This is a genomic window from Streptomyces sp. CT34 (assembly GCF_000805335.1).
GTDB lineage: Bacteria > Actinomycetota > Actinomycetes > Streptomycetales > Streptomycetaceae > Streptomyces.
Map to the genome: position 1 here is coordinate 5,508,603 of NZ_KN708638.1, position 42,498 is coordinate 5,551,100.

44 protein-coding genes are annotated in these 42,498 nt (G+C 72.0%); 19 read left to right on the forward strand and 25 right to left on the reverse strand.

Going from position 1 to position 42,498, the window contains the following annotated elements:
* Window positions 1–389: GntR family transcriptional regulator (locus RZ84_RS41680; protein WP_241778090.1), on the reverse strand; the 389-nt coding region annotated here is incomplete at its 3' end.
* 242 nt (window positions 390–631) lie between these two features.
* Between RZ84_RS41680 and RZ84_RS24125 the strand changes: the two genes are divergently transcribed.
* The 4 genes from RZ84_RS24125 (at window position 632) to RZ84_RS24140 (ending at window position 5,471) form a co-directional block, all read left to right on the forward strand.
* The gene (locus tag RZ84_RS24125) at window positions 632–1,894 is read left to right on the forward strand and encodes an extracellular solute-binding protein (RefSeq protein WP_043266037.1); all 1,263 of its coding nucleotides are present in this window, start codon (window positions 632–634) and stop codon (window positions 1,892–1,894) included.
* A 210-nt stretch (window positions 1,895–2,104) separates the two neighbouring features.
* Window positions 2,105–3,076 (forward strand): carbohydrate ABC transporter permease, encoded by a 972-nt coding sequence (locus tag RZ84_RS24130; RefSeq protein WP_043266038.1) that lies wholly within the window; start codon window positions 2,105–2,107, stop codon window positions 3,074–3,076.
* Complete coding sequence (locus RZ84_RS24135) at window positions 3,073–3,903, forward strand: carbohydrate ABC transporter permease (protein WP_043266039.1); 831 nt, start codon at window positions 3,073–3,075, stop codon at window positions 3,901–3,903. The genes RZ84_RS24130 and RZ84_RS24135 overlap by 4 nt, the downstream gene beginning before the upstream one ends.
* A 2-nt stretch (window positions 3,904–3,905) precedes the next feature.
* The gene (locus RZ84_RS24140) at window positions 3,906–5,471 is read left to right on the forward strand and encodes a glycoside hydrolase family 3 protein (RefSeq protein WP_052230138.1); all 1,566 of its coding nucleotides are present in this window, start codon (window positions 3,906–3,908) and stop codon (window positions 5,469–5,471) included.
* Between the two features lie 409 nt (window positions 5,472–5,880).
* Here RZ84_RS24140 and nagB read toward each other — a convergent pair whose 3' ends face one another.
* Together nagB and RZ84_RS24150 are read right to left on the reverse strand one after the other, a co-directional pair.
* Entirely contained in the window at window positions 5,881–6,663 is a 783-nt protein-coding gene (nagB, locus tag RZ84_RS24145) for a glucosamine-6-phosphate deaminase (protein WP_043266040.1), read from the reverse strand.
* Window positions 6,664–6,876: 213 nt separating this feature from the next.
* Window positions 6,877–7,650: an SDR family oxidoreductase gene (locus RZ84_RS24150; RefSeq protein ID WP_043266041.1), complete on the reverse strand. Its 774-nt coding sequence runs from the start codon at window positions 7,648–7,650 to the stop codon at window positions 6,877–6,879.
* Window positions 7,651–7,791: 141 nt separating this feature from the next.
* Here RZ84_RS24150 and RZ84_RS24155 point away from each other — a divergent pair, with 141 nt between their 5' ends.
* On the forward strand, window positions 7,792–8,409 hold the full coding sequence (locus tag RZ84_RS24155; protein WP_052230139.1) for a TetR/AcrR family transcriptional regulator: 618 nt from the start codon (window positions 7,792–7,794) through the stop codon (window positions 8,407–8,409).
* Between the two features lie 473 nt (window positions 8,410–8,882).
* Complete coding sequence (locus RZ84_RS24160; RefSeq protein WP_043266043.1) at window positions 8,883–10,355, forward strand: sensor histidine kinase; 1,473 nt, start codon at window positions 8,883–8,885, stop codon at window positions 10,353–10,355.
* A 191-nt stretch (window positions 10,356–10,546) separates the two neighbouring features.
* On the opposite strand, the gene RZ84_RS24165 is transcribed toward RZ84_RS24160, so the two are convergent.
* A complete protein-coding gene (locus RZ84_RS24165) occupies window positions 10,547–10,804 on the reverse strand; it encodes a WhiB family transcriptional regulator (RefSeq protein ID WP_003983230.1) in 258 nt (85 codons plus the stop codon).
* Window positions 10,805–11,124: 320 nt separating this feature from the next.
* Window positions 11,125–12,108 carry a diacylglycerol/lipid kinase family protein gene (locus RZ84_RS24170; RefSeq protein ID WP_043266044.1) on the reverse strand — a complete coding sequence of 328 codons (984 nt, stop codon included), beginning with the start codon at window positions 12,106–12,108 and terminating at the stop codon, window positions 11,125–11,127.
* A gap of 96 nt (window positions 12,109–12,204) precedes the next feature.
* Between RZ84_RS24170 and RZ84_RS24175 the strand changes: the two genes are divergently transcribed.
* Window positions 12,205–12,660 carry a hypothetical protein gene (locus tag RZ84_RS24175; protein WP_043270713.1) on the forward strand — a complete coding sequence of 152 codons (456 nt, stop codon included), beginning with the start codon at window positions 12,205–12,207 and terminating at the stop codon, window positions 12,658–12,660.
* Window positions 12,661–12,738: 78 nt separating this feature from the next.
* On the opposite strand, the gene RZ84_RS24180 is transcribed toward RZ84_RS24175, so the two are convergent.
* The 4 genes from RZ84_RS24180 to RZ84_RS24195 form a co-directional block, all read right to left on the reverse strand.
* Window positions 12,739–13,704, reverse strand: coding sequence for an RNA polymerase sigma factor SigF (locus RZ84_RS24180; protein WP_043266045.1), 966 nt, complete (start codon window positions 13,702–13,704; stop codon window positions 12,739–12,741).
* Between the two features lie 43 nt (window positions 13,705–13,747).
* Complete coding sequence (locus tag RZ84_RS24185; protein ID WP_043266046.1) at window positions 13,748–14,161, reverse strand: ATP-binding protein; 414 nt, start codon at window positions 14,159–14,161, stop codon at window positions 13,748–13,750.
* A gap of 303 nt (window positions 14,162–14,464) precedes the next feature.
* Entirely contained in the window at window positions 14,465–14,953 is a 489-nt protein-coding gene (locus tag RZ84_RS24190; protein WP_043266047.1) for a GNAT family N-acetyltransferase, read from the reverse strand.
* Window positions 14,954–15,029: 76 nt separating this feature from the next.
* A complete protein-coding gene (locus RZ84_RS24195) occupies window positions 15,030–15,290 on the reverse strand; it encodes a UBP-type zinc finger domain-containing protein (RefSeq protein WP_043266048.1) in 261 nt (86 codons plus the stop codon).
* A 58-nt stretch (window positions 15,291–15,348) separates the two neighbouring features.
* Here RZ84_RS24195 and RZ84_RS24200 point away from each other — a divergent pair, with 58 nt between their 5' ends.
* Window positions 15,349–16,950, forward strand: coding sequence for a Na+/H+ antiporter (locus RZ84_RS24200; RefSeq protein ID WP_043266049.1), 1,602 nt, complete (start codon window positions 15,349–15,351; stop codon window positions 16,948–16,950).
* A gap of 28 nt (window positions 16,951–16,978) precedes the next feature.
* Here the strand turns inward: RZ84_RS24200 and RZ84_RS24205 are convergent, their stop codons facing one another.
* Window positions 16,979–17,884, reverse strand: a complete 906-nt coding sequence (locus RZ84_RS24205; RefSeq protein WP_043266050.1) for a 1-aminocyclopropane-1-carboxylate deaminase/D-cysteine desulfhydrase — start codon at window positions 17,882–17,884, stop codon at window positions 16,979–16,981.
* A gap of 59 nt (window positions 17,885–17,943) precedes the next feature.
* Window positions 17,944–18,177, reverse strand: a complete 234-nt coding sequence (locus RZ84_RS24210; protein ID WP_043266051.1) for a hypothetical protein — start codon at window positions 18,175–18,177, stop codon at window positions 17,944–17,946.
* 274 nt (window positions 18,178–18,451) lie between these two features.
* Between RZ84_RS24210 and RZ84_RS24215 the strand changes: the two genes are divergently transcribed.
* Together RZ84_RS24215 and RZ84_RS24220 are read left to right on the forward strand one after the other, a co-directional pair.
* Entirely contained in the window at window positions 18,452–19,369 is a 918-nt protein-coding gene (locus RZ84_RS24215) for a glutaminase (protein WP_043266052.1), read from the forward strand.
* 193 nt (window positions 19,370–19,562) lie between these two features.
* On the forward strand, window positions 19,563–19,796 hold the full coding sequence (locus RZ84_RS24220) for a hypothetical protein (protein ID WP_043266053.1): 234 nt from the start codon (window positions 19,563–19,565) through the stop codon (window positions 19,794–19,796).
* Between the two features lie 21 nt (window positions 19,797–19,817).
* Here the strand turns inward: RZ84_RS24220 and RZ84_RS24225 are convergent, their stop codons facing one another.
* The 4 genes from RZ84_RS24225 to RZ84_RS24240 form a co-directional block, all read right to left on the reverse strand.
* Window positions 19,818–20,756 (reverse strand): beta-ketoacyl-ACP synthase III, encoded by a 939-nt coding sequence (locus tag RZ84_RS24225; RefSeq protein ID WP_043266054.1) that lies wholly within the window; start codon window positions 20,754–20,756, stop codon window positions 19,818–19,820.
* A 216-nt stretch (window positions 20,757–20,972) separates the two neighbouring features.
* Window positions 20,973–23,237 (reverse strand): heavy metal translocating P-type ATPase, encoded by a 2,265-nt coding sequence (locus RZ84_RS24230; protein ID WP_043266055.1) that lies wholly within the window; start codon window positions 23,235–23,237, stop codon window positions 20,973–20,975.
* Window positions 23,234–23,419, reverse strand: coding sequence for a hypothetical protein (locus RZ84_RS24235; protein WP_043266056.1), 186 nt, complete (start codon window positions 23,417–23,419; stop codon window positions 23,234–23,236). The genes RZ84_RS24230 and RZ84_RS24235 overlap by 4 nt, the downstream gene beginning before the upstream one ends.
* 89 nt (window positions 23,420–23,508) lie before the next feature.
* Complete coding sequence (locus RZ84_RS24240; protein ID WP_043266057.1) at window positions 23,509–24,507, reverse strand: helix-turn-helix transcriptional regulator; 999 nt, start codon at window positions 24,505–24,507, stop codon at window positions 23,509–23,511.
* Between the two features lie 139 nt (window positions 24,508–24,646).
* Here RZ84_RS24240 and RZ84_RS24245 point away from each other — a divergent pair, with 139 nt between their 5' ends.
* Window positions 24,647–26,170 (forward strand): MFS transporter, encoded by a 1,524-nt coding sequence (locus RZ84_RS24245; protein ID WP_043266058.1) that lies wholly within the window; start codon window positions 24,647–24,649, stop codon window positions 26,168–26,170.
* A gap of 160 nt (window positions 26,171–26,330) precedes the next feature.
* Window positions 26,331–27,416: a magnesium and cobalt transport protein CorA gene (locus RZ84_RS24250; RefSeq protein WP_043270715.1), complete on the forward strand. Its 1,086-nt coding sequence runs from the start codon at window positions 26,331–26,333 to the stop codon at window positions 27,414–27,416.
* Between the two features lie 85 nt (window positions 27,417–27,501).
* Here RZ84_RS24250 and RZ84_RS24255 read toward each other — a convergent pair whose 3' ends face one another.
* Window positions 27,502–28,773, reverse strand: a complete 1,272-nt coding sequence (locus tag RZ84_RS24255) for a CynX/NimT family MFS transporter (RefSeq protein ID WP_052230140.1) — start codon at window positions 28,771–28,773, stop codon at window positions 27,502–27,504.
* 103 nt (window positions 28,774–28,876) lie between these two features.
* Entirely contained in the window at window positions 28,877–29,584 is a 708-nt protein-coding gene (locus RZ84_RS24260; RefSeq protein WP_043266059.1) for a FadR/GntR family transcriptional regulator, read from the reverse strand.
* A 185-nt stretch (window positions 29,585–29,769) separates the two neighbouring features.
* Here RZ84_RS24260 and RZ84_RS24265 point away from each other — a divergent pair, with 185 nt between their 5' ends.
* From RZ84_RS24265 to crcB, 3 genes are read left to right on the forward strand one after another with little or no spacing between them, the layout of a single operon-like run.
* Complete coding sequence (locus RZ84_RS24265) at window positions 29,770–30,207, forward strand: fluoride efflux transporter FluC (RefSeq protein ID WP_043266060.1); 438 nt, start codon at window positions 29,770–29,772, stop codon at window positions 30,205–30,207.
* Window positions 30,204–30,614: a DUF190 domain-containing protein gene (locus tag RZ84_RS24270; RefSeq protein ID WP_052230141.1), complete on the forward strand. Its 411-nt coding sequence runs from the start codon at window positions 30,204–30,206 to the stop codon at window positions 30,612–30,614. The genes RZ84_RS24265 and RZ84_RS24270 overlap by 4 nt, the downstream gene beginning before the upstream one ends.
* Window positions 30,611–30,985 carry a fluoride efflux transporter CrcB gene (crcB, locus tag RZ84_RS24275; RefSeq protein WP_043266061.1) on the forward strand — a complete coding sequence of 125 codons (375 nt, stop codon included), beginning with the start codon at window positions 30,611–30,613 and terminating at the stop codon, window positions 30,983–30,985. Before RZ84_RS24270 ends, crcB begins: the two co-directional genes overlap by 4 nt.
* Window positions 30,986–31,240: 255 nt before the next feature.
* Here the strand turns inward: crcB and snpA are convergent, their stop codons facing one another.
* A complete protein-coding gene (gene snpA, locus RZ84_RS24280) occupies window positions 31,241–31,921 on the reverse strand; it encodes a snapalysin (protein WP_043266062.1) in 681 nt (226 codons plus the stop codon).
* 220 nt (window positions 31,922–32,141) lie between these two features.
* Between snpA and RZ84_RS24285 the strand changes: the two genes are divergently transcribed.
* Window positions 32,142–33,101, forward strand: a complete 960-nt coding sequence (locus RZ84_RS24285; RefSeq protein WP_043266063.1) for a LysR family transcriptional regulator — start codon at window positions 32,142–32,144, stop codon at window positions 33,099–33,101.
* 246 nt (window positions 33,102–33,347) lie between these two features.
* Here the strand turns inward: RZ84_RS24285 and RZ84_RS24290 are convergent, their stop codons facing one another.
* The 3 genes from RZ84_RS24290 to sodN all read right to left on the reverse strand — a co-directional run bounded on the left by RZ84_RS24290 (window position 33,348) and on the right by sodN (window position 35,790).
* The gene (locus RZ84_RS24290) at window positions 33,348–34,694 is read right to left on the reverse strand and encodes an RNA polymerase sigma factor (protein WP_241777839.1); all 1,347 of its coding nucleotides are present in this window, start codon (window positions 34,692–34,694) and stop codon (window positions 33,348–33,350) included.
* A gap of 66 nt (window positions 34,695–34,760) precedes the next feature.
* Window positions 34,761–35,129, reverse strand: a complete 369-nt coding sequence (locus tag RZ84_RS24295) for a YciI family protein (RefSeq protein WP_043266064.1) — start codon at window positions 35,127–35,129, stop codon at window positions 34,761–34,763.
* 265 nt (window positions 35,130–35,394) lie between these two features.
* Window positions 35,395–35,790, reverse strand: coding sequence for a superoxide dismutase, Ni (gene sodN / locus RZ84_RS24300; RefSeq protein WP_043266065.1), 396 nt, complete (start codon window positions 35,788–35,790; stop codon window positions 35,395–35,397).
* A gap of 168 nt (window positions 35,791–35,958) precedes the next feature.
* Between sodN and sodX the strand changes: the two genes are divergently transcribed.
* A complete protein-coding gene (gene sodX / locus RZ84_RS24305; protein WP_043266066.1) occupies window positions 35,959–36,411 on the forward strand; it encodes a nickel-type superoxide dismutase maturation protease in 453 nt (150 codons plus the stop codon).
* On the opposite strand, the gene RZ84_RS24310 is transcribed toward sodX, so the two are convergent.
* On the reverse strand, window positions 36,324–36,944 hold the full coding sequence (locus RZ84_RS24310; protein WP_043266067.1) for a CGNR zinc finger domain-containing protein: 621 nt from the start codon (window positions 36,942–36,944) through the stop codon (window positions 36,324–36,326). The genes sodX and RZ84_RS24310 overlap by 88 nt on opposite strands.
* 93 nt (window positions 36,945–37,037) lie before the next feature.
* Between RZ84_RS24310 and RZ84_RS24315 the strand changes: the two genes are divergently transcribed.
* Window positions 37,038–37,799: a class I SAM-dependent methyltransferase gene (locus RZ84_RS24315; protein WP_043266068.1), complete on the forward strand. Its 762-nt coding sequence runs from the start codon at window positions 37,038–37,040 to the stop codon at window positions 37,797–37,799.
* 93 nt (window positions 37,800–37,892) lie between these two features.
* Here the strand turns inward: RZ84_RS24315 and RZ84_RS24320 are convergent, their stop codons facing one another.
* The 3 genes from RZ84_RS24320 to RZ84_RS24330 form a co-directional block, all read right to left on the reverse strand.
* On the reverse strand, window positions 37,893–38,645 hold the full coding sequence (locus RZ84_RS24320; RefSeq protein WP_043270723.1) for an amino acid ABC transporter ATP-binding protein: 753 nt from the start codon (window positions 38,643–38,645) through the stop codon (window positions 37,893–37,895).
* 26 nt (window positions 38,646–38,671) lie between these two features.
* The gene (locus RZ84_RS24325) at window positions 38,672–39,610 is read right to left on the reverse strand and encodes an amino acid ABC transporter permease (protein ID WP_043266069.1); all 939 of its coding nucleotides are present in this window, start codon (window positions 39,608–39,610) and stop codon (window positions 38,672–38,674) included.
* 76 nt (window positions 39,611–39,686) lie between these two features.
* The gene (locus RZ84_RS24330; protein ID WP_043266070.1) at window positions 39,687–40,679 is read right to left on the reverse strand and encodes an ABC transporter substrate-binding protein; all 993 of its coding nucleotides are present in this window, start codon (window positions 40,677–40,679) and stop codon (window positions 39,687–39,689) included.
* Window positions 40,680–41,240: 561 nt separating this feature from the next.
* Between RZ84_RS24330 and RZ84_RS24335 the strand changes: the two genes are divergently transcribed.
* Entirely contained in the window at window positions 41,241–42,467 is a 1,227-nt protein-coding gene (locus tag RZ84_RS24335) for an NAD(P)-dependent malic enzyme (RefSeq protein ID WP_043266071.1), read from the forward strand.
* Window positions 42,468–42,498 lie beyond the last annotated feature (31 nt).

Genomic DNA, 42,498 nt, shown 5'->3' on the forward strand with positions numbered 1-42,498 from the left:
ATGTCGAGCAGCCCGGCCAGCCGGTCATCGGCGGTGACATAGCCGATGTCCAGCAGCTGGGAGGCCGGCTCCAGGCCCTGGGCCCGCATGTCCTCCGTGTAGGACGTCAGTTGCAGCGCCTGGGAGACCTTGGGCTTGGCGACGAAGGTGCCCTTGCCCTGGATTCGCTCCAGGCGGCCCTCGACGACCAGTTCCTGGAGGGCCTGGCGGACCGTGGTGCGGGAGGTGTCGAACTCGGCGGCGAGGGTGCGCTCGGGCGGGACCGGGGTGCCGGGCGGCAGGGTCTCGGTGATCTCCAGCAAGTGCCGCTTGAGGCGGTAGTACTTGGGCACCCGGGCGGTGCGCGTCGCACCGCCGCCGTTCTCGGCGCTGCCCGCGTCGGTCTCCATGACCCGCCTCTCCGACTCCTGTCGTGCTGCCGTCACCGGCTCCTCCGTACGTAGCGGCTCACATCGTGGCACGGGTGGGATGCGGCTGCTCCCGCGCGGGTCCCGGCCCGGCAGATGTCGGTCCGGTAACGGACCTGACAGCGACTCTTATACACCCTTGACACCCCAAAAGGTCTAGGCCAAGCTGCGGGCACTGGTCTAAACCATTAAAGACCACACCCGTCCTTGAGGGGGAGAACGCAATGAAGCGTGGACTCATAGCGGCGACGGCGGTCGCGGGAATGCTCATGAGCGTCGCTGCCTGTGGGTCGGGCGGCGGCAACAGCGCGGACGGCTTCAAGGGCCGGAAGCTGACCGTTTGGGTGATGGACGGCTCCAATCCGGCGCAGTGGACCAAGCAGGTCTCCGAGCAGTTCGAGAAGAAGACCGGCGCCACCGTCGAATTCAAGGTCCAGCAGTGGAACGGCATTCAGCAGAAGCTGAGCACCGCCCTTTCCGAGGACACCCCGCCGGACGTCGTGGAGATCGGCAACACCCAGACCGCCGCCTACGCCAAGGCCGGCGCGCTGGCCGACCTCGGCGATCTGAAGAAGGACATCGGCGCGGACTGGAGCGACGCCTTCAACAAGGCCGCGATGGTCGACGGCAAGCAGTACGCGCTGCCGTGGTACGCCGGCAACCGCGTGGTGATGTACAACAAGAAGATCTGGGCCCGGGCCGGGATCACGTCGCTGCCCACCACACGCGCCGAACTCTTCAAGGCGTTCGACACCATCAAGCGGAAGACCGATGCCGAACCGCTCTATCTCCCGGGCCAGAACTGGTACTTCTTCGACGGCCTGACGATCGGCACCGGCGCCGACCTGGTGAAGCAGGTGGGCGGTAAATGGGTGTCCAACCTCGGCGACCCCAAGGTCGCCAAGGCCATGGACATCTACAAGCAGTACCAGGCGTTCAGCACCGCCCCGAAGAACAAGGACGAGGCCACCCCGCAGCAGGCCGAGATCTTCGCCAAGGGGAAGACCGGCGCCATCATCGCCATGGGGTACGAGGCCGCCACCGCCATCAAGGCCAACCCGAAGATCAAGGACGACATCGGGTACTTCACCATCCCGGGGGAGACCGCCGCCAAGCCCGAGGGGGTTTTCCTCGGCGGTTCCAACTTCGCGGTCGCCGGAATGGGCAAGAACCAGGAACTCGCCAAGGAATTCCTCAAGGTCGCGCTCTCCAAGGACAATGACGCGCAGATGGTCAGGGAGGCCGGCTGGACGCCCAAGTCCCCGGCGCTGGCCGGCGCCGCCAAGGAGAACCCGGCCGCCGCGGCTGCCGCACCCGCCGCCGCGAAGTCCGGCGGCACCACCCCGCTGATCCCCCAGTGGGCCGCGGTGGAGAACGTGCCGAACCCGATCAAGAGCTATATGACCGCCGTCCTCGGCGGCAAGGCCCCGGCGGACGCCGCCAAGGACATCGAGTCCGAGATCAACGCGCGGCTCGCGAAGCAGTAGTAGCCGCCCACCGGCCACGGACGGGCCGGGCGGGCGGGCGGCCGGCACCGCGCCGGTATGCGCGCCACACCGCCGTACCCGGGGAACTACGGCCGCAGCCACGGGAACGACCGCCGTAACCATGGGAACGACCGCCGCGGTTACCGGCACGACCGCCGCCAACCACGGGAACGACCGCCGCATCCACGGCAACGAGGGGACCAGACGCTCATGGCAGTGCAGCTCGACGGCGCGGCGGGCAGGACCGCGCCGCGGACCGGCAAGGGAGGCCCGCCGCCCGCCCGTCGCGGCCGGGCGGCCCGCGGCGCGCCGTACCTCCTGCTGCTCCCGGCCCTGCTGGCGACCGCGGTCTTCCTCGGCTGGCCGATGGTGCGCAACCTGGTGCTCTCCTTCCAGAACCTCAACATGAAGGAGCTGATCCAGCACCTCACCGAGTGGCGCGGCACCGCCAACTACCAGGAAATCCTGGGCAGTTCGCAGTTCTGGCGGGTCACCCTGCGCACCGTCGTCTTCACCGGCGCCAATGTCGTACTGATCATGGTGTTCGGGACGCTGATCGGGCTGCTGCTCGCCCGGCTCGGCAAGAAGATGCGGCTGGTGCTGTCCGTCGCGCTGGTGCTGGCCTGGGCGATGCCGGTGATCGCCGCCACCACCGTCTTCCAGTGGCTCTTCGACTCCCGCTACGGCGTCGTCAACTGGGTCCTGGACCGGCTCGGCCGGCACTCCATGGCCGGCTACGACTGGGTCGGCACCCAGCTGTCCACCTTCTTCGTCATCACCGTCCTGATCGTCTGGCAGTCGCTGCCCTTCGTGGCCCTCAACCTCTACGCCGCCACCACGACCATCCCCAAGGAGCTCTACGAGGCGGCCCGGATGGACGGCGCCGGCACCTGGAAGGTCTTCACCTCCGTCACCTTCCCCTTCCTGCGTCCCTTCTTCCTCGCCACGACATTCCTCGAAGTCATCTGGGTCTTCAAGGCGTTTCCGCAGATCTTCGCCATCAACCAGGGCGGCCCGGACCGGCTCACCGAGACGCTGCCGATCTACGCCTTCACCGAGGGCGTCGGCAATCTCCACTTCGGGATGGGCGCCGCGATCTCGCTGCTGACGATCGCCGTGCTGCTGGTCCTGACCGCCTACTACCTGCGCCTGACGCTCAAGCAAGAGGAGGACGCGCTGTGAGGCGCTCGCTCGCCGGCCGGATCTGGCCCGACGCGACGGCGGTGGTCCTCGCGCTCGGCTTCGTCTTCCCCGTCTACTGGATGGTCAGCACGGCCTTCAAGCCGACCCAGGACATCATCGGCAAGGACCCCGTGTGGTTCCCGCTCCACGGCACCGTCGAGCACTTCGCGACGGCGGTGAACGCCCCGAACTTCTGGCAGCTGGCCGGGAATTCCGCCATCGTGACCGTGCTCGCCGTCGGGCTCTCGCTGCTGATCGCGCTCTGCGGCGCGTTCGCCGTCGCGCGGATGCGCTTCAAGGGCCGCAAGGGAATCCTGCTGACCTTCATGGTCGCCCAGATGGCACCCTGGGAGGTCATGGTGATCTCGATCTACCTGATCGTCCGGGACGCGGACCTGCTCAACAGCCTGCTGCCGCTCACCTTCTTCTACATGCTGATGGTGCTGCCCTTCACCCTCCTCACGCTGCGCGGCTATGTCGCCGCGGTGCCCAAGGAGCTGGAGGAGTCCGCGATGGTCGACGGCTGCTCGCGCCGGCAGGCGTTCGCCAGGGTCGTCCTCCCGCTGCTGGCGCCCGGCCTGATGGCCACCTCCCTCTTCGGCTTCATCACCGCCTGGAACGAGTTCCCTCTCGTGCTCGTACTCAACAAGGAGCCCGGCGCCGGCACCCTGCCGCTGTGGCTCTCGCAGTTCCAGACCCAGTTCGGCAACGACTGGGGCGCCACCATGGCCGCCGCCACGCTCTTCGCCATCCCGATCCTGATCCTCTTCCTGATCCTGCAACGCAAGGCGGTCGGCGGTCTCACCTCCGGCGCAGTGAAGGGATAACCATGGCCACCGTCATCCGCTCCGCCGACACCCTCACCCGGGACGCCCTCGCCGTCCTCCAGCCCGGCTTCACCGGCACCACCGCCCCCGACTGGGTGCTGCGCCGCCTCGACGAGGGCCTGGTGTCCGTCGGCCTCTTCGGACGGAACGTGCACAGCCCGGGGCAACTCACCGCACTCACCGGCCGGTTGCGGAGCAGCCGCGAGGACCTGCTGGTCGCCATCGACGAGGAGGGCGGCGATGTCACCCGCCTCGAAGTGCGCGGCGGCTCCTCCTTCCCCGGCAACCTCGCGCTCGGCGCCGTCGACGACACCGCGCTGACCCGCGACGTCGCCCACGAACTCGGCCGCCGGCTGGCCGACTGCGGCATCAACCTCAACTGGGCCCCCTCCGCCGACGTCAACTCCAACCCCGCCAACCCCGTCATCGGCGTCCGCTCCTTCGGCGCCGACCCGCTGCGCGTCGCCCGGCACACCGCCGCCTACATCGAGGGCCTCCAGTCCGCCGGCGTCGCCGCCTGCACCAAGCACTTCCCCGGCCACGGCGACACCGCCGTCGACTCGCACCACGACCTGCCGCGCATCACCGCCGACCTGGACACCCTTCAGGAACGCGAACTGGTGCCGTTCCGCGCCGCGATCGCCGCCGGCACCCGGGCCGTGATGAGCGCACACATCCTGCTGCCCGCCCTGGACGCCGAGCACCCGGCCACGCTCAGCCCGGCCGCCCTGCACGGCCTGCTGCGCGCCCCCGCCACCGAAGGCGGCCTCGGCTTCGACGGCCTGATCGTCACCGACGGCATGGAGATGCGTGCCATCTCCGCCACCTACGGCATCGAACGCGGCAGCGTCCTGGCCGTCGCGGCCGGCGCCGACGCGATCTGCGTGGGCGGCGGACGGGCCGACGAGGACACCGTGCTGCGGCTGCGCGACGCCCTCGTACGGGCGGTGCGCGACGGCGAACTGCCGGAGGAACGGCTCGCCGACGCCGCGGCACGGGTGCGCGCCCTGGCGCGCTGGACCCGGAGTGCGGGCGCGGGGGAGGGGGCCGCGCCCGCACCCGGTATCGGTCTCACCGCGGCCCGCCGCGCCCTGCGCCTGACGTCCGTCACCCCCTACGAACCCCTGACCACCCCCGCCTATGTCGCGGCCTTCACCCCCCTCGCCAACATCGCGGTCGGGGACGACACCCCTTGGGGCGTCGCCGCCGAACTCTCCCGGCTCCTGCCCGGCACCCGGACCGCCACCTACACCGCGGAGGACGCCGCCCGGACCGGCACCGCCGCCCTCGTCGAGGACCTGCTCGCCGACGCCGCCGACCGCCCCGTCGTGGCCGTGGTCCGCGACGTCCACCGCCACCCCTGGATGGCCGACGCCCTGCACACCCTGCTGACCGCCCGCCCTCGCACCGCGGTCATCGAGATGGGCGTCCCCCAGTCCCCACCCCAGGGCACCCCCCACATCGCCACCCACGGCGCCGCCCGGGTCTGCGGCCGGGCAGCGGCCGAGGCCCTGACGTCCACGCTCCCGCAGTCGACGCCGCCCCCGCATCCGACGGCGCAGCGCTGAGACGGCCGCCTGACCGGCAGCCTGGCCGACCGGTCCGGGCAACGGGCCCGGCAGGCCGGCCAATCTGCCGGCCAACTTGACTGGCGGCCCGGCCAACTTGGCCGGGCGCCCGGCCACGACGCCGACGCGGTGTGCGAGACGCCGACGCGGTGTGCGACATGGCCGGCGTGATCGGCGGCCCGGCCGGGCGCCCCCGGCCGGGCGCGCCGACCGTGCCCCCCGGCGGACCGGTACGGCAGTACGGCACCCCGGCCGCGGACCGGTACGCCGTCCCCGGACACGGCCCGCCGGCGCAGCCCGCCCGGCCCCCGCTCTCCGCCACCCCAGCTCTCAGCCCCGGCTCTCCGCCCCCCCCAGCCGGTACGGCCGCGCCCCTGGGGCCCGACGGCCCTATCGCCCTACAGCCCCTCTACAGCCCCTGCCACTTCGGCTTGGCCGCGTATGTCGCGCGGAAGTACTCGCCGAGCTTCAGCTTGGACGCCGCCGCCTCGTCGACGACCACCGTCGCATGCGGGTGGAGCTGGAGCGCCGAGGCGGGGACCAGCGCGGCCACCGGGCCCTCGACGCACTGGGCGACGGCGTCCGCCTTGCCCTCGCCCGTGGCGAGCAGCACCAGATGCCGCGCCTCCAGGATGGTGCCGATGCCCTGGGTGATGACATGGTGCGGCACCTCGTCGAGGCTGTCGAAGAAGCGGGCGTTGTCCTCCCGGGTCTGCTGGGTCAGGGTCTTGATGCGGGTACGCGAAGCGAGCGACGAACACGGCTCGTTGAAGCCGATGTGCCCGTCGGTGCCGATGCCGAGCAGCTGGAGGTCCACACCGCCGGCCTCGCTCAGCGCCTTGTCGTACGCCTCGCACGCGGCCTGGACGTCCTCGGCCGTGCCGTCGGGGCCCATGAACGCGGCCTCGTCGAGCCCGAGCGGCTCCACCACCTCGCGCAGCACCACCGAACGGTACGACTCCGGATGCCCGGCCGGCAGGCCCACATACTCGTCGAGCTGGCAGATCCGCGTCCGCGAGGCGTCCACCTCGCCGGCCCGGACCTTCGCGGCCAGCGCCTCGTAGATGGGCAACGGGGTCGAGCCGGTGGCCACGCCGAGCAGCGCGTCGGGCTTGCGGCGCATCAGGGTGGCGATGGCCTCCGCGATGAGCTCGCCGCCTGCCGCGGCATTCGGGACGATGACAACTTCCACGCTTGGCCTGCCGTTCTGGAGAGTGGTCTCATGTGGTATAGACCAATCTAGCAGAGGTGGGCACACCTGACCCGCCGGCGCGGCTGAACGAATCGGCACGAACAGCCGTCCGCCTTCCGTCGCCCCGGTGGCCTGTCCGCCGCCCCGACGGCCGTCCGGACATCGGCCCGTCTGCCGCTCGGCGTCAGCCCCTCCTTTCCTCGCTGTCACCCCTCACAGCAGCGCGCCGCCCGTGGCATCGATCCACTGGCCCGTCACCCACCGGCTGTCGTTCGAGGCCAGGAAGGCCACGACGTCGCCGATGTCGGTGGCGTCCGCGACCCGGCCCAGCGGGGATATCGCCCCGGTCGCCGCACGCGCTGCCTCGCTCCCCTCGCCGCGCAGCCAGGCGGCGTTCATGTCCGTGTCGGTCGCCCCGGGGGCCACGGCGTTGACCGTGATCCCGCGCGGGCCGAGATCCTTCGCCAGGGTCCGGGTGAAGACATCGAGCGCGCCCTTGGTCATCGCATAGGCGATCAGCTCGGGTTTGGCCGCGCCGTGCGTCAGCCCCGTCGAGGTGTTGATGATCCGTCCGCCGTCCCGCAGCCGGCTCAGCCCCAACTGCGTGACGAAGAACGGCGCCTTGGTGTTGACCGCGAAGAGCTGGTCGTAGTCCTCCTCCGTCACCGTGGCGATCCTCTTGAGTGTCCCGTCCACCGCCTTGTTGATCCCGGCGTTGTTGACCAGGATGTCCAGCCCCTCGGCCTGTGCGTCGAACGCCGCCCACAGCGCCTCGGCGTCCCCCGGCACCCCCAACTCGGCGCGGACCGTGAACGCCTGGCCGCCGGCCGCCTCGATCGCCGCGGCCGTCTCCTTGGCCGCCGCCTCGTCGCGGCCGTAGTGCACGCCGACCCGTGCGCCGTCCCTCCCCAGCCGCTCCGAAATGGCCCGGCCGATCCCCCTGCTGCCGCCCGTCACCAGTGCCGTCTTGCCGTCGAGCGCACCCATGGCAGTGCCCCTCCCCTTCGTTCGCGCGTCCGCACGGCTGATCCCCGCGCACGCTTGATCGCGTCACGAGCTCTTTCTGTAGCGCTCGCTATATAAAAACCGTAGCACCATTTCCTTACCGGCCGCTATAGAATTCACTCCATGGTGGCCAAGGAGACGAAGCAGCGCGGTCGACCCCGGTCCTTCGACCGGGAGACGGCGCTGGAGCAGGCGATGCGGTCCTTCTGGGAGTGCGGCTACGAGGCCACCTCGATCTCCGACCTCACCCGCGTGATGGGCATCAGCGCCCCCAGCCTCTACGCCGCCTTCGGCGACAAGCGGGCGCTGTTCGACGAGGCGGTGGCCGCGTACGGGCGGCGGTACGGCGGCTTCATCTCCCGCGCCATCGCCGAGGAGCCGACCGCCCGCCGCGGCATCGAGCGGGCACTGCGCGAGGCCGCGGTCGAATACACCGTGCCCGGCCGCCCCCGGGGCTGCCTGGTGATCAGCGCCGCCCTGAACACCACCCCCGCCTCCGCCGAAGTCGCCGCGTCCCTGCGGGAGATGCGGCAGCGCAACGTCCGGGAGATGGAGCGCGCGATCCGGGCGGACATCGCGGCCGGCGAGCTTCCGGCCGGTACGGACGCACATGGCCTGGCGGAGTATGTGAGCGTCATCGTCGCCGGCATGTCGCAGTCCGCCCGCGACGGCGTCGACCGTACGACCCTGGAGGCGGTCGCCGAGCTGGCGATGCACGCCCTGCCGCGGCAGCCGTCCTAGCAGGCATCCGGCGAGGGAGGGCGGAAGAGCGGAAGAGGGGCCGACGGGAGCGGCGGCGGAAATGGAGGCACCGTGCCGGGACCGGATGGGTGACCGGCTGCCGGACGCCGTCCCGCCGGCCCCGAAAACACCCGCGGGCCGCGGCGCCGGGACAGGACCCTCAACCTGTCCGGCACCGCAGCCCGGAGCTGACATCGGCCGGCCCCGTACTAGCGGGCGGGTGGTGCCCCGTGTGCGGTAGGGGCGCCGTCCCGTCCCGGGACCGGTCGATCAGAGGCCGCGGCGCAGTCAGGGCAGAGAGCGCTGCGGGCCTCGGTCCGCCCTCCTGTGCGGGGAGAGCGGAGGTTCATGGGCTGGGGTCTCCCCCAGGGGTGTCGCGCCTCACATTCTGGACTAGACCATTCTTCTCTGTCCATGGTTGTGCAGGCACTAGACATACACCGTACGCCGGTAGGCTCCAAGATGTGCCCTCCATGAACGATCTCGTACGCCAGCACACCGCTCTGAGCGACTCCGACCTCGAGTGGCTGCATCTGCTGGTCTCGGAGTGGCAGCTGCTCTCCGACCTGTCCTTCGCCGACCTCGTCCTGTGGGTCCCCACCCTCGACGGCACCCGTTATGTCTCCGTCGCCCAGATGCGGCCGAACACCGGCCCCACCTCCTATCAGGACGACATGGTCGGCCACCTGGTCCCCCGGGGCCGCCGCCCGATGCTGGACTCCGCCCTGGACGAGGGCCGTATCGTGCGCGAGGGCGACCCGGAGTGGCGCGAGGAGGTGCCGGTGCGCGTCGAGTCCATCCCGGTCCGCCGCGAGGGCCGGGTGCTCGGGGTGATCGCCCGGAACACCAACCTGCTGACCGTACGGACCCCGAGCCGGCTGGAGCTCACCTACCTCCAGAGCGCGTCCGACCTCGCCCAGATGATCGCCGCCGGAACGTTTCCCTTCCCCGGCCAGCAGGTCGACATGGACGCCTCGCCGCGTGCCGGCGACGGGCTGATCCGGCTCGACGCCGACGGTGTGGTCCAGTACGCCAGCCCCAACGCGCTCTCCGCCTACCACCGGCTCGGCCTCGCCGCCGACCTGGTGGGTCACCACCTCGGCCAGGCCACCGCCGAACTGGCCCCGGCCCGCGGCCCGGTGGACGAGGCCCTGGTCAAACTGGCCAGCGGCTGGGCCCCGCGGGAATTCGAGGTCGAGGGCAACGACGGCGTGATCCAATTGCGCGCCATTCCGCTCAAGCCCAAGGGCACCCATATCGGGTCGCTGGTACTGCTGCGCGATGTGACCGAACTGCGACGCCGCGAGCGGGAGCTGATCACCAAGGACGCCACCATCCGGGAAATCCACCACCGGGTGAAGAACAACCTCCAGACCGTTGCCGCACTGCTGCGGCTGCAGTCCCGCCGGATGGATTCCGCACAGGGCCGCGAGGCCCTCGACGAGGCGGTGCGCAGGGTCGGTTCGATCGCGATCGTGCACGAGACGCTGTCCCAGAACCTCGACGAGCGGGTCGAGTTCGACGAAATCGCCGACCGGGTACTGGCCATGGTCGCGGAGATCGCGCCGGGCAAGGTGACCACCCGCCGCACCGGGCGCTTCGGCATCCTGGATGCCGAGGTGGCCACGCCGCTGTCGATGGTGCTGACGGAAGTGCTGCAGAACGCCCTGGAGCACGCTTTCGACCAGCTGGAACACGGCACCGTCGAGGTCGGCGCGGTCCGCGGCGGCAGCCGCACGGAGCCCCGGCTGCTGGTCACCGTCCAGGACAACGGCCGTGGTCTGCCGGAGGGTTTCGACCCGCAACGCACCGGAAACCTGGGTCTGCAGATCGTACGGACCCTGGTGGAGGGCGAGTTGGGCGGCACGTTCGACATGGTCCGCGGGCCCGAGGGCGGCACCCAGGTCATTCTCGACGTCCCGGTGCGGCCCGAGAAGCAGCACTGAGCAACTGAGCAACTGAGCGGCGGCGCGCGGAGTGCGGGGGAGGAGCGCGCGGAGCCCCGGAACAGCGGCAAGCCCCGGACCGATCGGCCCGGGGCTCAAAGCTGTTGCGATGCGATAACGACCGGGCTTCAGCTCCGGGCAGGCATCGAAGGTACTGCGCGCTGCGGCTCGGGGGCCACGGGGCGGCTGGCTCAGGCGCTGGCGTTGCGCGCCCGGTTGCGAGCTGCACGGCGCTTCATCGCGCGGCGCTCGTCCTCGCTCAGACCACCCCAGACGCCGGAGTCCTGGCCGGACTCAAGCGCCCACTGCAGGCACTGCTCCATGACGGGGCAGCGGCGGCAGACGGCCTTGGCTTCCTCGATCTGCAGCAGCGCAGGACCGGTGTTGCCGATGGGGAAGAAGAGCTCGGGGTCTTCCTCGCGGCAAACGGCGCGGTGACGCCAGTCCATGGCTGCTCCATCTCCTCGTGTGACGGGATCGTTGCTTGTGAATGTGAACGCTTTCACGAATCCCTCCACAAGGGAAGGGCCGAAAGCCAGTCGAGAACTGGTGCGGTCCTGTGGAATGAGGAGGAGGATTCGGGCTCTCAAGGGGGCCGGTAAAGCGGCCGTCCCGATCGCCATGAAGAGACTCGCAAACCTCGGCGGCGGATACAACCCCTTCCGGAAACTTTTTTTTGATTCCTTGGTGTCGCCTAGCTCACAGCCGTCATTCCAGGGGGTGGAAGCCAGCCTAAACGTTCGAGTGAAAGGACTTTAGGCCCTACTGCTCACACAATCACACGCAGTGCACGGCGAACGCCTGTGAACGTCACACTCGTGCGCAGTCCGAGGTGGTCACCATCCATCTGGAACGGCAGCGGAACCTGCGAATGCAAGGTGAAGTCCGTGAGGTCGTGGAGTGAGAGGACGTGCTTGCCCTGGGGGCCGCGATCCGGTGTGGAGGTGAGGAGTTGGGAACCGTAGCGGGTCACCGCGGGCACCGAGAACTTGTCCAGCGCGAAGAGGTCCAGGGCGGTGTCGAAGGACGCGTCGGGGGACGGGTAGATGGGGCGGTTGCCCAGGTATGACCAGGGGGCGGTGTTGCAGATTATGGACATCGCGAGGTTTTCGACGACCTCCGTGCTGCCCGGCTTCTCGCCCGGCCGTTCGAGCGTGATGGTGCCCCGGCGGCGGTTGGCCTCGCCGAGGAACTGCCGTACGACCTGTCGCACGTAGAGGGCGTGGGTCGACCGCTTACCGCGTTCGCGCTGCTGTTCGACCCGGCCGACGACGCCGGCGTCGAAGCCGAAGCCCGCGCAGAAGGTGAACCAGCGGGCCGGCACCCCCTCGTCCACGCTGCCCGGAGTGCCCGCGGCCAGGCCCAGGCCTACCGTGCGCTCGCTGCGGTCGCGCAGCGCGTCCAGCAGGGCGCCGGTCGCCTCCACGACGTCGTTGGGCAGTCCGAGGGCGCGCGCGAAGACATTGGTGGAGCCGCCGGGGACCACGGCCAGCCGCGGGTGCGAGTCCGGGTCGGGGCCGGTCGTCAGCAGGCCGTTGACGACTTCGTTGACCGTGCCGTCGCCGCCGAGCGCCACCACCAGCTCGGTCTCCCCGCCCTCGGCGGCCTCCCGGGCCAGGTCGCGGGCGTGGCCGCGGTACCGCGTCTCGGCGACCTCCAGCTTGAGGTCACTGGCCAGTGCGTGGGTGAGTACCTCACGGGTGCGGGCACTCGTGGTGGTTGCTGCGGGATTGACCACGAGAAGTGCGCGCATATGGAGCAGCGTACCTACCTGCCGGTACTCGCCTCACGCCTGTCCGGGGTACCGGGCGGGCCGGGTCGCACGGTGGGCCGGCGCTACCCTGCTGGGGTGACCAGTCAGCAGAAACAGACCGCGAAGCGCGCCGCCGGCGCCCCCGCCGTACCGGAGCCGGCCGGTCCGCGGCCGGCCCGGCTGAGTGCCGCCGCGGCGCTCACCGCCGTCGAGGGGCTGGCGCTGGCCGTCCTCGGCGCGTACATGCTGGTCAACGGGCTGGTCGGGGCGCCGGACAGTCCGCAGCAGGCGGAGATGGGCGGGCTGACCATCCTGGCGCTGGCGGTGCTGCCGCTGGTCGCCGCGCGGGGGCTGTGGCTGCGCCGCCGCTGGAGCCGGGGGCCCTCGCTGATCACCCAGATCGTGGCGCTGCCGGTGGCCTGGACCCTGGTCAAGGGCGGCGGCGCACTGATCGCCGCCGGGGCCGGGCTGGCCGTGGCGGCGCTGGTCGTGCTCGTCCTGCTGGTCAATCCGACGGCGACCGAGGCGCTGGGCATCGGACCGCGGGAGTAGCGGGAGCGAGCGCCGGACGCGGAGAACGACACGGCGGCGGAGCCTCGGGGGCTCCGCCGCCGCGTCGTTCGGTGCCGGCTACTCCTCGACCAGGAGCTTGTCGCGCAGCTGGGCCAGGGTGCGGGCCAGGAGGCGCGAGACGTGCATCTGGGAGATGCCGACCTCCTGGGCGATCTGCGACTGGGTCATGTTGCCGAAGAAGCGCAGCAGCAGGATCTTCTTCTCGCGCGGCGGGAGGTCCTCCAGCAGCGGTTTGAGGGACTCGCGGTACTCCACGCCCTCCAGCGCCTCGTCCTCCGCGCCGAGGGTGTCGGCGACGGCCGGGGACTCGTCGTCGGTGTCCGGGACGTCCAGCGACAGCGTGCTGTACGCGTTGGCCGACTCCAGGCCCTCCAGGACCTCCTCCTCGGAGATCCCCAGATGCTCGGCCAGCTCATGGACCGTGGGCGCCCGGCCGTGCCGCTGGGAGAGCTCCGCGGTGGCGGTGGTCAACGACAGCCGCAGCTCCTGGAGGCGCCGCGGGACGCGGACCGCCCAGCCCTTGTCGCGGAAGTGCCGCTTGATCTCGCCGACGACGGTGGGGGTGGCATACGTGGAGAACTCCACGCCGCGCTCCGGGTCGAACCGGTCCACCGACTTGATCAGGCCGATGGTGGCGACCTGGGTCAGATCGTCGAGCGGCTCGCCGCGGTTGCGGAACCGCCGGGCCAGGTGCTCGACGAGCGGCAGGTGCATCCGTACGAGGGTGTTGCGCAGCTCCGCGCGCTCCGGAGAGCCCTCGGGGAGCTTGCGCAGCTCGTAGAACATCGCCCGGGCGCCGCTGCGCTCCTGACCGTCCTGCGGCTCCGGGGAATGCTGATCCTGCGGCTTGTCGTCGGGGCCCGGTGGCCCGTGCCGATCCGCCTGCCGACCCTGCTGCTCGCTCTGGTCCATGTGGTCCGCCCGCTCTGCCTGCTCCGCCGCGTCCAACCGGCCGCCGTGGTCGTCCGCTCCCACCGGATGCGGCCGGGCATGCTGCCCGGGGATGGTCGCGCCCGCCGCCATCCTCGCGCCGCGTTCGAGATCTTTCACGGGGCCCCCTGTTCGGTCATGACGGTCCGGGACCGGCGCCGCGCTCCTTGTACAGACTGATGGTGACCGTACGGTCCTCGGCGACGGTGGAGTCGACCTTGCCGGCCAGCGCCGAGAGCACCGTCCAGGCGAAGGTGTCGCGCTCGGGAGCGCGGCCGTCGGTCGTCGGGGCCGACACCGTGACCTGGAGCGCGTCGTCGATGAGGCGGAAGACGCAGCTCAGCACGCTGCCGGGGACGGCCTGTTGCAGCAGGATCGCGCAGGCTTCGTCGACCGCGATGCGCAGATCCTCGATTTCGTCGAGGGTGAAGTCCAAGCGGGCTGCGAGCCCGGCCGTGGCCGTACGCAGCACTGACAGGTAGGCACCCGCAGCGGGCAGGCGGACTTCCACGAAGTCCACCGTCCCGGGCTCGCCTGCGATCTGGGACACCCTCACCTCCAAGGTGGCACAAGCTGGTTGAGCTGGAATGCGTGATGAATGCTCTTGGTGTTCGCGTTCTTCGGGGGTGTCCGCGCCGGGCAGCTCTCCCGTCGGGTGACAGGAGAACGATCCGGCGCGGCACATGGTTCGGCTGTGACGCTATCGCGATCCGCGGGCCGGTGTCGCCCGGAAGGAGCAGGGCAGCCGTCCGGACGGAGACGGCTCGGGCTCGTCCGGCGTCGCGTCTGTTACAGAGTGTAAAACCTCGGGCACGGACAGTGGTAGGGGTCGGAGCTGTCAAATCGCGGCCGATTACGCTCCGTTGACCTCTGCCGTGCCGGCCAGGTCGTGCAGCTCCTCTCCAGTGAGCCGGAAGACGGTCCATTCGTCCATGGGCCGGGCGCCGATGGATCGGTAAAAACCGATGGACGGTTCGTTCCAATCGAGGACTGACCACTCGAAACGCTCGTAGCCGCGGTCCGCGCAGATCTTCGCGAGGGCCGCCAGCAGGGCCTTGCCGTGGCCGCCGCCGCGTGCCTCGGGGCGCACGTACAGGTCCTCCAGATAGATACCGTGCGTGCCCGTCCACGTCGAGAAGTTCCGGAACCACAGGGCGAAGCCCACGGGGACGCCGTCGGCCTCGGCCAGCAGCGCGAAGACGGCCGGATGGGGGCCGAACAGGGCCTCCCTGAGCTGCGATTCGGTGGCCCGGGCGGCCTCCGGTACGCGTTCGTAGGCGGCCAGTTCGCCGATCATGGCCAGGATGACCGGTATGTCGTCGGGGGTCGCTTCGCGGATCATGCGGCAAGGCTAAAGGGGCGCCAAGGGGCGCCCGGCAGCGGTGCCCGTCCCACGGGGGCGCCGGCGGGCCGGGGCCTCACACCAGCATCCGGTCCGTGAAGCACCAGCGCCACGAGTCGCCCGGCTCGAACGACCGCATCACCGGGTGGCCGGTCTCCTCGTAGTGCGCGGTCGCGTGCCGGTACGGCGAGGAGTCGCAGCAGCCGACGTGGCCGCAGACCAGGCAGAGCCGCAGCTGGACGGGATGGCTCCCGGCGGCCAGGCACTCCAGGCAGGTGTCGCTCAGCGGTGCCGGCTCGGCGCGCGGGAGCTCGGGAACGTGCGTGCACTCGCTCATGCCGGCCAGGTTAGATCGCCGGGAGGACCGACGGAGGCTACCGGGACGGGACGGGCCGATGGACGTGATGCCGCTGCTGCTTCTGGTCGCGGGGAGCGCGGGGGTCGCCGGGCTGGCGCGGCGCACGCCGGTGCCGGCGCCGCTGCTGCTGGTGGCCGCGGGGCTCGGCGCCGCGTACATCCCGGGGATCCCGGACTACACCCTCGACCCGCACATCGTGCTGCCGCTGCTGCTGCCCCCGCTGCTGCACACCGCCGCGCTCGACAGCTCCTATCTGGACCTGCGGGCCAACCTGCGGCCGGTGGCGCTGCTGTCGTTCGGCTATGTGCTGTTCGCGACGCTGGCCGTCGGCTACGCGGCCTACCTGGTCATCCCGGATCTGCCGCTGACCGCCGCGCTCGTCCTGGGCGCCGTGGTCGCGCCGCCGGACGCCGTCGCGGCCAGCGCGATCGCCCGCAGACTGGGGCTGCCGCACCGGATCACGACGATCCTCCAGGGCGAGTCGCTGGTCAACGACGCCACCGCGATCACCGCGTACAAGGTGGCGCTGGCCGCCGCGCTCGGGGCCGGCGCCACCTGGGGCGACGGCATCAGGGAGTTCGCCGTCGCGTCCGTGGGCGGCGTCGGCATCGGTGTCGTCCTGATGGTGCCGCTGCACTGGCTCCGTTGCCGGCTGCGGGAGTCGGCCCTCCTGGAGAACACCCTCTCGCTGCTCATCCCGTTCACCGCCTACGCGGCTGCCGAGCAGGTCGGGGCCTCCGGGGTGCTCGCCGTCGTCGTGGTGGGGCTCTACCTGGGGCACCGCTCCTGGCAGGTCGACTTCGAGACCCGGCTCCAGGAGGACGCCGTCTGGAAGATGGTCTCCTTCGTGCTGGAGTCCGCGGTCTTCGCGCTGATCGGGCTCCAGCTGCCGGTCGTGCTGCGCGGCCTGGGGGAGTTCGGTACGGCCCAGGCCCTCGGGTACGCGGCCGTGGTGTTCGCCGTGGTGGTGCTGGCGCGGTTCGTGTGGGTGTTCCCCGCGACGTATCTGCCGCGCTTCCTGTCGGCCCGGATCCGCGACCGGGAGCCGGAGACGACCTGGACCGCGCCGGTCATCGTGGGCTGGGCCGGGATGCGCGGGGTGGTCTCGCTGGCCATCGCCTTCTCCATCCCGTCCGCGGTGCACGGGGGCGGCCCCTTCCCGGCCCGCGACCTGGTGCTCTTCCTGACCTTCACGACGGTCATCGGCACGCTGGTCGTTCAGGGGCTGACGCTGCCCCCGCTGATCCGCGCCCTGAAGCTGCCCGGCCGGGACGCGCAGGCCGAGACACTCGCCGAGGCGCAGGCGCAGAGCGAGGCGTCGCGGGCCGCCGAGGCCCGGCTGGACGAACTCCTTCGGGACGAGCGCAACGCGCTTCCCGGGCCCCTCGCCGACCGGCTGCGCACGGTCATGGAGCGCCGCCGCGACTCCGTGTGGGAGCGGCTGGGCGCGGTGAACCCGGTGACCGGCGAGTCGGCCGACGAGACCTACCGGCGGCTGGCGCGGGAGATGATCGACGTCGAGCGGCGGGTGTTCGTCGAGCTGCGGGACGCCCGGCGGATCGACGACGAGATGATGCGGACGCTGCTGCGGCGGCTGGACCTGGAAGAGGCGGCGGCCTACCGGGAGTCGGCGACCTGACGGGTGGCCGGGGGCGCGGGCCGGTCGTTCACGGTGTACCCGTGATGACCGCGGCGACCGCGGTGCCGGGGGCGAAGGTGCCCGCCCCGGCCATCGCCGTCAGCGCGAACAGCAGCTTGGCGACGTAGACCCGCTCCACGGGCAGGCCGTGGCGCTCCTCGAAGGCGTCGGCGAAGGCGTCCAGCTCGGGGGTGCGGCGGGCGTAGCCGCCGAAGTGGAAGTCCGCCGCCAGTCGCCAGTCGCCGCGCGGGCCGCCGAAGGCCGCGCGCTGGAGCCCGGCGACCGTCTCGTGGAGGAAGTGCGGACGGCCGCCCTTGAGGACCGGGACGCCGACGGCGCGCTGGCCGGGGGCGAGTCCGGCGGCGAGGCCGGCGAGGGTGCCGCCGGTGCCGCAGGCCACCGCGACCGTGTCCGCCGCTCCGCGCAGCTCCCGACCCAGTTCCGTACAGCCCTGTGCGGCAAGGGAGTTGCTGCCGCCTTCCGGTATGACGCGGAAGGCGCCGAAGCGGTCGCGCAGCGCGGCGAGGAAGTCCGGGTCGGACTTGCGGCGGTAGCCGGCGCGGTCGACGAAGTGCAGCCGCATGCCGTCGGCGGCGCAGCGGGCCAGCGAGGGGTTGAGCGGGGCGCCGGCCAGCTCGTCGCCGCGGACCACGCCGATGGTGGCGAAGCCGAGGAGCCGGCCCGCGGCGGCGGTGGCCCGCAGATGGTTGGAGTACGCGCCGCCGAAGGTGAGCAGCGCGCGGTCGCCCGCCTCGGCCGCGGCCCGCAGATTGGGCGCCAGCTTGCGCCACTTGTTGCCCGGGAGCGCGGGATGTATGAGGTCGTCCCGTTTGAGGAGCAGGCGTATGCCCCGGCGGGAGAACGGCTCGTCGTCGATCTCCTGGAGGGGGGAGGGGAGGTGGGGGCGGAGGGCCTGGGGGTCGGGGCTGGTCACAGGGAGGGGAGGGTCGGGGAGGGCGGGGACGGGGGTGCGGTGACGGGTGCGGGTGCCGCTCAGTCGTGGAGGAAACCGTCGCCGTGGGCGCTGATGTGGGCTTCGAGGGCGGTCAGGGCGCTCTGGGTGGCCTCCGGGCTGCCGCTGCCGCGGCGCTCGGCGTAGTACGCGGCGCCCAGCTTCTTCAGCAGGTCGTTGCCGGCCCGCTGCTGCTGGAGCTCGTCGACCTTCTGCTTGCCCTGTGCCAGTCCCTGCTTGGCCTGCTCCTTGGCGCGGTCGAGGAACCCGGTCATTGCTGCCTCCAAGAACATGGGTGAAACGAACACGGTTGACATCGGTGCGGTCGGCCGGGCCGGCCGTCATCTGTCGGGCCGGGCCGACCGGTTGGCCTCGTCGGTCTCGTACGGATCAACGGCGCGGGCCGCCGTACGGTTCCCGTGCCAGGCTCGGGGATGGCGGCGCGGGGCGCGACACGGGTGAGCCGGTTGGCGCAGGCCGCCGCGCGGGACGCCGTGCGGGCTGGGGCTCCCATGGGGGCGCCCGGTACGGCGGGTTAGCGTGTCCCCCATGGACTACCAGGCCGTTCTTGAGGAGGTAGCGGCCTTCGCGAGGCCGTTCGTGGGGCGCGGGCACGTCGCCGACTACATCCCCGCGCTGGAGCGGGTGTCCGCGGACCGCTTCGGCATCGCGGTGGCGGACATCAACGGCGACGTGTACGGGACCGGTGACTGGCAGGTCCCGTTCTCCGTGCAGTCGATTTCCAAGGCGTTCTCACTGGCGCTGGTGATGGCCCAGTCCCACGGGGACGACGACATCTGGAAGCGGGTGGGGCGGGAGCCGTCCGGGACGGCGTTCAACTCGCTGGTGCAGCTGGAATGGGAGAACGGGATCCCGCGCAATCCGTTCATCAACGCGGGGGCGCTGGTGGTGACGGACCGGTTGCAGACGCTGACCGGTGACGCGAGTACGTCGATGCTGGAGTTCCTGCGGGAGGAGAGCGGCAACGCGGAGCTGGCGTTCGACCAGGTCGTGGCCGGTTCCGAGGCGGACCACGGCGACCGGAACGCGGCGCTGGCGCACTTCATGGCGTCGTTCGGGAATCTGGAGAATCCGGTGCCGAGCGTCATCGAGCACTACTTCTGGCAGTGCTCGATCGAGATGACCTGCCGGGATCTGGCGGTCGCCGGGGGCTTTCTGGCACGGCACGGGCTGCGGGCCGACGGCAGCCGGCTGCTGGAGGCCCGCGAGGCCAAGCGCATCAACGCGGTGATGCTGACGTGCGGGACGTACGACGCGGCGGGGGAGTTCGCCTACCGCGTGGGGCTGCCGGCGAAGAGCGGGGTGGGCGGCGGCATCGTGGCGGTGGTGCCGGGGCGGTGCACGCTGTGCGTGTGGAGTCCCGGGCTGGACGCGCGCGGGAACTCCGTGGCGGGGATGGCCGCACTGGACCAGTTCACGACGCTCACCGGGTGGTCGGTGTTCTAGGTCCTGTCGTCACGCTCCCGCCTGCCGGCCCTTCGGGCGGACGACGGGAGTGTGACGACAGGACCCGGCGCCCGTCCGACGGGTCGTGGCCGGGGTCGCGGCGGGCCGGGCCATGACGCCGCCCGGCCGTACGCCCTGGCGTTGTGGCCTTCCCCGGAGCAGAGCATTGTGGGCGGTAGGAGGTGCACCTGCCATGGAGCACGAGATGCGCGCTGAGTATGCGGAGGGCGTGCTGCCGCACGAGGACACGCCGGTCAAGCTGTGGCACATGGCCCGGCTGGGCGCGACCACGGCGATGTGCGGCCGGGCGCTGGCGCCCGGCGCCGCCACCCAGCCGGCCGAGAAGTGGGGGACGCCCGATGCCCAGCCGTTCTGCCGTACGTGCGGCGTGATGTACATGGAGGAGCACCCGCAGGACATCCGCTGAGGGGACGCCCGCCGACGGTCCCTACGGGCAGTGGATGACCTGGCCCGCGTACGAGAGGTTGCCGCCGAAGGCGAAGAGGAGGACGGGGGCGCCGGCGGGGATCTCGCGCCGCTCGACCAGTTTGGCGAGGGCCAGGGGGACCGAGGCGGCGGAGGTGTTGCCGGAGTCGACGACGTCACGGGCGACCACCGCGTTGACCGCGCCGATGCGTTCGGCGACCGGCTCGATGATCCGGAGGTTGGCCTGGTGGAGGACGACGCCGGCGAGGTCCTCGGGGCGGACGCCGGCGCGGTCGCAGACCTTGCGGGCGATGGCCGGGAGCTGGGTGGTGGCCCAGCGGTAGACGGTCTGGCCCTCCTGGGAGAAGCGGGCCGGGTCGCCCTCGATGCGTACCGCGCCGCCCATCTCGGGCACCGAGCCCCACAGCACGGGGCTGATGTGCGGCTCCGGTGCGGCGGTGACGACGGCCGCGGCGGCGCCGTCGCCCACCAGGACGCAGGTGGAGCGGTCCGTCCAGTCGACCACGTCGGTGAACTTCTCCGCGCCGATGACCAGGGCGTTCGTCGCCGAGCCGGCCCGGATGGCGTGATCGGCGGTGGCCAGGGCGTGGGTGAAGCCGGAGCAGACCACGTTGATGTCCATCGCGGCGGGGGCGGCCATGCCGAGGCGGGCGGCGACCCGGGCCGCGGTGTTGGGGCTGCGGTCGTTGGCGGTGCAGGTGGCGACCAGGACGAGGTCGATGTCCCGGGCGGCGAGCCCGGCGGCGGCCAGGGCCTTGGCGGCGGCTGCCGCGGCCATCGCGTCCACCGTCTCGTCCGGCGCCGCGATGTGCCGGGTGCGGATGCCGACGCGGCTGCGGATCCAGGCGTCGTCGGTCTCCACCATCGTGGCGAGGTCGTCGTTGGTGAGCACGCGGGAGGGCTGGTAATGGCCGAGGGCCAGGACACGCGACCCGGTCATGAGGTCCCCCTGCTGGGCTTGGGCGGGCGGTACCCGACCAGTGTCGCCGCCCGGCGGCGGCGGACGGTTGCGTGATCTGCCAATCTTCGGCGGCCAGAACTGGAGAGATTCGACCGCCGTGAGCGTGTATGGGCGGTCGGCGTGGCGGGGCGCACGGGCGGGCCCCGGCGGTGCGTGTCGGTACGCGTCGCCGGGGCCCGGTCGAGCGGTGCGCGCTCAGGCGAGGGCGCGGAAGCGGCGGAGCCGCAGGCTGTTGCCGACGACGAAGACCGAGGAGCAGGCCATCGCGGCGCCGGCGATCATCGGGTTGAGCAGGCCGGCGGCGGCCAGCGGCAGGGCGGCGACGTTGTAGCCGAAGGCCCAGAAGAGGTTGCCGCGGATGGTGCCGAGGGTGGCGCGGGCCAGGCGGATGGCGTCCGCGGTCGTGCGCAGGTCGCCGCGGACGAGGGTCAGGTCGCCGGCCTCGATGGCGGCGTCGGTGCCGGTGCCCATGGCCAGGCCGAGGTCGGCGCGGGCCAGTGCCGCCGCGTCGTTGACGCCGTCGCCGACCATGGCGACCGAGCGGCCCTCGGACTGGAGGCGCTCGACGACCGCGACCTTGTCCTCGGGCAGGACCTCGGCGATCACCTCGTCGATGCCGACCTCCGCGGCGACGGCCTCGGCGACCGCCTTGTTGTCGCCGGTGAGCAGGACCGGGGTCAGGCCCAGGGCGCGCAGCCGGCGGACCGCCTCGGCGCTGGTGGGCTTGACCGCGTCGGCGACGACCAGCACGGCGCGGGCGGCGCCGTCCCAGCCGACGGCGACCGCGGTGGCGCCGGCCGCCTCGGCCTCGTTCCTGGCGGCGGCCAGCTCGGGCGGCAGGTGCAGGCTCCGGTCGTTGAGCAGCCGCTCCCGGCCGACCAGCACGGCGTGCCCGTCGACGACGCCCTGGACGCCCAGGCCGGGGACGGCCGCGAAGTCCTCGGGGACCGGCAGCGCGCCGGACGGCTCGGCGGCCTCGGCGGCGGTGGCGACGGCGCGGGCGATGGGGTGCTCGGAGGAGTGCTCCAGCGCGCCGGCCAGCCGCAGCGTCTGCTCCCGGCTCTCGCCGTCGGCGAGGTGGACGCCGGTCAGGGTCATCACGCCGGTGGTGACGGTGCCGGTCTTGTCCAGGACGACGGTGTCGACGGTGCGGGTGGACTCCAGGACCTCGGGGCCCTTGAGGAGGATGCCGAGCTGGGCGCCGCGGCCGGTGCCGACCATCAGCGCGGTCGGGGTCGCCAGGCCGAGGGCGCACGGGCAGGCGATGATCAGCACGGCGACGGCGGCGGTGAACGCGGCCACCGCGCCCTGGCCGGTGCCGAGCCAGTAGCCGAGGGTGCCGACGGCGAGCGCGATGACGACCGGGACGAAGACCGCGGAGATCCGGTCGGCGAGCCGCTGGGCGGCGGCCTTGCCGTTCTGGGCGTCCTCGACGAGCCGTGCCATGCGGGCGAGTTGGGTGTCCGCGCCGACCCGGGTGGCCTCGACGACCAGCCGGCCGCCGGCGTTGACGGTGGCGCCGGTGACGGTGTCGCCGGGGGAGACCTCCACGGGGACCGACTCACCGGTGAGCATCGACGCGTCCACGGCGGAGGCGCCGTCGACCACCCGGCCGTCGGTGGCGATCTTCTCCCCGGGGCGTACGACGAAGCGGTCGCCGGTGCGCAACTCGCCGACCGGCACCCGCACTTCGCGTCCGTCGCGGAGCAGTGCGACGTCCTTGGCGCCCAGTTCGAGCAGGGCCCGCAGGGCCGCGCCGGCCTTCCGCTTGGCGCGGGCCTCGAAGTAGCGGCCGGCCAGGATGAAGGTGGTGACGCCGGCCGCGGCCTCCAGGTAGATCGAGCCGCTGCCGTCGGTGCGGGCGATGGTCGGCTCGAACGGGTGGGTCATGCCTGGCATGCCGGCGGTGCCGAAGAACAGCGCCCACAGGGACCAGCCGAAGGCGGCGAGGGTACCGAGGGAGATCAGGGTGTCCATCGTGGCGGCGCCGTGCCGCAGATTGGTCCAGGCGGCCTTGTGGAACGGCCAGGCGGAGTGCACCACCACCGGGGCGGCCAGGGTCAGCGACAGCCACTGCCAGTTGGTGAACTGGAGCGCCGGGACCATCGCCATCAGGACCACCGGGACGGAGAGCGCGAGGGCGGTGAGCAGGCGCCGGCGGAGCGCGGCCAGGGCGTCGTCCGGGGCGCGGTCGCCGCCGGTCTCCTCGGCGGCCGGCTCCGGGGCGGGCGGTGCGGGGACCGCGGCGGTGTAGCCGGTCCTCTCCACGGTGGCGATCAGGTCCGCGGTCGCCACGCCGCTGCCCTGTGCGAGCGCCACCTGCGCCTTCTCGGTGGCGTAGTTGACGGTGGCGCTCACCCCGTCCATGCGGTTGAGCTTCTTCTCGATGCGGGCCGCGCACGAGGCGCAGGTCATGCCGCCGATCTCCAGCTCGATGTGCTCGGTGATCGCGGTGGTCATGACTGCTCCTCGGGGTGCTGCGAGTGGTCCACGGTACGGGCGTGCCGGGTGGGCGGCACATGGGCGGGGGTGTCCCGGCCGCCGGGGGCGAACGCGCGGCCGAGGCCGAATCCGGCGGCGAGGACGGCGAGCAGGATCAGTGCGTAGCCACCGAGCTTGACCGGCGTGGTCAGGGCCGTCATGGCGTCTCCTCATCGCGGGGCCGAGGGGCGCCGACGGCTGTCGGCGTCCGTTCACTACGCAGAACCATATACCCCCCTAGGGTATTCCGTCAGCTTGTCGCGGACGTGTTCCCGGTCTCCTCCGGCGCCACCGCGCGGCCCACCCGGCCGGCCATCGCCCGCAGGTACCCGACCAGCTCCGGCGGCTCGTGCACCGTGAACTCATGGCCCACCATGGCCAGCCGCACCGCGAGCCAGGGCAGCGCGTCGGGCGCGCTGCGCCAGCGGCAGGACGTCTCGCCGAGCGGTTCGACGGTGCCCGCCGCCGGCCCGCCGAGCCGGGCGGCCACCTCGTCGGCGGGCCCGTGGACGGTCGCCACCGCCCGGTGCCCCTCCGCGGCCGTCAGCCCGCGCATCCGCTCCCGGACGTACGCCCCGGCGTCGGCGGCCGGCAGCTCGCGCGGCGCGGTCCGCACGCCGGTGGGGAACGGCTCGGACAGCCGGTCGACCCGGAAGATCCGCCAGTCGTCGCGGTCGTTGTCGTACGCGACCAGGTACCAGCGCCGCCCCGCGGCGACCAGCCGGTGCGGCTCCACCAGGCGCCTGCTGCGGGTGCCCGCGCCCGCCAGGTAACGGAAGCGCACCCGCTCGTGGTTGGTGATGGCCGCGGCCAGCACCGTCAGATGCTCCGGGTCGACGGTCGGGCCGTCCCCGGCCGGCAGCGGGACGGTGGCCGTGCCCAGGGTGCCCACCCGCCGCCGCAGCCGGGCCGGCAGCACCTGCTCCAGTTTGGCCAGCGCCCGTACGGACGCCTCCTCGATGCCCTCGATGGTGTGCCCGGCGGTGGAGCGCAGGCCGACCGCGATGGCCACCGCCTCCTCGTCGTCCAGCAGCAGCGGCGGCATCGCGGTGCCCGCAGCCAGCCGGTAGCCGCCCTCCGCGCCCATCGTGGCGTGCACCGGATACCCCAGCTCGCGGAGCCGCTCGATGTCGCGGCGGATGGTCCGGGTGGTGACCCGCAGCCGCTCGGCCAGCTCGCTGCCGGGCCATTCGCGGGGGGTCTGGAGCAGGGACAGCAGATTCAGCAGTCGTGCCGAGGTCTCACTCATGGACCGATGATGGCGCAGGAAATAGGTCGGGAACTGTCCTAGATCCGCTCTAGGGTCGAGGACGTCGAGGCGGCGCCGGGAGTGCGGTGCCGCCTCCACGGCTCCCGCTGTCCCTCCCGGTTCCCTAGGAGATACGCCCATGACCGCGCCCGACCCGATCGCGCCCGACGCGGCCGAGGCGGCCCCCGCGCCCGCCGACCGCAGACGCTGGCTCGCCCTCGCCGTGGTGCTCACCGCGAGCTTCATGGACCTGGTCGACGCGACCATCGTCAACATCGCGATACCGAGCATCCAGAAGGACACCGGCGCGAGCTTCAGCGCCGTCCAGTGGGTCACCGCCGGATACGCCCTCGCTTTCGCCGTCGGCCTGATCACCGGCGGCCGGCTCGGCGACATCCACGGCCGCAAGAAGCTCTTCCTGCTCGGGATGGCCGGCTTCACCGTCGCCTCCGCGCTGTGCGGCTTCGCCGCGGACCCGGGGATGCTGGTCGCCGCGCGGGTGCTCCAGGGCGCGATGGCCGCGCTGATGGTGCCGCAGGTGCTGGCGATCATCCACGTCAGCTTCCCGGCCCATGAACGCGGCAAGGTCTTCGGCATGTTCGGCGCGGTGATCGGGCTGGGCGCGGTCTGCGGTCCGCTGATCGGCGCGCTGCTCACCCAGGGCGACCTCTTCGGCCTGCAATGGCGCCCGATCTTCCTGATCAACCTGCCCGTGGGCCTCGCCGGTATCGTCCTCGGCCGCCGCTTCATCGGCGAGTCCAGGGCGGCCACCGCGCTCCGCCTCGACCTGGTCGGCACGGCCCTGGCCACCCTCGGTCTGCTGATGGTGCTCTACCCGCTCACCCAGGGCCGCGAGGCCGGCTGGCCCGTATGGGGCTTTGTCTCCATGGCCGCCGCCCCGCTCGTCTTCGCGGTGTTCGTCCGCTACGAGCGCGCCAAGGCCCGCAAGGACGGCTCGCCGCTGGTCGAGCTCTCCCTCTTCCGGATCAAGACGTTCGCGGCCGGCGTCGGCGTGCAGCTCACCTTCGGCGCGGTCAGCGGCCTCTTCTTCCTCATCTGGACCCTCTACATGCAACTCGGGCTGGGCTGGGGCCCGTTGCACGCCGGGCTGACCGGCATCCCGTTCTCCCTCGCCTGCTCGGCCGCGGCCGGGCTGTCCGTACAGAAGCTGGTGCCCCGCTTCGGCCGCAAGGTGCTCCAGGCGGGCGCGCTGGTCATGCTCGCCGGCGCCCTCCTCTACCTCTGGGAGGCCGGCCACTACGGCACCGCCATGCAGTCCTGGCAGATGGCCCCGGCGATGCTCCTGATGGGCGCCGGTATGGGCCTGATCGTCGCGCCGATCACCGACACGGTGCTGTCCGAGGTGCCCACCGAGCACTCCGGCTCGGCCTCCGGCATCTTCAACACCACCTCCCAGGTGGGCATGGCGCTGGGGCTGGCCCTGTCCTCGGTCGCGTTCTTCGGGGCGGTCGGTGACGGCGCGGGCGGCGGCGCGGCCTTCATCCCGGCCACCACCCGCGCCCTGTGGTGGATCGCCGGCGGACTGGTGCTGGTCTTCGGGCTGCTGTTCCTGCTGCCGCGGCGGGCGCGGCAGCACGGCGCGCCCGAGGCGGCCGGGGCGGACCCGGCCGCGGAACGGGACGAGCGGGTGCTGGTCTCCTGACCGGTTCCGGCCGGCGGGTGGTGTGTGCGGGAGCGCACGCCCGGGGCGCACCGGGGCAAACGGCAGGAACGGTGCCGACCACCTTCCGGTGCGGACTGCGCAAAATCGGCACGTCCGCCGTCCCCCGTGTGCGCCCCGGAGCGATACTGGCCCGGTGTCGATGATCAGCAATCTCCGCAGAGCCGTCCGGCTGCCGCAGCCGCGCCATGGCGGGGTCGACCTCAGCCACCCCGCGCGCTCGCCGCTCGGTACCGCCGTGGTGAACTGCGCGGTGTACGTCTCCGGTGTGCGCCAGGACGGCCGGCGGTCGGCCGAGGCGGCGCTCCACCAGGTCCGCGCGTCCGGTGACGGATTCGTCTGGATCGGCCTGCACGAGCCGTCCGAGGTGGAATTCGCCGGAATCGTCGAGCTGTTCGGGCTGCACCCGCTCGCGGTGGAGGACGCGGTCCACGCCCACCAGCGGCCCAAGCTGGAGGCGTACGACGACTCGCTGTTCACCGTCTTCAAGACCTGCCGCTACGTCGAGCACGACCAACTCACCGACACCAGCGAGGTCGTGGACACCGGCGAGATCATGGTCTTCACCGGCGCCGACTTCGTGATCACCGTACGGCACGGCGGGCACGGCTCGCTGGGCCCGCTGCGCGAGCAACTGGAGTGCGACCCGGACCAGTTGGCCCTCGGCCCGTCCGCCGTACTGCACGCCATCGCCGACCTCGTGGTGGACGACTACCTCGACGTCGCCGCCGCCGTCCAGGACGACATCGACGACGTCGAGAGCGAGGTCTTCTCCGTACGGGGCAGCGGCGGCGCCGGCCGCATCTACCAGCTCAAGCGCGAACTCCTGGAGCTGAAGCGGGCGGTGACCCCGCTGGACCGCCCCCTCCAGCAGCTGGCGAACAAGCCGACGCCGTACATCGACCCCCGGATCACGACCTACTTCCGGAACGTCGCCGACCATCTGGACCGGGTCCGGGAGCAGATCACCGGCTTCGACGAACTGCTCAACTCGATACTCCAGGCACATCTCGCCGAGGTCGCCAACGCCCAGAACGAGGCGATGCGGCGGATGTCCGCCTGGGCCGCGATCCTGGCCGTCCCCACCATGGTCACCGGCATCTACGGCATGAACTTCGAGCACATGCCGGAGAAGAGCTGGACGTTCGGCTATCCGCTGGTGGTGGTGCTGATGGTGGGGATCTGCTGCCTGATGCACCGCGGCTTCAAGCGGAACGGCTGGCTCTGACGGAACGGCCGGCTCCCGCGAAACGGTGGGCTCCGGCGGAACGGCCGGCTGCGGCCGTTCCGCCGGAAGCCACGGATCCGTCCGCTCACCGTCCGGCCACGTGCCGCGGCCGGGCCGCGCCCAGGCCGGTCGCGATCTGCGGGAGCAGCAGCACCAGCAGGACGGCCAGCGGGACGGTCCAGGTGCCCGACGCGTCGTGCACGGCGCCCAGCACGGCCGGGCCGGTGGCCGCGAGGATGTAGCCGAAGCACTGGGCCATGCTGGAGAGTTGGGCGGTGTGCCGGGCGTCCGGGGCGCGCTGCACGATGAACAGCAGCGCGAGGCTGATCGCCGCGCCCTGGCCCAGGCCGAGCAGGGCCATCCACAGGTAGGCACCGCCGACCGGCGCCACCAGCACACCGGCGAAACCGGCCGCGCACAGCGCCGCGCCGAGGGCCGCCAGCACCCCGGCCGGCAGCCGGCGGCCGACCACGACCGGTGCCAGGAACGACCCGGCGATGCCCAGCAGCGAGGAGAACGACAGCATCCAGCCGGCGTCGCCCACGCCCATCCCGGCGTCCTTGAGCATCGTCGGCAGCCAGGCGGCGGCTGCGTAGTAGCTCAGCGACTGGAGCCCCATGAAGCCGGTGACCTGCCAGGCCAGCGGGGAGAGCCACAGCCCGCGTACGGGATGGGCGGCCTCCCGGGCCGCGGCGGCCGGCACCCGGGTGCGGCTGCGCAGCTGCGGCAGCCAGACCAGCAGCGCGACCACCGCGAGCGCACCCCAACAGGCCAGCGTGGCCCGCCAGCTGAGTCCGGCGGCCTGCTGGACGGGCACGGTGACACCGGCCGCGAGCGCGGCGCCGCCGAACAGCGACATGGAGTACAGCCCGGTCATCAGGCCGGCCTTCGCCGGGAAGTCCCGCTTGATCAGGCCGGGCAGCAGGACGTTGGCGACGGCGATCCCGGCGCCGATCACGACGGTGCCGGCGAACAGCGCGACGACCGAGTCCAGCAGCCGCAGCCCGGTGCCCAGGCAGATCAGCGCCATCGTGCCGAGCAGCGACCGCTCCATGCCGAAGCGCCGGCCCAGCCGCGGCGCGAGCGGCGCCAGCAGGCCGAAGCAGAGCAGCGGCAGCGCGGTGAGCAGGCTGGTGGCGGCGGCCGACATCCCGCTCTCGGCGCGGATGGTGCCGGCCAGCGGGGAGACCGCGACGAGCGCCGGGCGCAGGTTCAGCGCCAGCAGGATGACGCCGATGCCCAGAAGGAGCGCGCGGCGCCCGGCGGCACCGGCCGGGGCGGGCGCTCCCGGGGGCGCCGCGGCCCGGTCAACGGGCCGTTCCGGCGCCGCCGTTATGCCTGTCGGTCCTTCCGTCATGGGTGCCGGCCTTCTCTCGTCGCGTGGTGACGCGCGCGTCGGTGGTGTGCGGGGGTGCGGTCGGTGGGGTGGGGGCGCGGAACGGCGCGGCGGCGTCCGCCGGCTACGCGGTCCCGGCGGGCGGTTCGCGCAGCGCGTCGGCGGCCTCGGTGAGATGCGCCAGCGCCGCGCGCTCGGCGGCGTCCGGGTCCTGCGCCTCGATGGCGTCGACGATGGCGGTGTGCGCGTCGAGTTGGTGGCGCACCGCGTCGGGCAGCAGCGGAGTGGCCACCACCGCCTCCAGCGTGCCGCGCAGCGCATCGCTCAGGTGCTCGTAGAGCTCGGCCAGCACGCTGTTGTGCGCGGCGGCGGCGACGGCCCGGTGGAAGCGCATGTCCGCCTCCACGAACCGGGCCGCGTCGCCGGACTCCCAGGCCCGGCCGCGCACCGCCAGCGCCTCGCGCAGCGCGGCCAGGTCCTCGTCGGTACGGCGCCGGGCGGCATGGCGGGCGGCGTCGCGCTCCAGGCAGGCCCGCACCTCGTACGCCTCCAGGTGGGCGGCGCGGCGCAGCCGCCGCTGCACGGCGGCGCCGAAGTCGCTGCGGGCGCGGACGTACGTCCCGTCGCCCTGCCGCGGCTCCAGCATCCCGGTGTGCACCAGCGCGCGGACCGCCTCCCGGACGGTGTTCCGGCCGACGTCCAGCTGCTCGACCAGGACCGGCTCGGCCGGGATCTTGGTCCCCACCGGCCACTCGCCCTCGGTGATCAGCCGCTCCATCTGCTCGATGACCAGGCCGACCAGGCTGGTACGGGCGGTGCTGCGCAGCGGCATCGGGCCGTCCTCTCGTCACGCTGCTCGCTCCCCGGATTCCCCGGGCAGATTCCACCAGTGATGGGAACATCCCATGTTTAGCGGTGTCAAATGGCCGGGCTTAACCTGAGGGCGTCGGTGATCTCGGCGGATGCGACGATCCCGGCAGACCCGATCCGGTCGGTCACGGAGACACGCGGAGACACATGGACGAGCGAGCCCGCCGGGCGGCGCCCTGGCGGGGCGAGTGGCCGGTGATCGGCGCGGTGGCCGTGGGCGGTGCCATCGGCGCCGCGGCCCGTTACGGCGCCGCCCTGATCTGGCCCACCGGCCCCGGTGCCTTCCCCTGGACCACGCTCGCCGTCAACGTGTCCGGCTGTGCGCTGATGGGTGTCCTGATGGTGCTGATCACCGAGGTGTGGACGGCGCACCGGCTGCTCCGCCCGTTCCTCGGCACCGGCATCCTCGGCGGCTTCACCACCTTCTCGACCTATGTCGTGGACATCGAGCGCCTGGTGGAGGCCCACCGGGTGGCGGCGGCGCCGGCGTATCTCGCGGCCACCCTGCTCGCCGCGCTGGCGGCCGTGACGGCCGCGATGACCGCGACCCGGGCGCTCTTCGGACTGAGGCGGCGGACGGCATGACGGACGGCACGGCGAACGGGACGGTGAACGGGGCGGTACGCCGCGGGGTTTCGGCGCTGCGGCTGACGGTGTTCGTCGGCGAGCAGGAGGTGTGGCACCACCGGCCCCTCTACGCGGAGATCGTGCACCGGGCCCGCGCGGCGGGGCTGGCCGGGGCCAGCGTCTTCCGCGGCGTCGAGGGCTTCGGGACCACCTCCGTGATCCACACCCAGCGGCTGCTGTCGCTCAGCGAGGAACTGCCGGTCGCGGTCGTCGCCGTCGACACCGAGGACCGGATCCGCGGATTCCTGCCCGAGCTCGACGAACTCCTGGCGGGCGGGGGCCTGGTGACGCTCGACCCGTGCGAGATGATCGTGTACCGGGAGCGGCCGGAACCGGCCGCCGGCGGGGAGGGCGGACGCGGGTGAACTGGCTGCTGGTGGTGGCCGGGGCCTTGGTCGGGGCACCGCTGCGCTTCCTCACCGACCGCTTCGTCCAGGCCCGGCACGACAGCGTCTTCCCCTGGGGGACCTTCGCCGTCAACGTGGCCGGCAGCCTGATCCTCGGCCTGGTGACCGGCGCGGTCGCCGCCGGCGCGGCCACCTCGCACGCCCAACTGCTGGTCGGTACGGGCCTGTGCGGGGCGCTGACGACTTACTCGACCTTCTCGTACGAGACGCTGCGGCTGACGACCGACGGGGCGCGGCTGTACGCGGCGGCCAATGTCGTGCTGAGCCTGCTGGCCGGACTCGCCGCCGCCTTCGCCGGAGTGGCCCTCGCACGGGCCCTCTGGGGCTGACCCCGGGCGCGCTCCGCCGCGCCGACCGGCCGGACACACGCGAGCGGTGGGGCTCCGGGAGGAGCCCCACCGCAGGGGCGGACGTACGGAACACCTGGGCCGGTGGGGGTACGAGGTCCGGCCGCCAGGTACCGGTCCTCGTCGGCCGCGGGCCGCCCGCCGTTCCCCGGCCCCGTCAGCCCGGCCGGAGAGCGGCCGGCCACCGCCGTACCGCGTCGTCGGGCGGCCGTGGTGGCCACCCGGCCGCCCGGGGTGTCAGGCGGCCGTGCCGAAGCGGACGCCCGCCAGGCCGTTGGCCCAGAGCTGGTCCACCTTGGCGCGCTCGTTGGCGTCCGGCTGGGTGTTCTGGCAGGACGGGCCGGGGCCGCCGCCGGACATCAGCTCGCTGCACGGACCCTCGTAGTGGTCCGGCAGCCCCAGCACATGGCCGGTCTCGTGGGCCACCACGCGCGTGGAGTTGTACTCCTTGGCCTGCTTGTGGTCGATGAAGACGAAGCCCTTGCCGTGGCCGTCGGTGCTCGCGTACGAACCGCGCGGGTCGTCGCCCTCCTTGTACTGGAAGTCGCCGCCCGTGCCCGCCTGGAGCTTGACGTTCTTGACCGCGCCGTTCCATATCGACGCGGCCTGGGATATCTGGCTCTGGTATGTCGGGGCGGCACCGGCGTCGTAGGTGACGGTGACCGCCGCCGCGTGCGGGTGCGCCTTCATCTTGGCGCGGGCCGACTTCATGACCGCCTCGAAGAACGCCTTGGTGTCGGCCTTCTCGGCCGCCGATCCGGTGTACGCGGCGATCGAAGCGGGTGTGCTGGGGTGGGAGTTGGCATGCGTCGAGGGGAAAGCCGACGGGGTGACCGCCGAGACCGGCGCCGCGGCTGCGAGCGCGGCGGCGAGACCCAGACCGAGCGCAGCCGACAGCGCCGTCTTGGGAGATTTCATGTGGGGGGCTCCTTAATCTCCGAGGGCCGTACGGCCGCCGTGTGGGGCGGCGGCCGGGGCCCTGCGGATTTCTTGGTGCCGTTGAGTCTGAACGGAGTTCGCCCGGAAGACGGAGATGCCAGGTGGCGATAGCGCCAGGCAATATCCCGGTGAAAAAGCGGGAGTTCAGGCAGGTTTAAGAGTCTGGTGTGAGCTGCGCCTGCACGTTTATGCTCCGGACGTGGAGCTAGAGGTAAGGCATCTTCGCGCGTTGTGCGCCATCGCCGACAGCGGCAGCGTACGCAAGGCGGCGCGGCAGTTGGGTATGACCCAGCCTTCCTTGACGACCCAGCTGCGCCGTATCGAGAAAGCCCTCGGCGGCCAGCTCTTCTTCCGGGAACCGAGCGGCAGCCGGCCGACACCCCTCGGGCATTCGGTGCTGTGCCGGGCCCGGCCGATAGTGGCCGAAATGCGGGCGCTTGTCGAGGAGATCGCGTCGGTTTCGGTCCGCGAGGAGGGCGCCCGGCTGCACATCGGCAGTACGAACAGCCCCGCCGTGGCCGGCTGGCTGCGGCGGCTGCGGGTGCGGCTGCCGGAGACCGACACCACGATACGGACCGATGTGTCCGCCAATGCCCTGCTGCACATGGTCGCGACGGGACAGCTGGACGCCGCCTTCGTGCACGAGGTCGAGGGCGCCCCGCTGCGCGTGCCCGAGGGCCTGGTGGAGCACGAACTCCTCGCCAGGGAACCCCAGTTCATCGCCCTGGCGGACACCCACCCGGCCGCCGCCCTGTCGGTGGTCCGGGTCGCCGACCTCGCGGACGACCAGTGGATGGTCGACCCGACCGTCGACGGCGAATGGGCCGGCCTGCGCCGCATCTGGGCCGCGGCCGGGATCAACCCCCGCGTGGTGCACGGCGACTACCTCACCACCATGGACCTCGTCACGGCCGGCGAGGTCGTCACCCCCTGCCAGCCCACCGCCCGCTCCCGCCCCGGCATGGCGATCCGCCCGCTGCACGGCGACCCGCTGGCGGTCCGGCTCTTCATGGCCTGCCGCCCGGACGGCGCCCCGGCCGCCCCCGCCGACGACCTGTTCGCCGATCTGACGGCCTCGTACATGGAGATCGCCTGGGCGAGCGAGGCGTACCGCGACTGGCTGGTCCGGCACGACGGCCCGTTGATGGTGGGCAGGTAGGTCCTGTCGTCATACTCCCGTCGTCCGCCCGAAGAGCGGGCCGGGCGGCGTGCCGGCGCGTGCTCTCGGCGGGCCGGGCGACGGCCCCTGTACTGGAGTACTGGGGTCGTTGCCCGGTGCGGCGAAGGGGTCCCCACGCCCGAGCCGTGCGAAGCCGGTTCGAGGGTGAGGGCACGTGCAGGGCGTCGCCCGGCAGGCGGGAGTTCGACGACAGGACCTGGCGCGACCCGGGGGGATACCCGCGGGCTATCGCCCGGCACCGCCGTCCGGGCCGTCGCCCGTGGCACCGTGCCCGGCGCCGCGGGCGCGGCCCGTAGGCTCCGCCTGTGCCGCCCGCTCCGCCAACAGGGCCCGCTCCCGGGCGTTACGGGTCATCGACGCCGCCCGCAGGAACTCCTCCCGGGCCTCCGCGGTCCGCCCCAGCCGGGCCAGCAGATCACCGCGGACGCTCGGCAACAGGTGGTAGCCCGCCAGCGCCGGCTCCGCCCCCAGTGCGTCCACCACCGCCAGGCCCCGCGCGGGCCCGTACGCCATCCCCACCGCCACCGCGCGGTTCAGCTCCACGACGGGGGACGGCGCGACCCGGCCCAGCGCCTCGTACAGCACCGCGATCCGCGGCCAGTCGGTCTCCTGGGCGGTCCGCGCCCGCGCGTGGCAGGCGGCGATCGCGGCCTGGAGGGCGTACGGGCCGACCGCGCCGCCCAGTTCCTCGGCGCGGGCCAGGGCGGCCAGCCCGCGCCGGATCAGCAACCGGTCCCAGCGCGCGCGGTTCTGCTCCGGCAGCAGGACCGGCTCGCCCGCCGGCCCGGTCCGCGCGGCCGACCGGGACGCCTGGATCTCCATCAGCGCCACCAGCCCGTGCGCCTCCGGCTCGTCCGGGAGCAGTCCCGCCACCATCCGGCCCAGCCGCAGTGCGTCCTCGCAGAGCGCCGGACGCATCCAGTCGTCCCCGGCCGTCGCCGCGTACCCCTCGTTGAAGACCAGGTAGATGACCTCCAGTACCGACGACAGCCGGTCGGCCAGCTCCCCGGCGGCCGGTACCTCGAACGGCACCCCGGCCGCGGCGAGCTTCTTCTTGGCCCGGACGATCCGCTGCTGCACGGTCGTCTCGGACACCAGGAAGGCACGGGCGATCTCCTCCGTCCGCAGCCCGCCGAGCAGCCGCAGGGTCAGCGCCACCCGTGCCGGGGCGGAGAGCACCGGATGGCAGGCGACGAACACCAGCCGCAGCAGATCGTCCTCGATCACCCGGGGGTCGAGGACCCGCGCGAAGTCGGCCTCGGACGGGCCCGGTTGGTGCTCCGCCTCGCGCCCCAGGGCCTCGACCTTCCGCGCCAGCCGCTGCCGGCGGCGCACCAGGTCGATCGCCCGGTTCCTGGCGGTGGCCATCAGCCAGGCGCCCGGATTGCCCGGGACACCGGTTTCCGGCCACCGCTCCAGCGCGGCCACCAGCGCGTCCTGGGACAGCTCCTCGGCGAGCCCCACATCGCCAACGATCCGGGTCAGCCCGGCGATCAGCCGCGGCGACTCGATCCGGAACACCGCCTCGACCGCCCGCCGCGCCTCGCCCGCCGCCCTCTCTCCCGCTGCCACGGGCACATCAGAACACCCCGGCCGCGCCCCGGCAAACCGCACCGCGGCGCGACCCGGCACGGCCGCCTACGCGCCCGCCGGCGCCTCTTCCACCTGCCGGATCTCGGCCGTGATCTCCCACTCGTCCCCGTGCACCCGCAGGAACCGCTTCGCCCAGTCGACGGCCTCCTCCTTCGAGGCGGCCTGGATCAGCGCATATCCGCCGATGACCTCCTTGGCCTCGGCGAACGGCCCGTCCGTCACGCTCGGCTTCCCGTCCGCCAGGTGCACCCGGACGCCCTCCGCGCTCGGCCGCAGGCCGGCCGTGTCCAGCAGCACCCCGGCCTCGGTCATCTCGTCCATCAGCTTGCCCATCTCGGCCATCAGCTCCGGGCTCGGCCCGCCGGCGGGCGCGGTCTTCTCGTCGATCCGGACCATCATCATGAAGCGCATCACGAACTCCTCTGCGTATGCCCTGTATTCCGCGTATCTCGCGTATCTCGCGTGATCCGCGTGTTCCGCAACACGCCTCGGTACGCGGTGCGGTCACCCGCACGACGAACCGGGGACGCCGGAATCGACATCCGCGGGGATTTTTTTCGGCGCCTCTCCCCGGAGCCTCTCCCTGGGCTCCCTGGGCTCCCTGGGGCCCCGAGACGCCACAGCACCCGGCTCCGCGCGGATGCCGGGTGCTGTGGGGGTACTGCGACGTGCGGCGGGGTTACGCCTTCTTCGTCTCCCAGAAGATCTTGTCGATCTCGGCGATGAGCTCCAGGGCCTTCTCGCCCGTCTTCGGGTCGTTCGACGCCTTGGCGGCGCTGAGGGCCTTGAGGGTGTCGTTGACCAGCTGGTGGAGCTGTGGGTACTTCTCGAAGTGCGGGGGCTTGAAGTAGTCGCTCCAGAGCACCGAGACGTGGTGCTTGGCCAGCTCGGCGCGCTGCTCCTTGATCAGGACGGCCCGGGTGCGGAAGTCAACGTCCTCGTTGGCCTGGTACTTCTCCTGGACGGCCTTGACCGACTCGGCCTCGATGCGGGCCTGGGCCGGGTCGTACACGCCGCAGGGCAGGTCGCAGTGCGCGCTGACCTTCACCTTGGGGGCGAACAGGCGGGAAAGCATGTGCAGTCCTTCCTCGTGATCGTCTTCTCAGGTGCGAGATTACTCGGTGCGGGAAGGCTTTTCTCGGGTGGCCCGGGGGTCTTAGGGCAAAAGTCCGGTGCCGGGTCGCGACTGATGGAGGATGGACCGGTGAAGGGGTCGAACCGGGGCGGGACCGGGAGGTACGGGATGCCGGAGCGGGTGCGGGAGCCGGATCAGGACAGCGGCGGCGCGGCGCCGGCGCGCGGCGGGCTGCTGCGGTCCTTCGGGCTGGCCGAGGTCTACAACCCGTCGATGGTGCCGGCGCTCCTGCCGGGGGACCGGCTGGTGGTGCAGTACGGGGCCGCGGTGCGGCCCGGCGACGTGGTCGTGCTGCGGCACCCGTTCCGGCAGGACCTGCTGATCGTCAAGCGGGCGGTGGAGCGCCGGGACGGTGGCTGGTGGGTGCGCGGCGACAACCCGTATGTCGAGAACGACAGCCGGGAGTTCGGGGCGGTGCCCGACGAGTTGGTGGTCGCCCGCGCCTGGGTGCGGATCCGGCCGCCGCGCGGGGTTCAGCGCTCGCCGCGGGCGGTGGCCGCCTGGGCCTGGTCGGCGGTGCGGCCGGTGCGTTCGCTCTCCAGGCGCTTGCGGGCGCGGTAGGCGGCGACGTTGGCGCGGGTGGCGCAGCGGTCGGAGCAGTAGCGCCGGGACCGGTTGGTCGAGGTGTCGAGGTAGGCGTTGCGGCACGGCCGCGCCTCGCAGATGCCCAGGCGGTCCACGCCCAGCTCCGTGAGGTGGAAGGCCAGGCCCATGCAGGCGGTCGCGGTGTAGCCGGCGGTGGCGTTGGCCGCGTGGTCGGCGATGTGCAGGTGCCACTTGGGGCGGCCGTCGTCGTCCCGGTACTCGTGGCCGGAGATCTGCGGGCTGACCGGGAACTCCATCATCAGCGCGTTGAGCAGGTCCACCGCCAGCACCTCGTCGCCGCGGTCGGCGGCTTCGAAGACGGCGCGCAGCCGGGTGCGCACCTGGCGCAGCCGGGTCACGTCGCTGTCGGCGGCGCGCCGGGCTGCCTGCTGGGCGGGGCCGAAGAGTTCGCGGACCGCGTCGACCGAGGTGAGGGTGTCCGCGCCGCGCTCGGGCTGCTCGGTGTTGACCAGTCGCACGGCGTAGTCCGAGTAATAGGCCAGTTCCACTTGTAGTCCTTACGGGGGCGCGTCTAGAGTGCGGGGCGAGCATTCGTAATGGGTGTTGTCGCTACGAGGGTATTACGGGCCGAGGGGGTTGTGATGACGGAGACCACCATGGGCAACGACTGGCAGGCGTGGCAGGACAGTTGGGACCGGCAGCAGGAGTGGTACCTGCCCGACCGTGAGGAACGGTTCCGGGTGATGCTCGACATGGTCGAGGCGCTGGTGGGCCCCGAGCCCCGGGTGCTCGATCTGGCCTGCGGCACCGGCAGCATCTCCGACCGGCTGCTGAAGAGGTTCCCGAAGGCGGAGAGCGTGGGCGTCGACCTGGACCCGGCCCTGCTGGCCATCGCCCAGGGCTACTTCGAGGGCGAGGACCGGGTCCGTTTCGTCCGGGCCGACCTCAAGGACCCGCGGTGGACCGCGCACCTGCCGCACGACTCCTACGACGCGGTGCTGACCGCTACGGCGCTGCACTGGCTGCACACCGAGGACCTGCGGGGGCTCTACGGGCAGCTGGGCGGGCTCGTCCGGGACGGCGGGGTGTTCCTCAACGCCGACCACATGCCCGACGATTCCACGCCGCGGATCAACGCCGCCGAGCGGGCGTTCCGGCACGCGCGGATGGACCGGGCCAAGGAAGCCGGCGCGGTCGACTGGGCCGAGTGGTGGCAGCTGGCCGCCGCCGATCCGCTGCTGGCCGGGCCGACCGCCGAGCGCTTCGGGATCTACGGTGAGCACGCGGACGGCGACACCCCCTCCGTGCGGTGGCACGCCCAGGTGCTGCGCGAGGCGGGCTTCGCGGAGGCGCGTGCCGTGTGGGCGTCGCCGACGGACAGCCTCGTGCTGGCGCTGAAGTAGCCGGAGCGGTCGCGGCGGCGAACCGCGGCGGGCGGCACCCCCGGGGGTGCCGCCCGCCGCGCCGTTCCGCGGGGACCCGGCGACTCGGCGGACTCAGAGGACCTTGGACAGGAACGACTGGGTCCGCTCGTGCTGCGGGTTGGTCAGGACGTCGCGCGGGTGGCCGGACTCGACCACCACACCGTCGTCCATGAAGACCAGCGAGTCGCCGACCTCGCGGGCGAAGCCCATCTCGTGGGTCACCACGACCATCGTCATACCGTCCGCGGCCAGGTCCTTCATGACGTCCAGGACGTCGCCGACCAGCTCCGGGTCGAGGGCCGAGGTCGGCTCGTCGAAGAGCATCAGCTTGGGCTCCATGGCCAGCGCGCGGGCGATCGCCACCCGCTGCTGCTGCCCGCCGGAGAGCTGCGAGGGGTAGTTGCCGGCCTTGTCGGCCAGGCCCACCCGGTCCAGCAGCTTGGTCGCCCGCTCCCGCGCGGACGCCTTGGACTCGCCCTTGACCTGGACCGGCGCCTCCATGATGTTCTCCACCGCGGTCATGTGCGGGAAGAGGTTGAAGCGCTGGAAGACCATGCCGATGTCGCGGCGGCGGGCGGCGACCTCGCGGTCGCGCAGCTCGTAGAGCTTGCCGTGGTGCTCGCGGTAGCCGACCAGTTCGCCGTCCACCGACAGCCGGCCGGCGTTGATCTTCTCCAGGTGGTTGATGCAGCGCAGGAACGTCGACTTGCCGGAGCCGGACGGGCCGATCAGGCAGAAGACCTCCCGGGGCGCCACCTCCAGGTCGATGCCCTTGAGGATGTGGGCCGCGCCGAAGGACTTGTGCACGCCCTCGGCCCTGACCATCGGGGTACCGGACTTGCTGCTGCTGCTCATGCCGCACCTCCGGCGCGGTTCAGGCCGGCCAGCTTCGCCTTGGCGCGCTGGAACGGGGTGGGCGGAAGCTGGCGGCTGGAGCCGCGGGCGTAGTAGCGCTCCAGGTAGAACTGGCCGATGCTCAGCACCGTCGTGGCGATCAGGTACCAGGCGGCGGCCAGGATCAGCATCTCGACCACGACACCGGAGTCCCGGCCGACGTTCTGCGCGGCCTGGAGCAGGTCGTAATACTGGACGGCGATGACCAGGGACGAGGTCTTGAGCATGTTGATGACCTCGTTGCCGGTCGGCGGCACGATCACCCGCATCGCCTGCGGCACGATGATCCGGCGCAGCGTCTTGGCGTGGCTCATGCCGAGCGCGTGCGCCGCCTCGGTCTGGCCCTCGTCGACGGCGTTCAGGCCGGCCCGGCAGATCTCGGCCATGTACGCGGCCTCGTTGAGGCCCAGGCCCAGCAGCGCGCACAGGAACGGGGTCATGAAGTCCGACCACTCGTCCTTGTAGATCGGCATGATGTCGATGTACTGGAAGACCAGGCCGAGGTTGAACCACAGGAACAGCTGGACGTAGACCGGGGTGCCGCGGAAGAACCAGATGTAGAACCACGCGACCGTCGAGGTCACCGGGTTCTTCGACTGCCGCATGACGGCGAGGATCACGCCCAGCACGATGCCGATGACCATGGCCAGCAGCGTGATCCACAGGGTGTTGCGCAGACCCTTGAGGATGTCCGCGTTGAACATGTAGTCCGGTATCGCGCCCCAGTTGACCTTCCCGGAGGCGAAGGCGCGGCCCAGCAGCACCAGCAGCGCGATGACGACGAGCGCGGCGACCCAGCGCCCGTAGTGGCGGACCGGGATGGCTTTGATGGGCTCGGGCTGGGCCGGCGGAGGGGCGGCCGGCGGTTCGGCCGGCTTGTCGACGTCAACTGACACGGATGTTGCCTTTCAGCATTCGGCGGAGTTGCGCGGAGCGGTTGGTGCGGGGCGGCGGAGGGTGTCGACCGCGGGCTCAGGAGCCGCCGTTGAGCTGCACGTCCTTGACCGCGGCGTCCTTGACGTCCCACTTCTGGAGGACCTTGGCGTACGAGCCGTTCTTGATCGCGAGCTGCACGGCCGCCTTGAGCGCGTCGCGCAGCTGCTGCTGGTCCTTGGGGACCGCGATGCCGTACGGCGCCGCCTTGAGCGGGGCACCGCCGACCAGCTGGAAGTCGTTGCCGCCGCCGGAGACCTTCACCGCGTACGCCGCGACCGGGTAGTCGCTGGAGACCGCGTCCACACCGCCGGTACGCAGCCGGGTCTGGGCCTCGGAGTCGTTGTCGAACGCCTCGATGGAGATGGGCTGCTGGCCGCTGGTCTCACAGGACTTGGACTTGTCCTTGGCCAGGTCGTCGGAGACCGTGCCGCGCTGTACGGCGAGCTTCTTGCCGCACATCGTCTCCCAGCTGTCGACGCCGTTGGTCTTGCCCTTCTGCGTGTAGAGCGAGACGCCGACGTTGAGGTAGTCGACGAAGTCGACGCCCTCGCCGATCTTCTTTCCGGTGTTGCTGTCGATGCCCTGCTGGCGGTCCTTGGTGTCCGTCATCGCCGACATCGCGATGTCGTAGCGCTTGGACTTCAGGCCGCCCATGAGGGTGTCGAAGGTGGCGTTGTTGAAGTTGAGCTTGATGCCCAGTTCCTTGCCGATCGCGTCCGCGAGGTCCGGATCGATGCCCGCGACCGCGCCGTTCGAGCGGTACTCCACCGGCTTGTACGTGATGTCCGAACCGACCTGCAGCATGGCCTTGTCCTGGACATCCTTCGGCAGCATCTTGAACAGCGGTGCATGGGTGTTGCGGTTCTTCTGCGCCGCCCGCCGGGCCTTGGCCTCCTGGGTCTGGTCACCACACGCGCTGAGCAGCAGCAGCGAGGCGGTGACCGTGGCTATGGAGGCGGTGGCCGTCGCGGACCTACCGAACCTGCCGAACCTGCCGGCCGCCGCGCGACGGGTGGTGTCTGCGGTCATGCTGATCCTCCTGCGGATGGTTAACCGACGTGCCAGTGTGAGCAGCCGATGAGTGGGTGAGAAAGGGGCGGGCACACACCTTTGGGCACCTTTGAGCGTCGCGACGTCGATCGGTGACGGAATCTTGCCATCCGATCTCCGGTATTCGGACTGCCGGAGAGGTCAAAATCGGATAACGGACGGGCGAGGCGCGACCGCGCCCTTGCGGTGCAGGGGGAGACGGGTGCGGGCGGGGCGTGAGAGGCGCGTCAAGGGCCGGTGATGTCTCGAATTCCGGACAGCCGCGGGGGATCTTCGGCGATTTCCGGCATTCCGTCGCTATTGTCGGAGCCTTGTACTCGGAGGTAACGAATCTAACTCGTCGGCTCCCATGCCCGTCCGGTAGAAAGGGTCGTTACACCCCTCATCCGGGGCTCAGGGCGCGTGTGCGGCGCGCCCGGCGTCCGTACCTCCCCCCGCGCGGCGGCTATCCACCGAGCAGGGCGCGGACGCGGTGCCCGCCCACCCCCCAACCAGGGAGTGGCCACCCTCAACAGATTTACGACAAAGGGGTCAGACAAAGTGGCAGCGGAGATCGTCAATCCTCGCAGCGACAGCGAAACGGGCGCGGAAGACCCGGACACCACGTCCGGCGAGTTCTTCGACCCGGCCTTCGCGCTGCATCGCGGCGGCAAGATGGCCATCCAGGCGACCGTGCCGGTGCGCGACCGGGACGACCTGTCCCTCGCCTACACGCCGGGTGTCGCCAAGGTGTGCAGCGCCATCGCCGAGCAGCCCGAGCTCGTGCACGACTACACATGGAAGTCCCAGGTCGTGGCCGTGGTCACGGACGGCACCGCGGTGCTGGGCCTGGGCGACATCGGCCCGGAGGCCTCGCTCCCCGTGATGGAGGGCAAGGCCATCCTCTTCAAGCAGTTCGGCGGCGTGGACGCGGTCCCGATCGCGCTCGCCACCACCGACACCGACGAGATCGTGGACACCGTCGCGCGGCTGGCGCCGTCCTTCGGCGGCGTCAACCTGGAGGACATCTCGGCACCGCGGTGCTTCGAGATCGAGCGCAGGCTCCAGGAGCGGCTGGACATCCCGGTCTTCCACGACGACCAGCACGGCACCGCGGTGGTCACCCTCGCCGCGCTGCGCAACGCCGCCAAGCTCACCCGGCGCGAGCTCGGCGAGCTGCGGGCGGTCATCTCGGGTGCCGGCGCGGCCGGTGTCGCCATCGCCAAGATCCTCATCAACGCCGGCATCGGCGATGTCGCGGTGTGCGACCGCAAGGGCGTCGTCTCGGCGGACCGCGAGGACCTCACGGACGTCAAGCGCGAGCTGGCCGGCTTCACCAACAAGGCGGGCCTGACGGGCACGCTGGAGGCCGCGCTGGACGGCGCCGACGTCTTCATCGGGGTCTCCGGCGGCACCGTGCCGGAGGAGGCGGTGGCGAAGATGGCGAAGGACTCGCTGATCTTCGCGATGGCCAACCCCAACCCGGAGATCCACCCGGAGGTCGCCCACAAGTACGCGGCCGTCGTCGCCACCGGCCGCAGCGACTTCCCGAACCAGATCAACAACGTGCTCGCCTTCCCCGGCATCTTCGCCGGCGCGATGCAGGTGCGCGCCTCGCAGATCACCGAGGGCATGAAGCTCGCCGCCGCCGAGGCGCTGGCCGCCGTCGTCGCCGACGAGCTCGGCGCCGACCGCGTCATCCCCTCGCCGTTCGACGAGCGGGTCGCCCCGGCCGTCACCGCGGCGGTGGCCGCCGCCGCCCGCGCGGAGGGCGTCGCCCGCCGCTGACCGCGGCACCGGGCGGATCGGATACGGCGAC

Excerpts from the sequence above, each read along its gene's own strand:
- RZ84_RS24155 (WP_052230139.1), top strand. The coding sequence starts at position 7,792 with ATGGTGGCCAAGGAGACGAAGCAGCGCGGTCGACCCCGGTCCTTCGAC.
- RZ84_RS24265 (WP_043266060.1), top strand. The coding sequence starts at position 29,770 with ATGGACGAGCGAGCCCGCCGGGCGGCGCCCTGGCGGGGCGAGTGGCCG.
- sodN (WP_043266065.1), bottom strand. The coding sequence starts at position 35,790 with ATGCTTTCCCGCCTGTTCGCCCCCAAGGTGAAGGTCAGCGCGCACTGC.
- RZ84_RS24235 (WP_043266056.1), bottom strand. The coding sequence starts at position 23,419 with ATGACGGCCCTGACCACGCCGGTCAAGCTCGGTGGCTACGCACTGATC.
- snpA (WP_043266062.1), bottom strand. The coding sequence starts at position 31,921 with ATGAAATCTCCCAAGACGGCGCTGTCGGCTGCGCTCGGTCTGGGTCTC.
- RZ84_RS24190 (WP_043266047.1), bottom strand. The coding sequence starts at position 14,953 with ATGATCCGCGAAGCGACCCCCGACGACATACCGGTCATCCTGGCCATG.
- RZ84_RS24180 (WP_043266045.1), bottom strand. The coding sequence starts at position 13,704 with ATGGCGGCGGGCGCGACCATCCCCGGGCAGCATGCCCGGCCGCATCCG.
- RZ84_RS24255 (WP_052230140.1), bottom strand. The coding sequence starts at position 28,773 with ATGACGGAAGGACCGACAGGCATAACGGCGGCGCCGGAACGGCCCGTT.
- RZ84_RS24195 (WP_043266048.1), bottom strand. The coding sequence starts at position 15,290 with ATGAGCGAGTGCACGCACGTTCCCGAGCTCCCGCGCGCCGAGCCGGCA.
- RZ84_RS24225 (WP_043266054.1), bottom strand. The coding sequence starts at position 20,756 with ATGACCGGGTCGCGTGTCCTGGCCCTCGGCCATTACCAGCCCTCCCGC.
- RZ84_RS24240 (WP_043266057.1), bottom strand. The coding sequence starts at position 24,507 with ATGAGTGAGACCTCGGCACGACTGCTGAATCTGCTGTCCCTGCTCCAG.
- RZ84_RS24170 (WP_043266044.1), bottom strand. The coding sequence starts at position 12,108 with ATGCGCGCACTTCTCGTGGTCAATCCCGCAGCAACCACCACGAGTGCC.
- RZ84_RS24165 (WP_003983230.1), bottom strand. The coding sequence starts at position 10,804 with ATGGACTGGCGTCACCGCGCCGTTTGCCGCGAGGAAGACCCCGAGCTC.
- RZ84_RS24215 (WP_043266052.1), top strand. The coding sequence starts at position 18,452 with ATGGACTACCAGGCCGTTCTTGAGGAGGTAGCGGCCTTCGCGAGGCCG.
- RZ84_RS24150 (WP_043266041.1), bottom strand. The coding sequence starts at position 7,650 with ATGGGTGCGCTCGACGGCAAGACGGCACTGGTGACGGGCGGCAGCAGG.
- RZ84_RS24315 (WP_043266068.1), top strand. The coding sequence starts at position 37,038 with ATGACGGAGACCACCATGGGCAACGACTGGCAGGCGTGGCAGGACAGT.
- RZ84_RS24130 (WP_043266038.1), top strand. The coding sequence starts at position 2,105 with ATGGCAGTGCAGCTCGACGGCGCGGCGGGCAGGACCGCGCCGCGGACC.
- RZ84_RS24270 (WP_052230141.1), top strand. The coding sequence starts at position 30,204 with ATGACGGACGGCACGGCGAACGGGACGGTGAACGGGGCGGTACGCCGC.
- RZ84_RS24210 (WP_043266051.1), bottom strand. The coding sequence starts at position 18,177 with ATGACCGGGTTCCTCGACCGCGCCAAGGAGCAGGCCAAGCAGGGACTG.
- RZ84_RS24230 (WP_043266055.1), bottom strand. The coding sequence starts at position 23,237 with ATGACCACCGCGATCACCGAGCACATCGAGCTGGAGATCGGCGGCATG.
- RZ84_RS24220 (WP_043266053.1), top strand. The coding sequence starts at position 19,563 with ATGGAGCACGAGATGCGCGCTGAGTATGCGGAGGGCGTGCTGCCGCAC.
- RZ84_RS24330 (WP_043266070.1), bottom strand. The coding sequence starts at position 40,679 with ATGACCGCAGACACCACCCGTCGCGCGGCGGCCGGCAGGTTCGGCAGG.
- RZ84_RS24320 (WP_043270723.1), bottom strand. The coding sequence starts at position 38,645 with ATGGTCAGGGCCGAGGGCGTGCACAAGTCCTTCGGCGCGGCCCACATC.
- RZ84_RS24200 (WP_043266049.1), top strand. The coding sequence starts at position 15,349 with ATGGACGTGATGCCGCTGCTGCTTCTGGTCGCGGGGAGCGCGGGGGTC.
- RZ84_RS24140 (WP_052230138.1), top strand. The coding sequence starts at position 3,906 with ATGGCCACCGTCATCCGCTCCGCCGACACCCTCACCCGGGACGCCCTC.
- RZ84_RS24260 (WP_043266059.1), bottom strand. The coding sequence starts at position 29,584 with ATGCCGCTGCGCAGCACCGCCCGTACCAGCCTGGTCGGCCTGGTCATC.
- RZ84_RS24245 (WP_043266058.1), top strand. The coding sequence starts at position 24,647 with ATGACCGCGCCCGACCCGATCGCGCCCGACGCGGCCGAGGCGGCCCCC.
- RZ84_RS24160 (WP_043266043.1), top strand. The coding sequence starts at position 8,883 with ATGAACGATCTCGTACGCCAGCACACCGCTCTGAGCGACTCCGACCTC.
- sodX (WP_043266066.1), top strand. The coding sequence starts at position 35,959 with ATGCCGGAGCGGGTGCGGGAGCCGGATCAGGACAGCGGCGGCGCGGCG.
- RZ84_RS24125 (WP_043266037.1), top strand. The coding sequence starts at position 632 with ATGAAGCGTGGACTCATAGCGGCGACGGCGGTCGCGGGAATGCTCATG.
- RZ84_RS24250 (WP_043270715.1), top strand. The coding sequence starts at position 26,331 with ATGATCAGCAATCTCCGCAGAGCCGTCCGGCTGCCGCAGCCGCGCCAT.